This window comes from Stutzerimonas frequens, assembly GCF_024448335.1.
GTDB lineage: Bacteria > Pseudomonadota > Gammaproteobacteria > Pseudomonadales > Pseudomonadaceae > Stutzerimonas > Stutzerimonas frequens.
The window spans coordinates 56,863-113,931 of the sequence record NZ_JAMOHM010000001.1 but is presented as its reverse complement, the minus strand read 5'-3'; the positions used below and the strand labels follow the sequence as shown (position 1 = coordinate 113,931).

Annotated in this window: 49 protein-coding genes and 1 pseudogene (1 of these 50 only partly in view); 21 read left to right on the top strand and 29 right to left on the bottom strand. The window is 63.8% G+C overall.

Translation table 11 applies throughout. The features are described 5' to 3' along the window. Positions 1-180: 180 nt before the first annotated feature. Both hemB and ppk1 read left to right on the top strand, forming a co-directional pair. The gene (gene hemB, locus NAO55_RS00500) at positions 181-1,194 is read left to right on the top strand and encodes a porphobilinogen synthase (protein ID WP_011911773.1); all 1,014 of its coding nucleotides are present in this window, start codon (positions 181-183) and stop codon (positions 1,192-1,194) included. A gap of 45 nt (positions 1,195-1,239) precedes the next feature. Beyond that, positions 1,240-3,456, top strand: a complete 2,217-nt coding sequence (gene ppk1 / locus NAO55_RS00495; RefSeq protein ID WP_102839575.1) for a polyphosphate kinase 1 — start codon at positions 1,240-1,242, stop codon at positions 3,454-3,456. 55 nt (positions 3,457-3,511) lie between these two features. On the opposite strand, the gene ppx is transcribed toward ppk1, so the two are convergent. Then, complete coding sequence (ppx, locus tag NAO55_RS00490; RefSeq protein WP_102839576.1) at positions 3,512-5,014, bottom strand: exopolyphosphatase; 1,503 nt, start codon at positions 5,012-5,014, stop codon at positions 3,512-3,514. 183 nt (positions 5,015-5,197) lie between these two features. On the opposite strand from ppx, the gene trxA reads away from it, so the two are divergent. From trxA to NAO55_RS00470, 4 genes are all read left to right on the top strand, one after another. After that, a complete protein-coding gene (gene trxA, locus NAO55_RS00485; protein ID WP_013981643.1) occupies positions 5,198-5,524 on the top strand; it encodes a thioredoxin TrxA in 327 nt (108 codons plus the stop codon). Positions 5,525-5,756: 232 nt separating this feature from the next. Then, positions 5,757-7,016: a transcription termination factor Rho gene (rho, locus tag NAO55_RS00480; RefSeq protein ID WP_011911776.1), complete on the top strand. Its 1,260-nt coding sequence runs from the start codon at positions 5,757-5,759 to the stop codon at positions 7,014-7,016. A gap of 123 nt (positions 7,017-7,139) precedes the next feature. Next, the gene (gene ubiD / locus NAO55_RS00475; RefSeq protein WP_102839577.1) at positions 7,140-8,606 is read left to right on the top strand and encodes a 4-hydroxy-3-polyprenylbenzoate decarboxylase; all 1,467 of its coding nucleotides are present in this window, start codon (positions 7,140-7,142) and stop codon (positions 8,604-8,606) included. Positions 8,607-8,679: 73 nt separating this feature from the next. After that, complete coding sequence (locus NAO55_RS00470) at positions 8,680-9,651, top strand: CDP-6-deoxy-delta-3,4-glucoseen reductase (protein WP_102839578.1); 972 nt, start codon at positions 8,680-8,682, stop codon at positions 9,649-9,651. A 52-nt stretch (positions 9,652-9,703) separates the two neighbouring features. On the opposite strand, the gene NAO55_RS00465 is transcribed toward NAO55_RS00470, so the two are convergent. From NAO55_RS00465 to NAO55_RS00455, 3 genes are all read right to left on the bottom strand, one after another. Further along, positions 9,704-10,369 (bottom strand): SPOR domain-containing protein, encoded by a 666-nt coding sequence (locus NAO55_RS00465; protein ID WP_102839579.1) that lies wholly within the window; start codon positions 10,367-10,369, stop codon positions 9,704-9,706. Continuing rightward, the gene (argS, locus tag NAO55_RS00460; RefSeq protein WP_102839580.1) at positions 10,370-12,109 is read right to left on the bottom strand and encodes an arginine--tRNA ligase; all 1,740 of its coding nucleotides are present in this window, start codon (positions 12,107-12,109) and stop codon (positions 10,370-10,372) included. It abuts the gene before it with no gap. 115 nt (positions 12,110-12,224) lie between these two features. Further along, positions 12,225-14,447, bottom strand: coding sequence for a primosomal protein N' (locus tag NAO55_RS00455; protein WP_102839687.1), 2,223 nt, complete (start codon positions 14,445-14,447; stop codon positions 12,225-12,227). Between the two features lie 195 nt (positions 14,448-14,642). On the opposite strand from NAO55_RS00455, the gene rpmE reads away from it, so the two are divergent. The 3 genes from rpmE to NAO55_RS00440 all read left to right on the top strand — a co-directional run bounded on the left by rpmE (position 14,643) and on the right by NAO55_RS00440 (position 17,082). Then, positions 14,643-14,855 (top strand): 50S ribosomal protein L31, encoded by a 213-nt coding sequence (rpmE, locus tag NAO55_RS00450; protein WP_003301052.1) that lies wholly within the window; start codon positions 14,643-14,645, stop codon positions 14,853-14,855. Positions 14,856-14,875: 20 nt separating this feature from the next. Further along, complete coding sequence (locus NAO55_RS00445) at positions 14,876-15,670, top strand: thermonuclease family protein (protein WP_102839581.1); 795 nt, start codon at positions 14,876-14,878, stop codon at positions 15,668-15,670. A gap of 143 nt (positions 15,671-15,813) precedes the next feature. Next, positions 15,814-17,082, top strand: a complete 1,269-nt coding sequence (locus NAO55_RS00440) for a malic enzyme-like NAD(P)-binding protein (RefSeq protein WP_102839582.1) — start codon at positions 15,814-15,816, stop codon at positions 17,080-17,082. 65 nt (positions 17,083-17,147) lie between these two features. Here NAO55_RS00440 and NAO55_RS00435 read toward each other — a convergent pair whose 3' ends face one another. Then, positions 17,148-19,568: a penicillin-binding protein 1A gene (locus NAO55_RS00435; RefSeq protein ID WP_102839583.1), complete on the bottom strand. Its 2,421-nt coding sequence runs from the start codon at positions 19,566-19,568 to the stop codon at positions 17,148-17,150. Between the two features lie 181 nt (positions 19,569-19,749). Here NAO55_RS00435 and NAO55_RS00430 point away from each other — a divergent pair, with 181 nt between their 5' ends. The 11 genes from NAO55_RS00430 to hemE all read left to right on the top strand — a co-directional run bounded on the left by NAO55_RS00430 (position 19,750) and on the right by hemE (position 35,311). Next, positions 19,750-20,814, top strand: a complete 1,065-nt coding sequence (locus tag NAO55_RS00430; RefSeq protein ID WP_102839584.1) for a pilus assembly protein PilM — start codon at positions 19,750-19,752, stop codon at positions 20,812-20,814. Next, on the top strand, positions 20,814-21,386 hold the full coding sequence (locus NAO55_RS00425) for a PilN domain-containing protein (protein WP_063539613.1): 573 nt from the start codon (positions 20,814-20,816) through the stop codon (positions 21,384-21,386). Before NAO55_RS00430 ends, NAO55_RS00425 begins: the two co-directional genes overlap by 1 nt. Continuing rightward, positions 21,383-22,006 (top strand): type 4a pilus biogenesis protein PilO, encoded by a 624-nt coding sequence (pilO, locus tag NAO55_RS00420; RefSeq protein ID WP_102839585.1) that lies wholly within the window; start codon positions 21,383-21,385, stop codon positions 22,004-22,006. Before NAO55_RS00425 ends, pilO begins: the two co-directional genes overlap by 4 nt. Then, positions 22,003-22,530, top strand: a complete 528-nt coding sequence (gene pilP, locus NAO55_RS00415; protein ID WP_102839586.1) for a type 4a pilus biogenesis lipoprotein PilP — start codon at positions 22,003-22,005, stop codon at positions 22,528-22,530. The genes pilO and pilP overlap by 4 nt, the downstream gene beginning before the upstream one ends. A 53-nt stretch (positions 22,531-22,583) precedes the next feature. Next, the gene (locus NAO55_RS00410) at positions 22,584-24,701 is read left to right on the top strand and encodes a type IV pilus secretin PilQ (protein WP_102839587.1); all 2,118 of its coding nucleotides are present in this window, start codon (positions 22,584-22,586) and stop codon (positions 24,699-24,701) included. A 5-nt stretch (positions 24,702-24,706) separates the two neighbouring features. Then, positions 24,707-25,252 carry a shikimate kinase AroK gene (gene aroK / locus NAO55_RS00405; protein WP_102839588.1) on the top strand — a complete coding sequence of 182 codons (546 nt, stop codon included), beginning with the start codon at positions 24,707-24,709 and terminating at the stop codon, positions 25,250-25,252. A gap of 22 nt (positions 25,253-25,274) precedes the next feature. Beyond that, a complete protein-coding gene (aroB, locus tag NAO55_RS00400) occupies positions 25,275-26,378 on the top strand; it encodes a 3-dehydroquinate synthase (RefSeq protein ID WP_102839589.1) in 1,104 nt (367 codons plus the stop codon). Positions 26,379-26,388: 10 nt separating this feature from the next. Further along, positions 26,389-27,954, top strand: a complete 1,566-nt coding sequence (locus NAO55_RS00395) for an AAA family ATPase (protein ID WP_102839590.1) — start codon at positions 26,389-26,391, stop codon at positions 27,952-27,954. 178 nt (positions 27,955-28,132) lie between these two features. After that, entirely contained in the window at positions 28,133-32,581 is a 4,449-nt protein-coding gene (gene gltB / locus NAO55_RS00390) for a glutamate synthase large subunit (RefSeq protein ID WP_102839591.1), read from the top strand. A gap of 107 nt (positions 32,582-32,688) precedes the next feature. Next, positions 32,689-34,107: an FAD-dependent oxidoreductase gene (locus NAO55_RS00385; protein WP_014595713.1), complete on the top strand. Its 1,419-nt coding sequence runs from the start codon at positions 32,689-32,691 to the stop codon at positions 34,105-34,107. A gap of 139 nt (positions 34,108-34,246) precedes the next feature. After that, entirely contained in the window at positions 34,247-35,311 is a 1,065-nt protein-coding gene (gene hemE / locus NAO55_RS00380; RefSeq protein ID WP_013981660.1) for a uroporphyrinogen decarboxylase, read from the top strand. A gap of 58 nt (positions 35,312-35,369) precedes the next feature. Here hemE and NAO55_RS00375 read toward each other — a convergent pair whose 3' ends face one another. Further along, positions 35,370-36,596 carry an MFS transporter gene (locus NAO55_RS00375; protein WP_048330384.1) on the bottom strand — a complete coding sequence of 409 codons (1,227 nt, stop codon included), beginning with the start codon at positions 36,594-36,596 and terminating at the stop codon, positions 35,370-35,372. Between the two features lie 224 nt (positions 36,597-36,820). Here NAO55_RS00375 and NAO55_RS00370 point away from each other — a divergent pair, with 224 nt between their 5' ends. Beyond that, positions 36,821-37,720: a LysR family transcriptional regulator gene (locus tag NAO55_RS00370; RefSeq protein WP_102839593.1), complete on the top strand. Its 900-nt coding sequence runs from the start codon at positions 36,821-36,823 to the stop codon at positions 37,718-37,720. A gap of 21 nt (positions 37,721-37,741) precedes the next feature. Here NAO55_RS00370 and NAO55_RS00365 read toward each other — a convergent pair whose 3' ends face one another. The 23 genes and pseudogenes from NAO55_RS00365 to NAO55_RS00255 form a co-directional block, all read right to left on the bottom strand. Next, positions 37,742-38,032 (bottom strand): hypothetical protein, encoded by a 291-nt coding sequence (locus NAO55_RS00365; RefSeq protein WP_102839594.1) that lies wholly within the window; start codon positions 38,030-38,032, stop codon positions 37,742-37,744. Between the two features lie 117 nt (positions 38,033-38,149). Then, positions 38,150-38,590: an excinuclease gene (locus NAO55_RS00360; protein ID WP_102839595.1), complete on the bottom strand. Its 441-nt coding sequence runs from the start codon at positions 38,588-38,590 to the stop codon at positions 38,150-38,152. 30 nt (positions 38,591-38,620) lie between these two features. Continuing rightward, positions 38,621-39,853, bottom strand: coding sequence for a beta-ketoacyl-ACP synthase (locus NAO55_RS00355; RefSeq protein WP_102839596.1), 1,233 nt, complete (start codon positions 39,851-39,853; stop codon positions 38,621-38,623). Further along, on the bottom strand, positions 39,853-40,581 hold the full coding sequence (gene fabG / locus NAO55_RS00350; RefSeq protein ID WP_102839597.1) for a 3-oxoacyl-ACP reductase FabG: 729 nt from the start codon (positions 40,579-40,581) through the stop codon (positions 39,853-39,855). Before fabG ends, NAO55_RS00355 begins: the two co-directional genes overlap by 1 nt. Continuing rightward, positions 40,578-41,030 carry a hotdog family protein gene (locus tag NAO55_RS00345; protein WP_102839598.1) on the bottom strand — a complete coding sequence of 151 codons (453 nt, stop codon included), beginning with the start codon at positions 41,028-41,030 and terminating at the stop codon, positions 40,578-40,580. The genes fabG and NAO55_RS00345 overlap by 4 nt, the downstream gene beginning before the upstream one ends. Beyond that, positions 41,027-42,220, bottom strand: coding sequence for a beta-ketoacyl-[acyl-carrier-protein] synthase family protein (locus tag NAO55_RS00340; protein ID WP_102839599.1), 1,194 nt, complete (start codon positions 42,218-42,220; stop codon positions 41,027-41,029). Before NAO55_RS00340 ends, NAO55_RS00345 begins: the two co-directional genes overlap by 4 nt. Beyond that, positions 42,217-42,723, bottom strand: coding sequence for a DUF3261 domain-containing protein (locus NAO55_RS00335; protein ID WP_102839600.1), 507 nt, complete (start codon positions 42,721-42,723; stop codon positions 42,217-42,219). Before NAO55_RS00335 ends, NAO55_RS00340 begins: the two co-directional genes overlap by 4 nt. A gap of 10 nt (positions 42,724-42,733) precedes the next feature. After that, positions 42,734-43,984, bottom strand: a complete 1,251-nt coding sequence (locus NAO55_RS00330) for an NAD(P)/FAD-dependent oxidoreductase (RefSeq protein WP_102839601.1) — start codon at positions 43,982-43,984, stop codon at positions 42,734-42,736. Continuing rightward, positions 43,971-46,319 carry an MMPL family transporter gene (locus NAO55_RS00325; RefSeq protein WP_102839602.1) on the bottom strand — a complete coding sequence of 783 codons (2,349 nt, stop codon included), beginning with the start codon at positions 46,317-46,319 and terminating at the stop codon, positions 43,971-43,973. The genes NAO55_RS00330 and NAO55_RS00325 overlap by 14 nt, the downstream gene beginning before the upstream one ends. After that, entirely contained in the window at positions 46,309-46,920 is a 612-nt protein-coding gene (locus NAO55_RS00320) for a LolA family protein (protein WP_102839603.1), read from the bottom strand. Before NAO55_RS00320 ends, NAO55_RS00325 begins: the two co-directional genes overlap by 11 nt. Further along, positions 46,917-47,342 carry an acyl-CoA thioesterase gene (locus NAO55_RS00315; RefSeq protein ID WP_102839604.1) on the bottom strand — a complete coding sequence of 142 codons (426 nt, stop codon included), beginning with the start codon at positions 47,340-47,342 and terminating at the stop codon, positions 46,917-46,919. The genes NAO55_RS00320 and NAO55_RS00315 overlap by 4 nt, the downstream gene beginning before the upstream one ends. Continuing rightward, positions 47,335-48,867, bottom strand: a complete 1,533-nt coding sequence (locus NAO55_RS00310) for an HAL/PAL/TAL family ammonia-lyase (protein ID WP_102839605.1) — start codon at positions 48,865-48,867, stop codon at positions 47,335-47,337. Before NAO55_RS00310 ends, NAO55_RS00315 begins: the two co-directional genes overlap by 8 nt. Then, on the bottom strand, positions 48,860-49,804 hold the full coding sequence (locus NAO55_RS00305; protein WP_102839606.1) for a lysophospholipid acyltransferase family protein: 945 nt from the start codon (positions 49,802-49,804) through the stop codon (positions 48,860-48,862). The genes NAO55_RS00310 and NAO55_RS00305 overlap by 8 nt, the downstream gene beginning before the upstream one ends. Beyond that, on the bottom strand, positions 49,801-50,616 hold the full coding sequence (locus NAO55_RS00300; RefSeq protein WP_048328506.1) for a glycosyltransferase family 2 protein: 816 nt from the start codon (positions 50,614-50,616) through the stop codon (positions 49,801-49,803). The genes NAO55_RS00305 and NAO55_RS00300 overlap by 4 nt, the downstream gene beginning before the upstream one ends. Next, the gene (locus NAO55_RS00295; protein WP_102839607.1) at positions 50,613-52,289 is read right to left on the bottom strand and encodes an ApeI family dehydratase; all 1,677 of its coding nucleotides are present in this window, start codon (positions 52,287-52,289) and stop codon (positions 50,613-50,615) included. The genes NAO55_RS00300 and NAO55_RS00295 overlap by 4 nt, the downstream gene beginning before the upstream one ends. Continuing rightward, a complete protein-coding gene (locus tag NAO55_RS00290; protein ID WP_180981614.1) occupies positions 52,286-52,861 on the bottom strand; it encodes a COG4648 family protein in 576 nt (191 codons plus the stop codon). Before NAO55_RS00290 ends, NAO55_RS00295 begins: the two co-directional genes overlap by 4 nt. A gap of 49 nt (positions 52,862-52,910) precedes the next feature. Then, positions 52,911-53,168 carry an acyl carrier protein gene (locus NAO55_RS00285; protein ID WP_019405658.1) on the bottom strand — a complete coding sequence of 86 codons (258 nt, stop codon included), beginning with the start codon at positions 53,166-53,168 and terminating at the stop codon, positions 52,911-52,913. A gap of 12 nt (positions 53,169-53,180) precedes the next feature. Beyond that, the gene (locus tag NAO55_RS00280) at positions 53,181-53,444 is read right to left on the bottom strand and encodes a phosphopantetheine-binding protein (RefSeq protein ID WP_061373892.1); all 264 of its coding nucleotides are present in this window, start codon (positions 53,442-53,444) and stop codon (positions 53,181-53,183) included. Then, the gene (locus NAO55_RS00275) at positions 53,425-54,231 is read right to left on the bottom strand and encodes a lysophospholipid acyltransferase family protein (RefSeq protein WP_102839608.1); all 807 of its coding nucleotides are present in this window, start codon (positions 54,229-54,231) and stop codon (positions 53,425-53,427) included. Before NAO55_RS00275 ends, NAO55_RS00280 begins: the two co-directional genes overlap by 20 nt. Then, positions 54,207-54,932, bottom strand: a complete 726-nt coding sequence (locus NAO55_RS00270) for a beta-ketoacyl synthase chain length factor (RefSeq protein ID WP_102839609.1) — start codon at positions 54,930-54,932, stop codon at positions 54,207-54,209. The genes NAO55_RS00275 and NAO55_RS00270 overlap by 25 nt, the downstream gene beginning before the upstream one ends. 193 nt (positions 54,933-55,125) lie before the next feature. After that, a complete protein-coding gene (trxC, locus tag NAO55_RS00265) occupies positions 55,126-55,563 on the bottom strand; it encodes a thioredoxin TrxC (RefSeq protein ID WP_063539643.1) in 438 nt (145 codons plus the stop codon). A 69-nt stretch (positions 55,564-55,632) separates the two neighbouring features. Continuing rightward, positions 55,633-56,910: a bifunctional O-acetylhomoserine aminocarboxypropyltransferase/cysteine synthase gene (locus NAO55_RS00260; RefSeq protein ID WP_102839610.1), complete on the bottom strand. Its 1,278-nt coding sequence runs from the start codon at positions 56,908-56,910 to the stop codon at positions 55,633-55,635. 92 nt (positions 56,911-57,002) lie between these two features. Then, a pseudogene (locus tag NAO55_RS00255) lies at positions 57,003-57,069 on the bottom strand (SLC13 family permease); its annotated part runs 1,745 nt beyond the window's last position; the annotation flags it as partial.

Sequence of the window (57,069 nt, the reverse complement as noted above, 5' to 3'; positions counted from 1 at the left end):
GTTCATTGCCGCAGGTCTGGCACGCGACTTTGCGCCCGCTCAAAGCACTGGCAGTCGTGGGCGGGGCTGGCGACAATGGGACGATTTCGCTGGTCCGGCGGCATGGCGTTGTCATCATTTCGTCATGCGCCGGGCCTATAAAACGTCATATTCGCCCGTTTTGCGGGCCAGGAGTCCGTTGTGAGTTTCGTTCCTGCCAGCCGCCTGTTCCCCGCCACCCGCCTGCGCCGCAATCGTCGCGACGAGTTTTCCCGCCGTCTGGTGCGCGAGAACGTGCTGACGGTCGATGACCTGATCCTCCCGGTGTTCGTGCTCGATGGCGAGAACCGTCGCGAAGCCGTGCCGTCGATGCCCGGCGTCGAGCGGCTGTCCATCGACCTGCTGCTCGAGGAGGCCGAGGAGCTGGTGGCGCTGGGCATCCCGGCACTGGCGCTGTTCCCGGTGACGCCGCTGGAGAAGAAATCTCTGGATGCCGCCGAAGCCTGGAATCCGGACGGTATTGCCCAGCGCGCCACGCGTGCGCTGCGTGCGCGCTTCCCGGAGCTGGGCATCATCACCGACGTCGCCCTCGATCCGTTCACCACTCACGGCCAGGACGGCATCCTCGACGACAACGGCTACGTACAGAACGACGTCACCGTCGATGCGCTGGTCAAGCAGGCGCTCTCCCATGCCGAGGCCGGTGCTCAGGTGGTCGCGCCGTCGGACATGATGGACGGCCGCATCCAGGCGATCCGCGAGGCGCTGGAAGTGGCCGAGCACCACAACGTGCGCATCATGGCCTATTCGGCCAAGTACGCCAGTGCCTACTACGGCCCGTTCCGCGATGCGGTGGGTTCGGCAGCGAATCTCGGCAAGAGCAACAAGAACACCTACCAGATGGACCCGGCCAACGGCGACGAGGCACTTCACGAGGTGGGCGCGGACCTGGCCGAAGGCGCCGACATGGTCATGGTCAAGCCCGGCCTGCCGTACCTGGACATCGTCTGGCGGGTGAAGGAGGCCTTCAAGGCGCCGACCTTCGTCTATCAGGTCAGCGGCGAGTACGCCATGCACATGGCCGCCATCCAGAACGGCTGGCTGAGCGAGGCCGTCATCCTTGAGTCTTTGGTCGGCTTCAAGCGCGCCGGGGCCGATGGCATCCTCACCTACTTCGCCAAGCAGGCGGCACAACAATTAAAACGGGGCCAGTGAGCCCTAATTAAAACGGGGCCAGTGAGCCCTTTTCGAGGCAAAGCGATGATCAACCAGGGACTCAGCGAAAAGGATCTGCAGGACGCCGTCGTCAGCGAGGTGCTGGAGGTGGTCGAGCCGGAAGCGGTAGCGGTGCCTTCCGCGCCGCCGGAAGTCGTCGAGGAGGCGCCGGTCGCACCGGTGACCAATCTGGATGACAGCGCGCTGTACATCCACCGCGAGCTTTCCCAGCTGCAGTTCAATATCCGCGTGCTGGAGCAGGCGCTGGACGAGTCCTATCCGCTGCTGGAACGGCTGAAGTTCCTGTTGATCTTCTCAAGCAACCTCGACGAGTTCTTCGAGATTCGCGTTGCCGGGTTGAAGAAGCGCGTCACCTTCGCCCGCGAGCAGGCCGGCGCCGATGGTCTGCAGCCGCATCAGGCGCTGGCGCGCATTTCCGAGCTGGTGCATGAACAGGTCGACCGCCAGTACGCGATCCTCAACGACGTGCTATTGCCGGCGCTTGCCGAACATCAGATCCGCTTCATCCGCCGCCGGCACTGGACGGCCAAGCTCAAGACCTGGGTGCGTCGCTATTTCCGCGACGAGATCGCACCGATCGTCACGCCCATCGGGCTTGACCCGACCCATCCGTTCCCGCTGCTGGTGAACAAGAGCCTGAACTTCATCGTCGAGCTGGAGGGCGTCGATGCGTTCGGTCGCGATTCCGGTCTGGCGATCATCCCGGCGCCACGGCTGCTGCCGCGGGTGATTCGCGTGCCGGAGTCGGTCGGTGGTCCAGGCGACAATTTCGTCTTCCTCTCCTCGATGATCCATGCCCACGCCGACGACCTGTTCCATGGCATGCGGGTCAAGGGCTGCTACCAGTTCCGCCTCACCCGTAACGCCGACCTCTCGGTGGACACCGAGGACGTCGAGGACCTGGCCCGCGCGCTGCGTGGCGAGCTGATCTCGCGGCGTTACGGCGATGCCGTGCGTCTCGAGGTGGCCGACACCTGTCCGCAACACCTGGCGGACTTCCTGCTCAAGCAATTCAGCCTCGGCGAGAGTGAGATGTACCGGGTCAACGGCCCGGTCAACCTGACCCGGCTGTTCAGCATCACCGGCCTGGACAGCCACCCGGAGCTGCAATACAGCCCGTTCACCCCGTCGATTCCGAAGCTCCTGCAGAACAGCGACAAGATCTTCAGCGTGATCAACAAACAGGACATCCTGCTGCTGCACCCCTTCGAGTCGTTCACGCCGGTGGTCGACCTGCTGCGCGAGGCCGCCAAGGACCCCTGCGTGCTGGCGATCAAGCAGACGCTGTACCGCTCCGGCGCCAACTCCGAGATCGTCGACGCGCTGGTGGATGCAGCACGCAGCGGCAAGGAGGTCACTGCGGTGATCGAACTGCGCGCCCGCTTCGACGAGGAATCCAACCTGCAGCTGGCCAGCCGCCTGCAGCAGGCCGGCGCGGTGGTGATCTACGGCGTGGTCGGCTACAAGACCCACGCCAAGATGATGCTGATCCTGCGCCGCGAAAACGGTGAGCTGTGCCGCTACGCGCACCTGGGCACCGGCAACTACCACGCGGCCAACGCGCGGCTGTACACCGACTACAGCCTGCTGACCTCGGACGACGCGCTCTGCGAGGACGTCTCCAAGCTGTTCAGCCAGCTGATCGGCATGGGCAAGACCATGCGCATGAAGAAGCTGCTGCACGCGCCCTTCACGCTGAAGAAGACGCTGCTCGACCTGATTACCCAGGAGACCCAGCATGCGGCCGAGGGCCGGCCGGCGCACATCATCCTGAAGATCAACGCACTGACCGATCCGAAGATGATCAAGGCGCTATACAAGGCCAGCCAGACCGGCGTGCGTGTGGACCTCATCGTGCGCGGCATGTGCTGCCTGCGGCCTGGCATCGCGGGGGTCTCGCACAACATTCATGTGCGCTCGATCATCGGTCGCTTCCTCGAGCACAGCCGGGTGTTCTACTTCCAGAACGATGGCGACGAGAAGCTCTATCTCTCCAGCGCCGACTGGATGGAGCGCAATCTCGATCGGCGGGTGGAAACCTGCTTCCCGGTCGAGGGCAAGAAGCTGGTGACGCGGGTGAAGAAAGAGGTGGAGGGCTTCCTCAGCGACAACACCCAGAGCTGGATCCTGCAGCCTGACGGCAGCTACGTGCGCAACAGCCCGACCGGCAACCAGAACGCGCGCAACGTGCAGAGCACCTTGCTCGAGCGCCTCACCGGGCCGCAGGTCGGGACGCGTTGAGTTCGGGCTGGCTGCCGGTTGACTGAATGAACAAGGGCCCCTGCGGGCCCTTGTTTCATTTCATGCGCAGGTCGTAGCCCACGCGCGCGAGCCAGGCGGCTTCGGCCTCGAAGTCGGCGCGGGTCAGCGGGTTGGCGTTCAGCCAGTCGATCGGGAAGATCAGCTCCAGGCTGCGCTCGTCGGCCTTCAGTTGCACGTCGGAGACGGCATTGGCGCCGCGGATGTGGTGGAACAGGATCGCGAAGCGCAAAAGGATGCACAGACGAACCAGGGCGTCGGCGTCGGCCCCGGTTTCACCGAACTTGTCCTGCGGAATATTGCGCCGATGGCCGCGCACCAGCAGTGCCAGCATGAGCTGGTCTTGCCGCGAGAAGCCGGGCAGGTCGGAATGCTCGATCAGGTAGGCGCCGTGCTTGTGGTAATGGTAGTGGGCGATGTCCAGACCCACTTCATGCACGCGCGCGGCCCAGGCGAGCAGCTCGCGGTGCCAGTCCTGATCCAGGTTCCAGGCTTCGGCCACCTGGTCGAAGGCCTCCAGCGCCTTGGCTTCGACCCGTGCGGCCTGCTCCATGTCGACGTGATAACGCTCCATCAGGAAGCTCAGCGAGCGATCGCGAATGTCCTCGTCGTGATGGCGGCCCAGCAGGTCGTAGAGCACGCCTTCACGCAGCGCGCCTTCGGAGTGGGTCATGCTGCTGATCTCGAGGGCATCGAAGATCGCCTCCAGAATCGCCAGGCCCGCCGGGAATACTCCGCGGCGGTCCGGCTTGACGCCGTCGATATCGATCTTCTCCACGTCACCGAGCTTGAACAGCTTGCGCTTGAGCCAGCCGATACCTTCGGCGTTGACCTCACCGTTGCCGAAACCACCGCTCTTGATCGCCAGACCGACGGCGCGAATGGTGCCGGACGCGCCGATGGATTCCTGCCAGCCAAGCCGGCGCAGGCCGTGTTCGATACCCATCAATTCGACGCGTGCCGCCGTGTAGGCCTGGGCGTAGCGCGCCGGGGTGATCTTGCCGTCTCGGAAGAAGCGCTGGGTATAGCTCACGCAGCCCATCTGCAGGCTTTCACGCAGCTGCGACTCGAAGCCTTCGCCGATGATGAACTCGGTGCTGCCGCCGCCGATGTCGGCGACCAGGCGCCGGCCCTGACTGGCCGGAACGGTATGTGACACGCCGAGGTAGATCAGGCGCGCCTCTTCGCGGCCGGAAATGACTTCCACCTGATGGTTGATGATCTCTTCGGCGCGGCGAATGAAGGTGGCGCGGTTGCGCGCCTCGCGCAGGGCGTTGGTACCGACGATGCGTACCGCGCCCTGGGGCAGGTGGTTGACCATCTGCGCGAAGCGCCGCAGGCAGTCCAGGCCACGCTGCATAGCGGCCTCGTCGAGCAGGCGGTTCTCGTCGATGCCGGCAGCCAGCTGCACCTTTTCGCCGAGTCGTTCGAGGATGCGCATTTCACCGTTGCTGGTGCGCGCGAGCACCATGTGAAAACTGTTCGAGCCCAGATCCAGGGCGGCGATCATGGGAAAGGATTCAGCGGTGTTCTGGCGCATTGGGCGGTCTCGATGCAAAACCCCGACATCCTGACACGATCGACCCCATCCGCCAACGCAGTCATCGCCGCAGCGGCCTGCTCCGGACGGGCGCTCGTCGGCCGCCGACCGGTCTGCAGCTTTCGGTCCGCACGCAGTAGGGCTATGATGGCGACCTTTCCGTTCCGACCCTGGAGAAAATCCATGAGCGACTACATCAACAATGTCAGCGACAGCAGCTTCGAGCAGGACGTCCTCCAGGCCGACGGTCCCGTGCTGGTCGACTACTGGGCTGAGTGGTGTGGCCCCTGCAAGATGATCGCGCCGGTACTCGACGAGATCGCCAAGGACTATGAGGGCCGTCTGAAGGTCTGCAAGCTGAACATCGACGAGAACCAGGAAACCCCGCCGAAGTACGGCGTGCGCGGTATCCCGACCCTGATGCTGTTCAAGAACGGCAACGTCGAAGCGACCAAGGTCGGTGCGCTGTCCAAATCGCAGCTGGCCGCCTTCCTCGACAGCAACATCTGAGTACGACGAAGATCGCCTCCAAAGCCCTCGCAGATGCGGGGGCTTTTTCGCCTGCAGGGTGGACGCTTCGCCTGCACGGTGCTAAATTCGGCCACGCGACGCTTTCTTCCGTCGCCCTCTGCATGCCGTCGCCGACGCACTTCAGCCTCATAAAGCACAACGAACCTCGTTCGTCTCCTGCTGCGCGGCTTCTCAAGCTAATCGCTTTCTACATCCTTCCTGATCTCTTTCTATGAATCTGACTGAACTCAAGCAAAAGCCCATCACCGAACTGCTGGAAATGGCCGAACAGATGGGCATCGACAACATGGCCCGTTCGCGCAAGCAGGACGTGATTTTCTCCCTGCTGAAAAAGCACGCGAAAAGCGGCGAGGAAATCTCCGGTGACGGCGTGCTGGAGATTCTCCAGGACGGTTTCGGCTTCCTGCGCTCCGCGGATTCTTCCTATCTGGCCGGCCCGGACGACATCTATGTGTCGCCCAGCCAGATCCGTCGCTTCAACCTGCGTACCGGCGACACCATCGTCGGCAAGATCCGCCCGCCGAAGGAAGGCGAGCGTTACTTCGCCCTGCTCAAGGTCGACTCGATCAACTACGATCGACCGGAGAACGCGAAGAACAAGATCCTCTTCGAGAACCTGACCCCACTGTTCCCCAACGAGCGCCTGAAGATGGAGGCCGGCAATGGCTCCACCGAAGACCTCACCGGTCGCGTGATTGACCTCTGCGCACCGATCGGCAAGGGCCAGCGTGGCCTGATCGTCGCACCGCCGAAGGCGGGCAAGACGATCATGCTGCAGAACATCGCCAGCAACATCACCCGCAACAACCCCGAGTGCCACCTGATCGTCCTGTTGATCGACGAGCGCCCGGAAGAAGTGACCGAGATGCAACGCACCGTGCGCGGCGAAGTGGTTGCCTCCACCTTTGACGAGCCGCCGACCCGCCACGTGCAGGTCGCCGAAATGGTGATCGAGAAGGCCAAGCGCCTGGTCGAGCACAAGAAGGATGTCGTCATCCTGCTCGACTCCATCACTCGTCTGGCGCGCGCCTACAACACCGTGATCCCGAGCTCCGGCAAGGTGCTGACCGGTGGTGTCGACGCCCATGCCCTGGAGAAGCCCAAGCGCTTCTTTGGTGCCGCGCGCAACATCGAGGAAGGCGGTTCGCTGACCATTCTCGCCACCGCGCTGGTGGAAACCGGCTCGAAGATGGACGAGGTGATCTACGAGGAATTCAAGGGCACCGGCAACCTCGAACTGCAGCTGGATCGCCGCATCGCCGAGAAGCGCGTGTTCCCGGCCATCAACATCAACCGCTCCGGCACCCGCCGCGAGGAGTTGCTGACCGCTGAGGACGAGCTGCAGCGCATCTGGATTCTGCGCAAGCTGCTGCACCCGATGGACGAGATCGCGGCCATCGAGTTCCTCCTCGACAAGCTCAAGGACACCAAGACCAACGACGAATTCTTCATGTCCATGAAGCGCAAGTAAGCGACTCGTCGTTGCCAACAAGGCCGGGGAAACCCGGCCTTTGTCTGTCTGCAGATTTTGGAAAACCCGACGCCGGCGCTAAACTTTGCGCCCCGACCCTGCCGGCCCATGCGAGGCTCAAGCATGCAGTATCGCGATCTGCGCGACTTTATCAGCGGCCTGGAAAAACGCGGTGAGCTCAAGCGCGTCACGGCTGCCGTCTCCCCCGTGCTGGAAATGACCGAAATTTGCGACCGCACCTTGCGTAAGCAGGGCCCGGCGTTGCTCTTCGAAAATCCGACCGGTTTCGACATGCCGGTGCTCGGCAATCTGTTCGGCACGCCCCAGCGGGTCGCTCTCGGTATGGGCGCCGAGGATGTGTCCGAACTGCGTGAGATCGGCAAGCTACTGGCCTTTCTCAAGGAGCCGGAGCCGCCGAAGGGGCTGAAGGACGCCTGGAGCAAGCTGCCGATCTACAAGAAGGTCATCAGCATGGCGCCCAAGGTGCTCAAGGACGCGCCCTGCCAGGAAGTGATCATCGAAGGTGACGACGTCGACCTGGCGAAGATCCCGGTGCAGCACTGCTGGCCGGGGGACGCCGCGCCGCTGATCACCTGGGGCCTGACTATCACTAAGGGCCCGAACAAGGAACGGCAGAACCTCGGCATCTACCGGCAGCAGGTCATCGGCCGCAACAAGGTCATCATGCGCTGGTTGAGCCACCGTGGCGGTGCGCTGGATTTCCGCGAGTGGTGCGAGAAGTACCCGGATCGGCCGTACCCGGTGGCGGTGGCGCTGGGTGCCGATCCTGCAACCATTCTCGGCGCGGTCACGCCGGTACCCGATACGCTGTCCGAATATGCCTTTGCCGGCCTGCTGCGCGGCTCGCGCACCGAGCTGGTCAAGGCGGTCGGCTCCGATCTGCAGGTGCCGGCGTATGCCGAGATCGTCCTCGAAGGGCATATCCATCCCGGCGAGATGGCCGATGAGGGGCCCTACGGCGATCACACCGGCTACTACAACGAGGTGGACCGCTTCCCGGTGTTCACCGTCGAGCGCATCACCCACCGCAAGAATCCGATCTACCACAGCACCTACACCGGACGTCCGCCGGATGAGCCGGCGATTCTCGGTGTTGCGCTGAACGAGGTGTTCGTGCCGATCCTGCAGAAGCAGTTCCCGGAGATCGTCGACTTCTATCTGCCACCGGAAGGTTGTTCCTACCGCATGGCGGTGGTGACCATGAAGAAGCAGTATCCCGGCCATGCCAAACGAGTGATGCTTGGTGTCTGGTCGTTCCTGCGCCAGTTCATGTACACCAAGTTCGTCATCGTCACCGACGACGACATCAATGCCCGCGACTGGAACGACGTGATCTGGGCCATTACCACGCGCATGGACCCCAAGCGCGACACGGTGATGATCGACAACACGCCGATCGACTACCTGGATTTTGCCTCGCCGATCTCCGGCCTGGGCTCGAAGATGGGCCTGGATGCGACGCATAAATGGCCGGGCGAAACCAACCGCGAATGGGGGCGGGCCATCGTTCAGGACCCGGCCGTCAAGCAGCGGGTCGATGAACTCTGGTCGCAGCTGGGTATCGACTGACATAACCGAAGAGGCGGGCCCGAGCCCGCCCGAAGCCTTGACGGGTTCACCCGTTCACAGAAAAGACGTGCAGATGAAAGTGACCTTGCAGCCCTCCGGCGCCGTGCTCGATGTGCGACCCGGCGAACGCCTACTCGATGCGGCCAAGCGGCTGGGCTACGAATGCCCGCAGGGCTGCCGCAATGGCAATTGCCATATCTGTGCCTCGCTGCTGGTCGAGGGCCGTGTGCGCCAGGACGGCGAGGTGCGCGACCATGGCGAGCTGCTGGCCTGCCTGGCCGAGCCGCTGGAAGACTGTGTGTTGCTCTGGGATGGTGTGCTGGCGCCCGGAGAACTACCGGTGCGCGAGCTGAGCTGCCAGCTCAGTGACTACGAAGAGGTGGGTGGTGACGTGGTGCGCCTGCGCCTGCGCCTGCCGGCCGGGCGTCAGCCGCGTTATCACGCCGGTCAGTATCTGCTGCTGCAGCGCGAGGATGGCGAGTGGTCGGCTTTTTCGCTGGCCTCGGCGCCGGGCAGTGGCCGCGAGCTGGAGCTGCACGTGTTGGCTCGCGAGGAATCCGCTATCGAGTTGTTGGCCTTCCTGCGTCGCCAGGGCTTCGCTCGAATCCAGATGCCCTTCGGCGACACGCACCTGGCCGAACTGCCGGAGGGTCCGCTGGTACTGATCGCCGCCGGCACTGGCATGGCGCAGATGCACAGCCTGATCGAGTACTGCCGCGCTGCTGGTTTTCAGCATCCGGTGCATCTGTACTGGGGTGTGCGGCGACCGGAAGACTTCTATCGACTGCCGCACTGGGAGGAGTGGCAGAGCATGAGCAACCTGCATCTGCACCGCGTGGTCAGCGATGTCTGCGACTGGGAAGGGCGCTGCGGGATGCTGCATGAGGCGATTCGCGAAGACTTCAGCGATCTCAAGCCGCTGCATATCTATGCCAGCGGCTCGCCCTCGATGGTTTACGGCACTCTGGATGCGCTGGTGGAGGCGGGAATGGACCCACATCAGATGCGCGCCGATGTCTTCGCCTACGCGCCGCGGGAAAGCTGAGCAGGGTTTCTCGGCTCAATTAAAAACGCCGGGTCATGCCCGGCGTTTTCATTTAGCGCGTCTGTCGTTGCTGCAACAGTAGGTTCTTGTAGCCGCTTGCCCCAAGGGTCTTCTGCGCTGCATTGAGTTGTTCGCGGCTGCTGAACGGGCCGACCAGCACCCGGTACCAGGGCTCGTCGCGAACCTTGACGCTTTCCACCCGCACATCCTGGCCGAGCAGGATGATCTGCGCGCGCACCCGGTCGGCCTCTGCCTGTTGGCGGAACGAGCCGGCCTGCAGGAAGAACTGCGTCACCGGTGCCTTGGCGACGGTCGGTGGTGGCGGTGGCACCTGGCCGTTGAGCGCGGCCTGGGCGCGTGCCTCGTCGATCTTCGCCGCTTCTTCGGCTGTGACCGGCGCAGTCGGCGGTTCAGGCTGTTTGGTTTCCGGCGGCAGAATCACTTCGGATTCGGGCAGCAAGGTATAGAAGTCGTACTTCGGCTTGGGTGGCTGCTCGTTGGCCGGCGTGCGCATGGGTTGCTCCTTGATCGCAGTCTTGGGCGCGTCCTTGTTGCGTTTGACCTCCTCGCCGCCCGGCTCAAGGCTCATCAGGAACATGATGAAGCCGCCGATGACCAGACCGCAGACCAGCCAGATCCAGCCAGGCACGGGCTGCTTGGCCGGCGCCTGGTAACGGCTGGCGCCCCGCTTGGGTGCGGCTTTCTTCCTTGCTGCCACTTACATGCGCTCCAGTGGTTCCAGGCCGAGCAGTTCCAGGCCCTGCTTGAGGGTGCGGCCGGTCAGGGCGGCCAGACGCAGGCGGCTCTGCTTCTGCGCATCCTGTTCGGCGCTGAGAATCGGGCAGTGCTCGTAGAAACTGGAGAACAACCCGGCCAGGTCGTAGAGGTAAGCGCACAGCAGGTGCGGTTCGCCTTTTTCGCCGACGCTGTTCAGCACTTCGCCGAACTGGGCGAGCTTGGCGGCCAAAGCGAGTTCCTGCTCGGCTACCAGTTCGATCTGCCCGCTGATCTCGTCGATACCCTTGCCTAGCTTGCGGAACACGCTGGCCACGCGGGTGTAGGCATAGAGCAGGTAGGGTGCGGTGTTGCCTTCGAAGCTCAGCATCAGTTCGAAGTTGAAGCGGTAATCGCTGGTGCGATGCTTGGACAGGTCGGCGTACTTGACCGCGCTGATGCCCACCGCGCGGGCGATCTGGCGCAGCTCGGCTTCGTCGAGCTCCGGGTTCTTGCCCTTGACCAGGGCATAGGCGCGCTGCTCGGCTTCGTCGAGCAGATCGATCAGCTTGACCGTGCCGCCATCGCGGGTCTTGAACGGGCGGCCGTCGGCGCCGTTCATGGTGCCGAAGCCCATGTGCTCGAGCTGCATGCCTTCATGGACGAAGCCTGCGCGGCGGGCCACTTCGAAGGCCATCTGGAAATGCAGGGCCTGGCGCTGATCGACGAAATACAACACGCGGTCGGCGTGCAGCTGCTGGCTGCGATAGCGCATGGCGGCCAGGTCGGTGGTGGCGTATAGATAGCCGCCACCGGCCTTCTGCACAATCACCGGCAGCGGGTTGCCTTCGGCGTTCTTGAATTCATCGAGGAAGACGCACTGGGCGCCATTGTCTTCGGTGAGCAGGCCCTTCTCGCGCAGGGCCTCGACGATGTCCGCCAGGTCGGCGTTGTAGGCGCTTTCGCCCTTGACGTCAGCGGGGGTCAGCTTGACGTTGAGGCGGTCATAGATCTTCTGGCAGTGCGACAGCGAGATATCGTTGAAGCGCGTCCAGAGGCTCAGGCACTGGGCATCGCCCGCCTGCAGCTTGACCACCAGCTCACGGGCGCGATCGGCGAACTCGGGCGACTCGTCGAAGCGTTGCTTGGCGGCGCGGTAGAACTGCTCGAGGTCGGCCAGCTCGCTTTCCGCGGCGGCCGGCTTCTCCTCGAGGTAGGCCAGCAGCATGCCGAACTGGGTGCCCCAGTCGCCGACGTGGTTCTGCCGGATCACCTCGTCGCCGAGGAACTCCAGCACCCGGCCTACCGCATCGCCGATGATGGTGGAGCGCAAATGCCCGACATGCATCTCCTTGGCCAGGTTCGGCGAGGACAGGTCGATCACCACACGCTGCTTGGCACTCGCCTTGTGCACCGCAAGTTGCACATCGGCCAGCGCGGTTTCGAGGCGCTGGGCCAGGGCGTCGCTGTTCTGGAAGAAGTTGAGAAAGCCCGGGCCGGCAATCTCGACCTTGCTGATCTGCGCGTCCTGCGGCAGTGCGGCGATGAGCTTCTCGGCCAGGTCGCGCGGCTTCATGCCGGCTGGCTTGGCCAGCATCATGGCGATGTTGCTGGCGAAGTCGCCGTGACTCTTGTCCTTGGTGTTTTCCACCTGGATCGCGGGCGTCAGTCCCTCCGGCAGCACGCCCTCGCTGGTCAGGCGAACAAGGGCTTGCTGGATCAGGTGGCGAATGCTGTCTTTCATGGTCGGCTCGGTCCGCAGGAAGTGCGCGAAAACCCGGCATTATCGGGGCGTGATGGGTGTGGCTTCAAGCCGTGTGGTTCGCGCTGCCGGAAAGTCATGCTTTCCTAAGGCACAATCAGAACAGATCGATCGGGTCGACATCCAGGCTCCAGCGCACGGCGCGTCCGCCGGGCAGCTGCTCGAGCAGTGGCACCCAGGCATCCATCAGGCGATGCAGGGCCGCGCGGGCGTTGCCCTGCAGCAGCAGCTGCGCCCGGTAGCGCCCGGCGCGACGCTCCATCGGCGCCGGCACCGGACCGAGCAGCTCGATGCCGCTGAGCTGCAGCTGCCCGAGCGTCTGCTCCGCCAGCGTGCAGGCTTCGTCGAGGAAGGCCTCGGCCTGGCCGGGCTTCTGCGCTTCGGCGCGCAGCAATGCCAGATGGCTGAAGGGCGGCAGGCCGGCGGCGCGACGTTCGGACAGCGCCTGCTCGGCGAAGGCGAAATAGCCCTGGTCGGTCAGCTGCACCAGCAGCGGGTGGTCGGCCAGGTGCGTCTGGATGATCACGTTGCCCGGTTCCTCCGCGCGTCCGGCACGCCCAGCGACCTGCACGATCAACTGGGCCATCCGCTCGCTGGCGCGAAAATCGGCGGAAAACAGCCCGCCGTCGGCGTCGAGAATCGCCACCAGGGTCACCCGCGGAAAATGGTGCCCCTTGGCGAGCATCTGGGTGCCGACCAAAAGGCAGGGCTCGCCACGGTTGATGGTGGTGAACATCTTTTCCATCGCGCCCTTGCGCGCGGTGCTGTCGCGGTCGATGCGCAGCACCGGGTAATCGGGGAACAGGACGCCGAGCCGCTCTTCGGCGCGCTCGGTCCCGGCGCCGACCGGGCGCAGGTCTACCTTGCCGCAGTCGGGGCAGCTGCGCGGCGGCCGCTCGACGTGCCCGCAGTGGTGGCAGCGCAGTTCGTTGTGCCGTTGGTGCAGGGTCATGCGCGCATCGCAGCGCGGGCACTGGCTGAGCCAGCCGCAGTCGTGGCAAAGCAGGGTTGGGGCGAAGCCACGGCGGTTGAGGTAGACCAGTACTTGCTGCCCGGCTGCGAGCGTCTGGCCGATGGCCTGTTGCAGCGGGCCGGATATGCCGGCGTCCAGGGGGCGGCTCTTCACGTCCAGTCGCAGGAAGCGCGGCTGCTGGGCATTACCGGCGCGCTGGCTCAGCTTGAGCAGCGCGTAGCGGCCGCTGTGGGCGTTGTGCAGACTCTCCAGCGAGGGCGTCGCCGAGCCGAGCACGATCGGCAGGTTTTCCTGGCGGGCACGGACCAGCGCCAGGTTGCGGGCGTGATAGCGCAGGCCTTCCTGCTGTTTATAGGAAGCGTCATGTTCCTCGTCGATGATGATCAGGCCGGGATTCTTCATCGGCGTGAACAGGGCCGAGCGGGTGCCGATGATGATGTCCGCTTCGCCATCGCGGGCCGCGAGCCAGGCATCGAGCCGCTCGCGATCGTTGATGTTGGAGTGCAGCAGCGCGATCCGCGCATTGAAACGCTGCTCGAAGCGGGCCAGTGTCTGTGGGCCGAGGTTGATCTCCGGGATCAGCACCAGGGCCTGCTTGCCGGCCGCGAGCACGCGATGGATCAGTTGCAGATAGACCTCGGTCTTGCCGCTGCCGGTGACGCCGGCCAGCAGAAAGGCCCGAAAGCTGCCGAGGCCGGCGCTGACTGCTTCGAAGGCGGCGCGCTGTTGCGCATTCAGCGTCAGCTCGGCCTGCAGCAGCCAGCTACCACTGTGCTGTCGCGCTGGGCTGCTGCGGCGCGACTCCACCCTTACCAGGCCCTTCTCCTGCAGCAGGTCGAGGCTGTCCTTGTTCAGCTGCAGCTTGCCGATCAGGGCGTGGGGCAGGCCGTGGGCATGCTGTGCGATGATCTTCAGGGCTTCGCGCTGACGCGGGGCACGGGCCAATCGCGGATCGTCCGGGCTGGCACTTTCGACCAGGCGCCAGTAGCGTTCCAGGCGCGCTTCGGCCGGTTCGCCTTGGCGCAACAGCACCGGCAATGCCCAGTTCAGGGTATCTCCGAGGCTGTGCTGGTAATACTGAGCGGTCCACAGGCAGAGCTTGAACAGGGGGAGCGGCAGTGGCGGCTTGCTATCCAGCAGCTCGAGCGCAGGCTTGAGTTTTTCCAGCGGCACTTCGCTCTGATCGCTCAGCTCTACCAGCACGCCGATGACCTCGCGCCGGCCGAACGGCACGCGCAGGCGCATGCCCGGCTGCAGCGAGTCGGGAGCGACGCCATGTGGTGGCAGGTAGTCGAACAGGCGGCGCAGCGGTGAAGGCAGCGCCAGGCGGAGGATGCTGGAAGGCACGCGTTGATCCTTGGTGACGAGCGCCGATGGTAAACGATCGCGGTGCTCGGTGCCGTCCGATAGCGCGTCCGGAGGCGCCGGAACGTCGGTCGCCTGCGCTTGCATCACCTTTGTGCTCTGGTATGATTCGCGCCCTACTTCGTGCGGTACTCGACATAGGGTCGGGTGGCGGCACGCAATCCCAGAGGATTCACCATGAAAGCCGATATCCATCCGAACTACGTCGAAATCGAAGCCACCTGCAGCTGTGGCAACGTCATCAAGACCCGCTCCACGCTGGGCAAGAACCTGAACATCGACGTGTGCTCCGAGTGCCACCCGTTCTACACCGGCAAGCAGAAGGTGCTGGATACCGGCGGCCGTATCGATCGCTTCAAGCAGCGTTTCGGTGTGTTCGGCGCCAAGTAAGCCGGCACAGCGGGAATCCGATGAGGTTTTCCGAGCACATGAAAAAGGCGTCCCTCGTGGGCGCCTTTTTCGTTTCCGTCATCTGCAGCCTCCCGGCGCTCGCGTTCTGTCCCTCGCCTGGGACACTGCCGCGGGTAGGCGTGGCGAAGGTGGTCGATGGCGATACGCTGCGTCTGGTCGATGGCCAAAGCGTGCGCCTGATCGGCATCAATGCGCCGGAACTTGGGCGTGACGGTCGCAAGGCCGAGCCCTTCGCCGTGGCAGCACAGCGTCGGCTGCGCGCGCTGGTCGAGGCCAGCAACGGACGGGTGGGGCTGGTCCCTGGGCGCGAGTCAAAAGATCGCTATGGTCGTACCCTGGCCCACGCCTATGACGAGCAGGGCCGCAATCTGGAATCGGCCTTGCTGGCCGAGGGCCTTGGCTTGATGGTGGCGATCGCCCCCAATACGGCGCTGGTGGCCTGTCATCTGCGGGCTGAGCGGCTGGCGCGGCAATCCCGCCTGGGTATCTGGCGCAAGCTGACGCCGGGCTCGACCCGCGCGGTGAGGCAAGGTGGATTCGCCTTGTTGCAGGGTCTAGTCGAGCGCGTCGAGCACAATCGCGGCGGCTATTGGCTGGAAATGGATGGCCCGGTAGTGGTGCACATTCCGCCACAGGCATTCGATGCTTTCGATCTGGCACAGTTATCCAGGCTCGCTGGCGCGGCGCTCGAGCCCAGAGGCTGGTTGGTAGATCGTCGCGGGCGGGCCGGAAAAGGACAGGCTCGCTGGATGTTGCGGGTGACCCATCCGGCGATGCTCGGGCTGCCTCGCTGACTGGGCAGTCAGCTCCGGTCTACCCGAAAAGTCGTACTTGCCTGGGCTTGACAGCCTGCGCCGCGTGCTGGCTTGTGAGCGCGCTCGTTCTTGGCGTATGCTCGACCGCCTGTCTGTCCCAGTAAAATAAGCGGAAATGCCACATGACTGACCTGAAAACTGCCGCGCTCGAATACCATGCCCAGCCTCGTCCGGGGAAGTTGAGCGTCGAGCTCACCAAGCCCACCGCCACTGCTCGTGACCTGTCCCTGGCCTATAGCCCTGGCGTCGCCGAGCCGGTTCGCGAGATTGCTCGCGATGCGGAGCTGGCTTACCGCTACACCGGCAAGGGCAACCTGGTGGCGGTTATCTCCGATGGCACCGCTATTCTCGGTCTGGGTAATCTCGGTCCGCTGGCTTCCAAGCCGGTGATGGAAGGCAAGGGTGTGTTGTTCAAGCGCTTCGCCGGTGTCGACGTATTCGACATCGAGGTCGATGCCGAGAGCCCGCAGGCCTTCATTGATACCGTCAAGCGCATCTCGATCACCTTTGGTGGCATCAACCTCGAAGACATCAAGGCGCCGGAGTGTTTCGAGATCGAGCGCGCGCTGATCGAGCAGTGCGATATTCCGGTCTTCCATGACGACCAGCACGGCACGGCGATCGTCACTGCGGCAGGTATGCTGAACGCACTGGAAATCGCCGGCAAGACGCTGGAACAGGCCAAGATCGTCTGCCTCGGTGCTGGCGCTGCCGCGACCTCCTGCATGAAGCTGCTGGTCAGCATGGGTGCGAAGATCGAGAACATCTTCATGATCGATCGCAAGGGCGTGATCCATGCCGGTCGCGACGATCTCAATCAGTACAAGGCCGTGTTCGCCCACGAAACCGATAAGCGCACCTTGGATGACGCGCTGGATGGTGCTGACGTCTTCGTCGGTCTGTCGGGTGCCAACCTGCTGAGCCCGGAAGGTCTCAAGCGCATGGCGGCCAACCCGGTAGTGTTCGCTTGCTCCAACCCTGATCCGGAAATCAGTCCTGAGCTGGCGCATGCGACGCGTTCCGACGTGATCATGGCGACCGGTCGTTCCGACTATCCGAATCAGGTCAACAACGTGCTTGGCTTCCCGTTCATCTTCCGTGGCGCCTTGGACGTTCGCGCCAAGCGCATCAACGAAGAGATGAAGATCGCCGCCGCGCTGGCCCTTCGTGATCTGGCCAAGCTGCCGGTGCCGGCCGAAGTCGCCGCTGCCTATGGTGTGGACAGCCTGGAGTTCGGCCGCGAGTACATCATTCCGAAGCCTATGGACCCGCGCCTGATCACTCTGGTTTCGGACGCTGTAGCCAAGGCTGCGATCGAAAGTGGTGTGGCTACGCTGCCTTACCCGTCGCACTATCCGCTGAAGTCGGTGAACGACGTCTTCAACGGTTGACAGCGAGAACACAAAAACCCCGCCTTAGCGGGGTTTTTTGTGCCTGCGGTAGACTGGGGCTGTGCTTAGAACAGATCCAGCGGAGCCGCCTCGTCAGCAGGTAGAGGGCTGCCAGGAGCCTGATAGCCCGACTCGAACTCGCCCATCGGTGGCGGTGAGTCCTCGCTCTTGAATACTTCGAAATAGGCGTCAGGGGTGCCTGGCGCTGCGGCGCGACCGCTGACCGGATCGACACGCAATTTCAGCAAGCCGTCCGGTTCGGCAGGCGGATGCTCGGGCATGTCCTTGAGCACGGCGCTCATGTAGGTCATCCAGATCGGCAGGGCGACTGTGCCGCCGTATTCATTGCGCCCCAGGCTCTGCGGCTGATCGAAGCCTGCCCAGACGGTCGTGACGATGTCGGCGTTGTAACCAGAGAACCAGCTGTCGATCGAGTCGTTGGTGGTGCCGGTCTTGCCGGCGATGTCGTCGCGCCCCATGGCGAGCGCACGCCGGCCGGTACCCCGCTTGATGACGTCCTGCAGCATGCTGGTCATGATGTACGCGGTGCGTTCATCAAGGACCCGCTCGGCGAAGCGAGGCTGGCCATCAGTCTGCTCATCAGTCGAGACCTCGTGTTCCGGCGCTGCACTGACCTCCACACCATGATCCTGCGGTTCGTGCTGCGGTACACGCGCCGGGTTTGCCTCGAAGAGCAGTTTGCCCTCGCGATCCTCGATTCGCTGGATCAGGTACGGCTCTATCTTGTAACCACCATTGGCGAAAGTGGTCCAGCCGGTCGCAATCTCCATCGGGGTCAAGGTAGCGGTCCCCAAGGCAAGTGACAGGTTGCGTGGCAGATCTTGCGGGTCGAAGCCGAAGCGGCTGATGTAGTCGATCGTATGCCCAACGCCGAGGGTCTGCAGCAGCCGAATCGATACCAGGTTTCTGGATTTATAGAGCGCCTCGCGCATGCGAATCGGGCCGAGGAACGTGTTGTTGTCGTTCTTGGGTCGCCAAATGCGATCCATCCCTTCCTCGACGAATACGATCGGCGAGTCGTTGACGAGACTTGCCGCGGTGTAGCCGGCATCCAGAGCGGCGCTGTAAATGAAGGGCTTGAAGCTCGAGCCGGGCTGTCGTTTGGCCTGGATGGCTCGATTGTAGTTGCTCTGTCCGAACGAGAATCCACCTGCCAGGGCCTCGATCGAGCCGTCCCGCGGGTCGAGTGACACCAGCGCGGCTTGTGCTTGCGGGACCTGGCTGAACAGTGCCGAGTCGTCCTGCCAGCGAACACGCACGACATCCCCGATTTTCACAACGTCCGCGGGGCGTTGTGGCCGCGGACCCATGCTGTTCGTTCCGAGAAACGGGCGCGCCCATTTCATGCTCTCCCAGGCGACCGGATGCTCGTTGCCGTCGCGAGTGAGAACCAGGATGCCGCTGTTCTCCACTTGCGTGACAACGGCCGGATGCAGCCCGGAAAGACTCCTGTACTTGCGCAGCTCCTGCATCCAGGACTCGCGCGGGAGCTCACCCAGGCGTGCCTCCGGGCCGCGGTAGCCGTGTCGTTGGTCATATTCGATAAGCCCGCTATCGAGTGCGATGTTGGCTGCTATCTGCCTTTCGCTGGAGACTGTGGTATGCACCCGGAAGCCGTCGGTATAGGCAGCGCTGCCATAGCGTCCGACCATCTCGGCGCGGGCCATTTCCGCTATATAGGCAGCATCGAGTTCGGGGGCCGCGCCGTGGTACCGAGCGGTCTCAGGTTCGGCCAGTGCCTGCCGATAGCTCGTTTCATCTAACGAACCAAGCTTGTACATCCTTCCGAGAATCCAGTCGCGTCGCTCCTTGCTGCGAGACGGGTTGACCAATGGATTGAAGGCTGACGGAGCTTTGGGTAGGCCGGCAATCATTGCCAGCTGGGCGACGCTTAGCTCGGAGATCGACTTGCCGTAATAGACCTGAGAGGCGGCCTCTATGCCGTAGGCGCGGTTGCCTAGGTAGATCTTGTTGACGTACAGCTCGAGGATCTCGTTCTTGCTCAGTTCGCGCTCGATCTGCAGCGCCAGCAGAATCTCGTTGATTTTGCGTGAAAAGCTACGTTCGCTGGTTAAGAAATAGTTCTTGGCGACCTGCATGGTGATGGTGCTGCCGCCTGTCTGGATCTGTCCGCTTTTCAATAATTGCGTGGCAGCGCGCATCAGGCCGGTTATGTCGACGCCATAATGATTGGCGAAATTATCGTCCTCGGCAGCGAGTAGGGCGTGGATGAAGTCCTCTGGGATTTCCTCGAAGCGGATAGGCGATCGGCGCATCTCGCCGAACTCGGCGATCAGCTTTTCGTCGGCGCTGTAAACCCGCAGTGGAATCTGCAGCTGTATGCTGCGCAAGGATTCAACCGAGGGAAGGTTGGGATTGAGGTAGAGAAACGCACCGCTGATGCTCAGCAGCAGTGCGCAGAAGACTGCGAAGCACGACCAGGCAAGAAATTTCAAAAGACGCATCGGGGTTCTGGGAATCCGGGAATTTTGGGAGGGGGAAGGTGGCGATGCTGAAAGAGGAAAACCGTTCACATTATATGCGTTTTTTTTGCCGGGTAGCCATTTGCGCTTCTGTCAAGCCTGTTATTTAATGTGGATAAACATAATTAATCCGTAAGTTGCGGATAAAGATAGGAAATCGGTCGTGCTAGGGCTCTTCACTAAGAAAGCGAACACGCTGCTTGGGATCGATATCAGTTCGACCTCAGTCAAGCTTCTCGAATTAAGTCGATCGGGGAACCGCTACCGGGTTGAGGCTTATGCGGTTGAGCCGCTCCCACCAAATGCCGTGGTCGAAAAGAACATCGCTGAACTGGAAGGCGTTGGCCAGGCTCTGCAGCGTGTGGTCGCAAAGGCTAAGACCGGCTGCAAGTCAGCCGTGGTAGCCGTCTCCGGCTCAGCGGTGATCACCAAGACGATCGAGATGGACGCCGGGCTGTCCGACGAAGAGCTGGAAAACCAGCTGAAGATCGAAGCCGACCAATATATTCCCTATCCGTTGGAAGAGGTGGCGATCGACTTTGAGGTCCAGGGGCCCGCGCCGCGTGCGCCCGGTCGGGTCGAGGTTCTGCTCGCTGCCTGTCGCAAGGAAAACGTCGAGGTGCGCGAGGCGGCGCTGGCCCTGGCCGGACTCGCCGCGAAGGTCGTTGATGTCGAGGCCTATGCGCTCGAGCGCTCCTATGACCTTCTGGCGCCGCAGTTAGGGAGCGCGCATGGTGAACTGACCGTCGCCGTCGTGGATATCGGCGCAACGATGACGACTCTGAGCGTCCTGCATAACGGACGCACCATATACAGTCGTGAGCAATTGTTCGGGGGGCGGCAGCTGACGGAGGAAATCCAACGCCGTTATGGGCTTTCACAAGAGGAGGCTGGCCTCGCTAAAAAGCAGGGAGGGCTTCCTGATGACTACGACAGTGAAGTTTTGCTTCCGTTCAAAGAAGCGGTCGTTCAGCAGGTCTCACGCTCGCTGCAGTTCTTCTTCGCTGCTGGGCAGTTTCATGATGTCGATTGCATTCTGCTTGCTGGTGGAACGGCTTCCATCCCGGGTCTTGATCATCTCATTCAGCAGAAGATCGGCACCCAGACTCTAGTTGCCAACCCGTTTGCCGATATGGCTTTGAGTAGCAAGGTCAACGCAGGCGCGCTGGCCAGTGATGCGCCCTCGCTGATGATTGCGTGTGGGTTGGCGCTAAGGAGTTTCGACTGATGGCGCAGATCAACCTTCTGCCTTGGCGCGAACAATTGCGTGAAGAACGCAAGCAGCGTTTCCTTGCCTCTCTTTTCGGTGTGCTGGTGGTTGCGGCTGGCCTTGTTTTTCTTGGTGATCGCTATCTTCAGGGTGCGATTGAGCAACAGAGTGCGCGCAACGAATTCATAAAAAAAGAAATTGCCGTGCTGGATGCGCGAATCAAGGAAATCAAAGAACTCAAGGAACGTCGTCAGCAATTGCTGGAGCGTATGAAGATCATTCAGGATCTACAGGGAAATCGCCCGATCATTGGTCGCGTATTCGACCAGCTGGTGCGCACCCTGCCAGATGGAGTTTATTTCACTTCGTTAAAAATGACCGGCAAGAACATTGCGATCGTCGGGGCTGCTGAGTCGAATAATCGGGTTTCCAATCTCATGCGCAATCTTGATGGGTCGGACTGGCTTGAATCACCCAACCTGAATGAAGTCAAGGCGGTAACGGCTGGTGCGGTTGATCAGGAAAACGTCTTTCAGCTGACGGTACAGCAGACCCAGCCAGCCGTCTCTACGGAAGGAGCGAAGCCATGAGTCTGGCTGATTCGTTGCAGAGTCTTCGTAAGATTGATGTCGCCGACCTAGATCTGAATAACCTCGGCTCGTGGCCCACGCCGGTCAAGTTCATTACGGGCGTCATTCTGCTCGCCGTGGTGCTGGCTCTGGGTTATTACCTTCATTTGCAGGATATGCAGGTGCAGTTGGAGCAGCAGCAGGCTCAGGAAACGACCCTAAAGCAACAGTTCTCCAGCAAGGCATTTCAGGCGGCCAACCTTGAAGCCTATAAGGAGCAGATGGCAGAGATGGAAACATCATTCGGTGCTCTGCTGAGGCAACTGCCTAGTGATACGGAAGTTCCAGGGCTGTTGGAGGATATAACTCGGACTGGTCTGGGCAGTGGTTTGGAGTTTGAGGAAATCAAGTTGCAGCCGGAAGTGGCGCAGCAGTTCTATATCGAGCTTCCGATAAACATAAAGGTGATCGGTGGTTACCACGATCTGGCTACCTTCGTGAGTGGGGTTTCCAGTCTGCCGCGAATCGTTACGTTGCACGACTTTGAAATAAAGCCAGAAAAAGACGACTCGGCGTCCAAGCTGCGGATGAGCATCGTCGCGAAGACTTATCGGTACAACGACAAGGGGTTGCAGAAATGAGAGGCGTGCAACTCGTTGCGCTGGGCTTAAGCCTAGCGATGTTGGGGGGTTGTGGTAGCGGTTCAGATTTCAGCGACCTGCAGTCGTTCATGGATGAGGTTCGGGCAAAGCCGAAGGGAACGATTGAGCCGCTGCCGGCGTTCATCCCCTATGAGGCTTTTACATACAGCGCGGCCGCGCTGCGGCATCCATTCCAGCCGCCCGTCAAGCTGGATTTGGCGCAGCGGCAAAAAGGTTCCAAGGATATCCAGCCTGATGAGTCGCGCGTCAAACAGTTCCTCGAAGGGTTCAATATCGAAAATTTCACCATGGTCGGCACGCTTTCCAACGGGCATGGGCGTTATGCGCTGATCCGGGGAGGGGACGGTGTTCATCGCGTCAGGATTGGTGACTACCTCGGCCGTAACCATGGACGCATCGTCGAGATCAGCGAAGCGGCGGTGGATGTAGTGGAAATCGTTCCGGATGGAGAGGGTGGGTGGCTGGAGCGCCCGCGCAGTCTGACCTTGAAAGAGCGCACCTAGCGCGGGGCACAAGCATGGAAAACCTTTACCGGTCTGCACAACGGAAGAAATTTATGAATAGTACTCTCTCGCGCCTCGGCATTTCAGTGCTTGTGGCGTTCGTCTCGCCGGCTGTACTGGCAGCCAATCTCAATGCCTTGGATGTGGCCGCTCTGCCGGGCGATCGAGTCGAGCTCAAGCTGGCTTTCGACGAGCCCGTTGCGCCGCCGCGTGGTTACACCCTTGAACAGCCTGCTCGCATTGCCCTGGATCTGCCGGGTGTATCGAACAATCTGGGAGCGAAGAATCGTGAGTTGGGGGTTGGTAATGCACGTAGCGTTACGGTCGTTGAGGCGCAAGGACGTACTCGGTTGATTGTAAACCTCACTTCGCTGGTGCCCTATTCCACTCGAGTGGATGGCAAGAATCTGTTCGTCGTGCTGGGCGAGAAGGCCGGCGTGAGTGGCCCGGCAGCGGTTTCAGCGCAGCCGAGCGCAGTGGCGCAGCCATCTGTTACGACGGCTCCCGCGAAGGCGGTGGCTGTTGGTAAGGCCATTGACAACATTGACTTTCGGCGTGGCGATGATGGAGCCGGTAATGTGATTATTACGCTATCGGATCCATCAATCAGCTCGACCATTGAGGAGCAGGGCGGAAAAATTCGCGTAAATTTCGCCAAGGCTCAGTTGCCGGAATCGCTGCGTGTGCGCCTGGATGTCCAAGACTTCGCTACGCCTGTCAGGTTCGTTGATTCCGCTTCTCAGGCAGGTGGTGCGAGCATCGCAATCGAACCGACCGGGCGATATGACTATTTGGCCTATCAGACCGACAACAAGCTGACTATCAGCATAAAACCTCTTACGGAAGACGAAGCGGAAAAGCGTAAGGCTGATCGATTTGCTTATTCCGGGGAGAAGCTGTCGCTTAATTTCCAGGACATCGACGTTCGCTCGGTATTGCAGCTAATCGCTGATTTTACCGATCTGAATCTGGTTGCAAGTGATACCGTTAGCGGCAATATCACGCTGCGTCTGCAGAACGTGCCGTGGGATCAGGCTCTGGACCTGGTGCTCAAGACCAAGGGATTGGACAAGCGCCAGGTCGGTAACGTGCTGCTGGTGGCTCCTGCCGACGAAATTGCCGCACGTGAACGTCAGGAGCTTGAGTCTCAGCGGCAGATTGCCGAACTGGCTCCGCTTCGCCGTGAGGTGGTGCAGGTTAACTATGCCAAGGCCGCTGACATCGCCAGGCTATTTCAGTCGGTAACGGATAATGGCGGGATGGCGGAAGAGCGGGGGTCTATTGCGGTTGATGACCGCACCAACAATATCATTGCCTACCAGACTCAGGAGCGTCTCGATGAGTTGCGTCGTATCGTGGCTCAACTGGATATTCCGGTTCGGCAGGTAATGATTGAGGCGCGCATAGTTGAGGCAAACGTCGACTACGATAAGAGCCTTGGTGTTCGTTGGGGCGGCAACTTATGGTCGGGAGATAAATGGAACGTTTGGGGTAAAGACGGCGATCTTGGCGTCGAGGATGGAGAAGAAGGACAGGTCGGGAGGTTTCCCGGCATTCGGGAAACCCCGCTTAACACCCCTTTCGTCGATATGGGCGCAGTGGGAGCAACGTCTGGATTTGGCTTAGGCTTCGTTACGAATAATGCAATTTTAGATCTACAGCTGTCTGCCATGGAGAAAACCGGTAATGGCGAGGTTGTCTCGCAGCCTAAGGTAGTCACCGCAGACAAAGAAACTGCAAAGATCCTCAAGGGCTCCGAAGTTCCTTATCAGGAGGCGAGCTCCAGTGGTGCAACGAGCACGTCGTTCAAGGAGGCAGCTCTCTCGCTGGAAGTGACTCCGCAGATCACACCGGATAATCGCATCATCATGGAGGTCAAGGTCACTAAGGATGAGCCAGACTTCTCTCAGGCAGCGACTACCGGAGTACCGGCCATTCGCAAGAATGAGGTTAACGCAAAGGTTCTGGTAACTGATGGTGAGACGATCGTAATCGGTGGCGTTTTCTCCAATACGCAGAGCAAGTCAGTGGACAAGGTGCCGTTCCTAGGGGATCTCCCGTTCTTGGGTCGCCTGTTCCGCCGTGACCTAGTTCAGGACCGAAAGTCTGAACTGCTTGTGTTCATCACGCCGAGGATCATGAATAATCAGGCGATTCAAGCCAGTCGCTGAAGTTAATGCAAAACCTCATCCTCGTGGGCCCGATGGGAGCTGGGAAAAGCACCATCGGGCGTTTGCTTGCCAAAGAGCTGCGTCTGCCGTTCAGGGACTCCGACAAGGAGATCGAGCAGCGTACCGGCGCCAGTATTCCGCTCATCTTCGATGTCGAAGGCGAGAGTGGCTTCCGTGAGCGCGAGCATGCGGTGATAGCTGATCTTTGCCGGCTCGACGGCGTGGTGCTCGCCACCGGCGGGGGCGCCGTGATGCGTGAGGACAATCGCAAGGCGCTTCGTGCTGGCGGGCGTGTGGTCTACCTCTGCACTTCGGTCGATCAGCAGCTCGAGCGCACCGCCCGGGATCGTAATCGTCCACTCCTGCAGTCGGCTGATCCGCGCGGTGTGCTTGCCAGCCTGATGGCAGTTCGTGATCCGTTGTATCGATCGATTGCGGACGTCATCATCGAGACCGATGAGCGGCCGCCTCGTTTGGTGGTGATGGAGATTCTCGATCGTCTCGCGTCGCTTGCGCCCGGTGAAAGCCGCGACGAATCTGCGTTATTCTAAGCCCCTTTATTTCGGGGGTGTCATGCGGACTCTTCAGGTCGATCTCGGTGAGCGTAGCTATCCCATCCACATCGGCGAGCGGTTGATCGACCGCCGCGATCTCTTCGAGGAAAAGATTCGCGGGCGCCAGGTTGCCATCGTTGCCAACGAGACGGTCGCGCCGCTGTATCTCGAGCAGCTCAGGCAAGCGCTCTCCGGGTACGCTGTTACCTCCATAATCCTGCCTGATGGCGAGAAGCACAAAAACTGGCAGACGCTTCAGCTGATTTTCGATGCGCTGCTCGAGGCGCGTCATGACCGCAACACCATGATCATCGCGTTAGGTGGTGGGGTCATTGGCGACATGGCCGGATATGCCGCGGCAAGCTATCAGCGTGGGGTCGATTTTATCCAGGTGCCGACAACCCTGCTGTCCCAGGTGGACTCTTCGGTCGGCGGCAAAACCGGTATCAATCACCCGCTGGGCAAGAACATGATCGGTGCCTTCTACCAGCCTCGAGCGGTGATCATCGATACTTCGACACTCGCCACTCTGCCCGCCCGTGAGCTGTCGGCCGGGCTGGCGGAAGTCATCAAGTACGGGTTGATCTGCGATGAAGAGTTTATCGGCTGGCTCGAATTGAATGTCGACCGGCTGCGGGCTCTCGACCCGGTCGCTTTGACCGAAGCGATCCATCGTTCGTGCGCGGCGAAGGCGCGGGTGGTCAATGCCGACGAGCGCGAGTCCGGCGTGCGGGCCATCCTCAATCTGGGCCACACCTTCGGCCATGCTATCGAGACCCACATGGGTTATGGCGTCTGGCTGCATGGTGAGGCGGTAGCTGCGGGAACCGTCATGGCCCTTGAGATGTCTTCTCGGCTTGGTTGGATTCAGCAGGCGGAGCGTGATCGCGCTATACGCTTGCTGCAGCGCGCGGCTCTGCCCGTGTCCCCCCCTGCCGAAATGCAGCCAGGCGACTTCCTGCAGCACATGGCGGTCGACAAGAAGGTCCTGGACGGCAAGCTGCGTCTGGTCCTGCTGCGTGGAATGGGAGAAGCCGTGGTGACTGGCGACTTCCCTCGCGATGTACTGGAAGCGACCTTGAACGCCAACTACGGCGCAATGACGGAACAGATGGGAGCGTAAGAAAATTTCCATGACCAGTTTGTCGGCCGACGATGCCTATCTGAACCACTATGGGTTCAGCCATGACCCCTTCGCGGCGCGTGTTCCGGGTTTCAAATTCTTTCCCGCGCAGCGTAAGCCAGTGCTGGGGCAGTTGCATCACCTCGCGCGCTACAGTCAGCTGCTGCTGTTGGTGACGGGCCCCGAAGGCAGTGGCAAGACATTGCTCCGGCAGGCCTTGGTGGCCAGCAGCAACAAGCAAGCGGTCCAGAGCGTCGTTATCACACCGCAGGACACTACCGATTCCACGGCGTTGATCGCGCAGATCGCGCAGGCGCTGAACAGTCGCGAGGCTGACTTTGAGGGTGTGATGGCGCAGGTCGTCCAGCTGGCCCTCACGGGTCAGGAAGTCTATCTGCTGGTAGACGACGCGGAACGTCTCACTGCAGCCGCGATCGAGACGCTGCTGCGCCTTGCTGCGGGAGTTCCTGAAGCCCGCCCTCACGTTTTTCTATTCGGTGAAACAGCCCTTGCCGGACGTCTCGAGGCCCTGAGCGAGGGCGACGAGCGCTACCATGTCATTGCCTTGCAGCCATACGAGGAAGACGAGACGCGCGAGTACTTGGCGTTGCGGCTCGAGGGCGCGGGTAGCGGCATCGATTGCCTCAGCGAAGAGCAGATCGCGCGCATCCACGATGAATCGGGCGGCTGGCCTGGCTCGATCAACCAGATCGCCCGTGATGAACTCCTTGCCGCGATGCAGGGCAGCCGCGGGCGCCACAAGGCCGGCGGCATTGGCTTCGCGCTACCGCGCAAGCACGTATTGGCCGCCCTTGCGGTTGTTCTGCTCGTTGCGGTGGCTTTCCTGTTGCTGCGTGGGCAGGACGTTCGGCAGTCTGTCGCGCCGGAGGTGACTCAGCTACCGCTCGATACCGCGGCCACGGCTGATGCCGGTCAGGCGCCAGCCGGGCAGGACGGGCAGGCTGCTATCGAGTTCGATGGCAGCGAGCGTCCGTTGTCCTTGCCGTTGGGTAATGATGCGCAGCCTGTGATTCGAGAACCTCTCGCTGCCGCAGCGGGTGGGGAAGACGAGAGTGGCGTCGCGATGTCCGACTCTGATGATTCGGAGCCGGTTAACGCTACCTCTCCCGTAGCGCCCGCTCCCGCTCCCGCTCCGCAAATATCGGAGCAGGCTTCGTCGGTCGCATCCGCGGCGCCGGCACCGGCGACTACGCCAGAGCCGGTCGCTGTGCGACAGAGCGCTGCTGCAGCCAAGCCCAGTGTCACCACCGAGGCTTCACCGCCCGTGTCGGGGCACGGTGGCTGGTATGCGAGCCAGCCTGCGAGCAACCACCTGGTCCAGATTCTCGGCACACGTGCCGAGAAAAATGCGCAGGCAATTGTCCGGCAGCAAGGAAGTGGCTATCGCTATTTCGTCAAGCAGCATGACGGCAAGCCGCTCTATGTCGTGACCTATGGCAGTTTCAACAGTCGCGCCGCGGCGCTAGCGGCGGTCAAATCACTGCCTGCGTCGCTGCGATCCGGCAAGCCTTGGGTGCGTACATTTGGCAGCGTGCAAAAAGAAATCGGCCAATAGCGTAAAAAATGCCCCAAAAAAGTGCGCAATGCACTGTTTTGGGGCTTGCAAAAATAAATTGTGTCGCTCTAGCTGGCTTTGTAAACTGCTCCCCCTTTTGCCCACGTGAATGACGGGGTGATTTGCTGCGCCGTCAATAAGGGGTTGATTTACAACGTATTTAGCTGGTGGAGTGCCTATGAGAGCAGGTCTGTTTCGTCCTGAAGAGTTCAAGGATAACTGCGGCTTCGGTCTGATTGCCCACATGCAGGGCGAGGCTAGCCATCACCTGCTAAAGACTGCCATCCAGTCCCTGACCTGTATGACGCACCGCGGCGGCATCAATGCCGATGGCAAGACCGGCGACGGTTGCGGTCTGCTGATGCAGAAGCCAGATGCCTTTCTGCGCGCGAAGGCTCTGGAGCACTTCAATGTCGAGTTGCCCGCGCAATATGCCGTCGGCATGGTGTTCCTCGATCAGGACGCAGCCAAGGCCGACCACGCACGGACTCGCTTGAGCGAGGAGATCGTCGCCCAGGGCCTGACGCTGGTCGGCTGGCGCGAGGTGCCGGTCGATACCGGTGTCCTGGGCCAACTCGCGCTCGAGCGTCTGCCGCGCATCGAGCAGGTGTTCGTTGCCGGAGACGGTATCGCTGAGCGTGATTTCGGCATCAAGCTGTTCTTCGCCCGGCGCCGCGCGGAAGTGGCGCTGGCTGACGACAGCGCCTTCTATGTTTGCAGTCTCTCCGACAAAGACATCATCTACAAAGGCCTGATGATGCCGGCCGACCTGGCCCAGTTCTACCCGGACCTGGGTGACGAGCGCCTCGCGACCGCGATCTGCGTGTTCCACCAGCGTTTCTCCACCAACACCATGCCGCAGTGGCGGCTGGCTCAGCCGTTCCGCTTCCTGGCGCACAACGGTGAAATCAACACTATCACCGGTAACCGCAACTGGGCCCAGGCGCGCCGCCTGAAGTTCGCCAACGAATTGCTGCCGGATCTTGAAAGCCTGTCGCCGCTGATCAACCGCACCGGTTCTGATTCCTCGAGCATGGACAACATGCTCGAACTCTTGGTCACCGGCGGAATGGATCTGTTCCGTGGCCTGCGCATGATCATCCCGCCGGCGTGGCAGAACGTCGAGACCATGGACCCCGATCTGCGGGCCTTCTACGAATTTAACTCCATGCACATGGAGCCCTGGGATGGCCCGGCTGGCGTGGTGTTGACCGACGGACGCCACGCGGTCTGTCTGCTCGACCGTAACGGCCTGCGCCCGGCGCGTTGGGTGACCACCAAGAATGGCTACATCACCCTCGCCTCGGAAGTCGGCGTGTGGGATTACAAGCCCGAGGACGTCCTGGCCAAGGGCCGTGTCGGCCCGGGGCAGATCCTCGCGGTGGACACCCACACCGGCAAGGTGCTGCACACTGACGACATCGACAACCACCTGAAGGCGCAGCAGCCCTACAAGAAGTGGCTGCGGCAGAACGCGCTGCGCATCCAGTCGACCCTCGATGACAACGATCACGGTTCGGCCTTCTACGACGCTGACCAGCTCAAGCAGTACATGAAGATGTACCAGGTCACCTTCGAGGAGCGTGATCAGGTGCTGCGTCCGCTGGCCGAGCAGGGCCAGGAAGCGGTCGGCTCGATGGGTGACGATACACCCATGGCAGTTCTGTCGCGCCGCGTCCGGTCGCCCTACGACTACTTCCGCCAGCAGTTCGCCCAAGTCACCAACCCGCCGATCGACCCGCTGCGCGAAGCCATCGTGATGTCGCTGGAAACCTGTCTGGGTGCCGAGCGCAATGTCTTCGAGGAAACCGCCGATCACGCCAACCGCGCGATCCTGACTACCCCGGTGATCTCGCCAGCGAAGTGGCGCACGATCATGAACCTGGAGCGTCCGGGTTTCGAACGTCTGGTCATCGACCTGAATTACGACGAAACCATCGGCCTCGAGGCGGCGATTCGCAATATTGCCGATCAGGCCGAGGAAGCCGTACGTGGTGGCAAGGTGCTGCTGGTCCTCAGCGATCGTCATATCGCACCAGGCAAACTGCCGGTTCATGCTTCGCTGGCCGTGGGTGCGGTTCACCACCGTCTGGTGGACACCGGCCTGCGCTGCAGCTGCAACATCCTGGTGGAAACCGCCACTGCGCGAGATCCGCATCACTTCGCCGTGCTGATCGGCTTCGGCGCGACTGCGGTCTACCCGTTCCTTGCCTTCGAGGTGCTGGGCGACCTGATCCGCACTGGCGAGGTGCTTGGCGACCTTTACGAAGTGTTCAAGCACTATCGCAAGGGCATCTCCAAGGGGCTGATGAAGATCATCTCCAAGATGGGCATCTCTACCATCGCCTCCTACCGCGGTGCGCAGCTGTTCGAAGCTGTCGGCCTGTCCGACGAGGTCGTGGAGCTCAGCTTCCGTGGCGTCGCCAGCCGTATCAAGGGGGCGCGCTTCGAGGATCTCGAGGCCGAGCAGAAGGCGCTGGCCGCCGAAGCCTGGAGCAGCCGCAAGCCGATCCAGCAGGGCGGCCTGCTGAAGTTCGTCTACGGCGGTGAGTACCACGCCTACAACCCCGATGTGGTCAGCGCGCTGCAAGTGGCCGTGCAGAGCGGTGACTACAGCCGCTTCAAGGAATACACCGCGCTGGTCGATCAGCGTCCCGTGGCCATGCTGCGTGACCTGCTCAAGGTGAAGGTGGCCGAGCAGCCGCTGGCGCTGGAAGAGGTCGAGCCGCTGGAAGCGATCCTCAAGCGTTTCGACTCCGCCGGTATCTCGCTCGGTGCCCTGTCGCCGGAAGCGCACGAGGCCATCGCCGCGGCGATGAACCGCATCGGCGCGCGCTCGAACTCCGGCGAAGGCGGTGAAGATCCAGCCCGCTACGGCACCGAGCGCAGCTCGAAGATCAAGCAGGTCGCAACCGGTCGCTTCGGTGTCACGCCGGAGTACCTGGTCAATGCCGAAGTGCTGCAGATCAAGGTCGCCCAGGGCGCCAAGCCAGGTGAAGGCGGTCAGCTGCCCGGTGGCAAGGTCAACGGCCTGATCGCCCGACTGCGCTATGCCGTGCCGGGCGTGACGCTGATCTCGCCGCCGCCGCACCACGACATCTACTCCATCGAGGACCTGGCGCAGCTAATCTTCGACCTCAAGCAGGTCAATCCGCAGGCGCTGGTGTCGGTCAAGCTGGTGGCCGAGCCGGGCGTCGGCACCATCGCTGCCGGCGTGGCCAAGGCCTACGCCGACCTGATCACCATTTCCGGCTACGACGGCGGCACCGGCGCTTCGCCACTGACGTCCATCCGCTATGCCGGCTCGCCGTGGGAACTCGGCCTGGCCGAAACCCACCAGACCCTGCGCGGCAACGACCTGCGCGGCAAGGTCCGGGTGCAAACCGATGGCGGCCTGAAAACCGGCCTTGACGTGATCAAGGCCGCGATCCTCGGCGCCGAAAGTTTCGGCTTCGGTACCGCACCGATGATCGCGCTGGGCTGCAAGTACCTGCGCATCTGCCACCTGAACAACTGCGCCACTGGTGTTGCCACGCAGAACGAGCAGCTGCGCAAGGATCACTTCATCGGCACTGTCGACATGGTGGTCAACTTCTTCCAGTTCGTCGCGGAGGAAACCCGCGAGTGGCTGGCCAAGCTGGGCGTGCGCAGCCTCGGCGAGCTGATCGGCCGTACCGATCTGCTCGAGGTGCTGCCGGGCGACACCGCCAAGCAGAACAACCTCGACCTGACGCCGCTGCTAGGCGGCAGCAACATTGCCGCCGACAAACCGCAGTTCTGCGAGGTGGAGAAGAACCCGCCGTTCGACCAGGGCCTGCTGGCCGAGGAAATGGTCAAGCTGGCCAAGGGCGCCATCGACGCCAAGAGCGGTGGCGAGTTTGAACTGGAAATTTGCAACTGCGACCGTTCCATCGGTGCCCGCGTCTCCGGCGAGATCGCCCGTCAGCATGGCAACCAGGGCATGGCGGGCGCGCCGATCACCTTCCGCTTCAAGGGCACAGCCGGTCAGAGCTTCGGTGTGTGGAACGCCGGCGGCCTCAACCTGTACCTGGAAGGCGACGCCAACGACTACGTCGGCAAGGGTATGACCGGCGGCAAGCTGGTGGTCACGCCGCCGCAGGGTGCCAGCTACCGGTCACAGGATTCGGCGATCATCGGCAACACCTGCCTGTACGGCGCCACCGGCGGCAAGCTGTTTGCTGCCGGCACCGCGGGTGAGCGTTTCGCGGTGCGCAACTCCGGCGCCCACGCCGTCGTCGAGGGCACTGGCGACCATTGCTGCGAGTACATGACCGGCGGCTTTGTCTGCGTGCTCGGCAAGACCGGACACAACTTCGGTTCGGGCATGACCGGCGGTTTCGCCTATGTGCTGGACATGGACAACAGCTTCGTCGACCGCGTGAACAACGAACTGGTCAACCTTCAGCGCATTACCGGCGAGGCGATGGAAGCCCATCGCAGCCACCTGCAGGACGTGCTGCGCGAGTACGTTGCGGAAACCGCGAGTGAGTGGGGGGCTGAACTGCTGGATAATCTCGACGACTACCTGCGTCGGTTCTGGCTGGTCAAGCCCAAGGCGGCCAACCTGGCTTCGCTGCTGTCGAGCACCCGGGCCAACCCGCAATAACAAGAAGCCGCTTCAGGCAGCGGCCCCAGCCAACGCGGGGCCGCTGCTCACCCTGATTGTCTTGCAGCCGTATGTATCGTCTACGGCCGCTGTTGAGAGGTTATGAAATGACTGAACGTCTGAATAACGACTTCCAGTTCATCGAGGTCGGGCGCAAGGATCCGAAGAAGAAGCTGCTGCGCCAGCGCAAGAAGGAGTTCGTCGAGATCTACGAACCCTTCAAGCCGCAGCAGGCTTGCGAGCAGGCCCATCGCTGCCTGGGCTGCGGCAACCCCTATTGCGAGTGGAAATGCCCGGTCCACAACTACATCCCCAACTGGCTCAAGCTGGTTTCCGAGGGCAACATCCTCGCCGCTGCCGAACTGGCTCATCAGACCAATACCCTGCCGGAAGTCTGCGGCCGCGTCTGCCCGCAGGACCGCCTCTGCGAAGGCGCCTGCACGCTGAATGACGGTTTCGGTGCGGTGACCATCGGCTCGGTAGAGAAATACATCGCCGATACCGCCTTCGCCATGGGCTGGCGGCCGGACATGTCCAAGGTCAAGCCGACCGGCAAGAAGGTGGCCATCATCGGTGCCGGCCCGGCGGGCCTCGGTTGCGCGGATATTCTCGTGCGCAACGGCGTGACCCCGGTAGTGTTCGACAAGAACCCCGAGATTGGTGGCCTGCTGACCTTCGGCATCCCTGAGTTCAAGCTGGAAAAGACCGTGCTCAGCCGCCGCCGCGAGATCTTCAGCGGCATGGGCATTGAGTTCCGCCTGAACACTGAAGTAGGCAAGGACATCAGCATCGATCAGCTGCTGGCTGACTACGATGCCGTGTTCATGGGCATGGGCACCTACACCTACATGAAGGGTGGCTTCCCTGGCGAGGATCTGCCGGGCGTGTACGATGCGCTGGATTTCCTCATCGCCAACGTCAACCGCAACCTCGGCTTCGAAAAGTCCGCCGAGGACTTCATCGACATGAAGGGCAAGAAGGTCGTGGTGCTGGGTGGCGGTGATACCGCGATGGACTGCAACCGGACTTCCATCCGCCAGGGCGCCAAGAGCGTGACCTGTGCCTATCGTCGTGATGCGGCAAACATGCCGGGTTCGCGCCGTGAAGTGAAGAACGCCAAGGAAGAGGGCGTGAAGTTCCTCTTCAATCGCCAGCCCATCGCCATCGTCGGCGAAGGCAAGGTGGAAGGTGTGAAGGTGGTCGAGACCCGTCTCGGCGCGCCGGATGCCCGTGGCCGCCGCAGCCCCGAGCCGATCCCGGGCTCCGAGCAGGTGCTGCCTGCCGATGCGGTGGTCATCGCCTTCGGTTTCCGGCCGAGCCCGGCACCGTGGTTCGAGGGCCAGGGTATCCAACTGGACAACCAGGGCCGCGTCGTCGCCCCGGAGCAGGGTCAGTTCAAGCACCAGACCAGCAACCCGAAGATCTTCGCCGGTGGCGATATGGTTCGCGGCTCCGATCTGGTGGTGACCGCTATCTACGAAGGGCGCCAGGCTGCCGAAGGCATCATGGATTATCTGGGCGTCTGATCGCTGTTGGCCGGGCGCCGACAGGCGCTCGGAACGGCCTGATTTGAATCAAGCCCAAAGGTAAAAGGCACGGCACTCGCCGTGCCTTTTTTTTTCCGCTTTGCGACAATGCACGGCACTTTTTCGCTGGAACCCTGCCATGACTGCCTTGAAGAACGACCGCTTCCTTCGTGCCCTGCTCAAGCAGCCTGTCGACGTCACCCCTGTGTGGATGATGCGCCAGGCCGGCCGCTATCTGCCCGAATACCGGGCCAGCCGCGCCAAGGCCGGTGACTTCATGAGCCTGTGCATGAATCCGGAGCTCGCCTGCGAGGTGACTCTGCAGCCGCTGGATCGCTATCCGCTGGATGCTGCGATCCTGTTCTCCGATATCCTCACCGTGCCGGACGCCATGGGGCTCGGCCTGTACTTCGAGACCGGCGAAGGTCCGCGCTTCAAGAAGGTGGTGAGCAGTGCGGCGGACATCGAGGCGCTACCGATTCCCGATCCGGAGAAGGATCTGGGATACGTGATGGACGCGGTGCGTACCATTCGCCGCGAACTCAACGGCCGCGTACCGCTGATCGGTTTCTCCGGAAGCCCTTGGACCCTGGCGACCTACATGGTCGAAGGCGGCTCCTCGAAGGACTTCCGCAAATCCAAGGCGATGCTCTACGAAAACCCGCAGGCAATGCACGCCCTGCTGGACAAGCTGGCCCAGTCGGTTACCAGCTACCTCAACGGCCAGATCCTGGCCGGCGCCCAGGCCGTGCAGATCTTCGATTCCTGGGGTGGCAGCCTGTCGGCGGCGGCCTATCAGGAGTTCTCCCTGGCCTATATGCGCAAGATCGTAGACGGTCTGATCCGCGAACATGACGGCCGACGCGTGCCGGTGATCCTGTTCACCAAGGGTGGCGGGCTGTGGCTGGAGTCCATGGCCGACGCAGGTGCCGAAGCGCTGGGGCTGGACTGGACCTGCGACATCGGCGAGGCGCGCCGCCGTGTCGGCGACAAGGTGGCGCTGCAGGGCAACATGGACCCGAGCGTGCTCTATGCCAAGCCCGACGCCATCCGCGCCGAGGTCGCGCGTATCCTGGCGAGCTTCGGTCATGGCAATGGCCACGTGTTCAACCTGGGCCACGGCATCACGCCGGAAGTCGATCCAGCCCATGCCGGCGCCTTCATCGAGTCGGTGCACGAACTGTCCGCGCAATACCACGCCTGACTTTTCAACGGCTCGAAACGAAACGCCCCGCATCCGCGGGGCGTTTTGCATTGCGGGTTCAGTGTGCCGTCTGCGGCTCCGGCAGCGGACGCAGGCGCGCCAGGTGCAGCGCCACGGCGAAGGCGATCAGCAGCAGCGAGGCGATGAACAGACCGACGCCATCCCAGCCAGCGGCGTGCCAGAAGACCCCACCCAGCGTGCCGGCGATGCTGGAGCCCAGGTAGTAACTGAACAGATAGAGTGAGGAGGCCTGGCCGCGTGCCTGCCGGGCACGGCGGCCAATCCAGCTGCTGGCGACCGAGTGGGCGCCGAAGAAGCCGAAGGTGAACAGCAGCATGCCCAGCAGCACCAGCGGCAGCCGGTCGAACAGGGTCAGGCCCACGCCTGCCAGCATCAGGGCGATCACCAGCCAGAACACCCGGCGACGGCCGAAACGATCGGCCAGTGCGCCGACTTGAGCCGAGCTGTAGATGCCCGACAGGTAGAGCACCGCCAGCAGACCGATCATGGTCTGGCTGAGGTGGAACGGCTCGGCAATCAATCGATAGCCGATGTAGTTGTACAGCGTGACGAAACTGCCCATCAGCAGAAAGCCCTGCAGGAACAGCCAGGGCAGGCCGGCATCGCGGAAGTGCAGGCGGTAGCCCTGCAGCAATCCCTGCGGGCGCAGCGGTCGCGGACGGAAGTGCCGCGATTCCGGTAGAAAGCGCCAGAGCAGCAGCGCCGCCAGCAGCGCCAGCCCGCCCATCAGTCCCAGCACGCTATGCCAGGACAGGTAATCCACCAGCACGCCGCTCAGCAAGCGTCCGCTCATGCCGCCGATGGCGTTGCCGCCGATGTACAGCCCCATTGCCAGGCCCAGATGGTGGGGATGGATCTCCTCGCTCAGGTAGGTCATGGCCACTGCAGCCACGCCGCTGAGCGCCAGGCCGACCAGTGCGCGCATCAGCAGAACGCCATGCCAGCTGGGCGCCAGCGCACTACCGACGGTGAACACCGCGGCAGCGAGCAGGGAGGCGACCAGCACCTGCTTGCGGCCGATGGCATCGGAGATCGGCCCGGTGATCAGCAGACCGACCGCCAGGGTCAGCGTCGAGAGCGAAAGGATCAGGCTGCTCTGCGCTGCGTTGATGCCGAATGCCTGCGACAGCATGGGCATCATCGGCTGCACGCAGTAGAGCAGGGCGAAGGTGGCGAAGCCGCCGGCGAACAGGGCCAGGGCGGTGCGCGCGAAGCGCGGGGTGCCTTTCTCGGTATGGCTGATGGGCGCGCCAGGCGCCGGTATTTCTGCTGACGCGTCGCTGGCGTCGTGCGTACTGCTCACGATGAAGACCTCTGTCCGATTCGCTTTTTCCGGCCAAAAGCGGCCCGTGACGCCTGATCGTTTTTTCGATCGACAGGCGCGGTTACTGTTGTTTGGGTTTGTGGACGAAATGATAGGAAGCTTTGTTTAAGCTATCCAATATATTATTCGACCTTATTGATACGTTTTGCGAATCGTGGGCGCACATGGAACTGAGACATCTACGCTATTTCGTCGCGGTGGCCGAAGAGCTGCACTTCGGACGGGCAGCCGAACTGCTGCGCATTTCTCAGCCGCCGCTGAGCCAGCAGATCCAGGCCCTGGAACAGGAACTGGGTGTGCGCCTGTTCGATCGCACCAACCGCCGGGTGTCGCTGACCGATGCCGGCCGGCTGTTTCTCGACGAGACACGGCGCACCCTGGCTCAGGTGGACAAGTCGGTTGACGTGGTGCGGCGTGCCGAGCAGGGTGAGATCGGCGAGCTACAGGTGGGCTTCACCTCGTCGGCGCCCTTTACCTCGATTCTGCCGCGGGCGATTCTAGCCTTCCGTCAGGCCTTCCCGGCGGTGCACCTTGCCCTGCAGGAAATGACCAGCAAGCAGGTGATCGACGCGGTGCAGGACGAGGCGCTGCAGGTCGGCATGATCCGCCCTTTTGCCTTGCCGCCGGGCCTGCAAACTGTCGAGCTGTTCAGCGAGCCGCTAGTTGCGCTGATGCATACCGGGCATCCGCTTGCCGAAGCAGGGGAGGAGGGTCTGGCGCTGGCGGAACTGGCAGATGAGCCCTTTGTGTTTTTTCCGCGCAGCTACGGTACCGGGCTCTATGACCAACTGCTGAACCTGGCACGGCAGGCGGGATTCAGCCCGCGCATCGCTCAGGAAGCGAACGAGGCGCTGACCATCATCGGCCTGGTTGCCGCCGGGCTGGGAGTGTCGGTGTTGCCGGCCTCGTTCCAGCGCATCCGCATCGACGGCGTGCGCTTTCGCAACCTGTCGGATCAGGACGCCACCACAGCCGTGTGGCTGGTCAAGCGCCGCCAGGAGCAGTCGCCCCTGGCGCAGGCCTTCATGGATCTGGTGACACGAGAGGCGTTGAGTCAGCGCTGACGCCGCAACCGCAATGGTGGCTCAGGGTTGCTTGTAATGCGCGGGCGTTTCGCCCTTGTCCTGTTTCGGAACACGGGTCACGCGGATGTCGGTGATGCCCATGACTTCGGCCTGCTCCAGCAGCTGCGCCTCGTCGGCATCGGCCTTCGGCATCACCAGGCTGTTCTCGGCGTCGGCATTGTGCAGCTGGATGAGGTGCCGCGCCGCCTCGCCCTGGGACAGGCTGTCGACGTCGGCGTCATAGGTCTCTGCGCGTGGGTCGTTCTGGTAGATGTAGTTGATTTCGAAGGTGTGCGAAGACTTGCCGAACATGAGGCGCTCCCGTGGAGGTCACTGATGTTCAGTGGACTCGACGGCGCCGGCAAACGTTCCGGCAGGTGGTCGCCGCGGAGGAGCCGATGCCTTGCCCAGCGCATCGGCCGGAGATGCTTACTTGACGTTGGCCAGGTCACCTTTGAGGGCGACGCCGGCCATGATGGCGCCAGCGTGGCACTCGTACTTCTGACTGTCCTTGTATTCGACATGCTTGTAGTTGCTGGCGATGTTCACCACCGCATTGGCACCGGCGGCCTTGGCGGCCTGCTGCATGGCGATCAGCGCCGATTGCAGCGCCCAGCTGCAGGCGCCTTCGTCGGTCTTGTTGAAGGCGTTGGTCTTCTTGCTGGTGGTAACCCCGCTACGCACGACCTTGGCATGCTTCGGCGTCTTGCCGGCCAGGTAGAACTTGACGCTGCCATCCAGGCGGCCGGCCTGGGTGGCTTCGGCGACAACGGCGTCGAACGGCAGGTAATGGGTGGTATCACGGGCCTGGCTGATGCCGGGCAGCACCAGAAGCGTCAGCGCTGTGCCTATCCATGCGGTTGTTTTCATCGGCGTTTTCCTTGCGGTTGTGGGTGAAACTCAGGCCCAGCGACGGAAGATCAGCGAGGTGTTGATCCCGCCAAAGGCGAAATTGTTGTTCATCACGTACTCGTGCTGCATGGCGCGAGGCGCACCCTGCAGATAGTCGAGCTCGCCGCAGCGCGGGTCGACCGAATCCAGGTTGAGTGTGTGGATATAGCGGTCGCGGTTCATCATCTCGATGCTGAACCAAGACTCCAGAGCGCCACATGCGCCGAGGGTGTGGCCGAGAAAAGACTTCTGCGAGCTGATCGGCATGCCGCTGCCGAACAGCGCCTGGGTCGCCTGGGTTTCGGCGATGTCGCCCTGTTCGGTCGCAGTGCCGTGGCCATTCACGTAGCCGATGGCCGCCGGCGCAAGTCCGGCGTCTTCCAGGGCCAGTTCCATGGCGCGGCGCATGGTCAGTTGTTCCGGCTTGGTGGCATGTTGGCCATCGGCGTTGCTGCCGAAGCCGACCAGCTCGGCGTGAATCGTCGCGCCGCGGGCCAGTGCGTGCTCCAGTTCCTCGAGCACCAGCATGCCGGCGCCTTCGCCGATCACCAGGCCATCACGGCCGCTGTCGTAGGGGCGCGGCGAAGTATGCGGCGCGTCGTTCTTCAGGCTGGTGGCATAGAGCGCATCGAAGACCATGGCCTCTGTGGCGCACAGCTCCTCGGCGCCACCCGCCAGCATCAGCGGCAGGCGACCGAACTTGATCGCCTCGTAGGCGTAGCCGATGCCCTGGCTGCCGCTGGTACAGGCGCTGGAGGTGGGGATTACCCGGCCGGTGAGGCCGAAGAAGATGCTGATATTGGCCGCGGTGGTGTGCGGCATCATGCGAATGTAAGAGTTGGCGTTCAGCCCGTCGGCCACCGAGTTCAGCAGCATGTTGCCGAACGCCTTGATCTCCTCGGTGCTGCCGGTGGACGAACCGCAGGCGACACCCATGCGGCCGTCGCGGATCGAGGTGTCTTCCAAAAGACCGGCGTCGACGAGCGCGCGTTCGGCGGCCAACACCGACAGTCGTGACACGCGGCCCATGCTGCGCAGCTGCTTGCGCGTCCAGTGCGACGGCACGCTGAAGTCGTCCACCGGGCCGGCCAGGCGCGTGTTCAGTTCGGTGAAGCGATCCCATTCATGCATGCGGCGGATGCCGCTGCGGTTGGCACTGAAATTGGCTTCGATGCTTGCCCAGTCACTGCCCAGCGAGGTGATGCCGGCCATGCCGGTGACGACTACGCGTCTGCCGCTCATCAGCACAGCCCTCCGTTGACGGTGATGACCTGCCGGGTGATATACGCCGCCTCGGCGGACATCAGGAAATTCACCGCACCGGCGACCTCTTCCGGGGTGCCCATGCGCTGCGCCGGCACCATCTTCAGCATTTCTTCGATGGGCAGTTCGGCATCGAGCATCTCGGTATCGATCAGTCCGGGGGCAACGCAGTTGACGGTGATCCTGCGCTTGCCCAGCTCCACCGCCAACGCCTTCGCTGCACCGATGACGCCAGCCTTGGACGCGCTGTAGTTGACCTGGCCGCGGTTGCCGATCAGGCCGGATACCGAGGTGATGCAGACGATGCGCCCCGGCTGGCGGCGGCGAATCATCGGCATGGTCAGCGGCTGCAGCACATTGTAGAAACCGTCCAGGTTGGTACGCAGTACCTGGTCCCAGTCGTCGTCGCTGAGGGCCGGGAAGGCGCCGTCGCGAGTCAAACCGGCGTTGCAGACGACACCGTAGTAGGCGCCATGCGCTTCGACATCGGCTTCCAGCTCGCGCCGGCAGGCGGCGCGGTCGGCGATGTCGAACTGCAGGATGCGCGCGCTGCGACCCATCGCCTGTATCTCGGCCTGGACCGCTTCGGCCTGGTCGCGGCGCGAGCGGCAGTGCAGCACGATGTCATGGCCGGCGCGGGCCAGGCGCAGCGCGATGGCGCGGCCAATGCCTCGGCTGGAGCCGGTGACGAGGACGGTTTCACTCATGGGGCAGACTCTTGTAGGTAACTCGCCACTTCTGGCGGGCGGAACACGTTCAGACGGGCCTCGGCATGGATGCCGGGGCCGTCGAGATGACATTCGAACACGCCCATGCCGTTGTCGTCCTGCAGCGAACGAGTGGCACGGACGCGCAGCCGGGCGCCGACCGGGAAGGTTTCGACATTGCACTGGTAGCTACGGGTGCCGAGCAGGAAGCCCAGCTCCACCGGCTGACCGGCCTGACGCGCATGGCAGCCGGCGAAGGCCGCGACGCTTTGCGCCATGATCTCGACGCCGACCCAGGCAGGCAGACTGCCGTCGGCGGCGCTGAGCAGGCCGTCGGCTCGTACCTGCAGGTGCGTCTCCACGCTGTCTTCATCGAAGCGTTCGACAGCGTCGAGCAGGATCATGTCGCCAGCGTGGGGTAGCAGTTCGGCGATGGGCCAGTCGATCACGGTGCATCCCCCAGGATCAGGCTGATGTTGTTGCCACCGAAGGCGAAGGAGTTGCTCATCATCCGTCGCGGCGAGGTTCTACCCATTCGCAGTTCGGCGGTCACCAGGCGCAGCGGTGGCAGCTCCGGATCCGGCTGGCCGTCCCAGCGATGCGGTGGCAACTGCTGGTCGGCGTTGAAGCGCGATAGCGCAAGCCAGCAGAACGCCGCCTCCAGCGCGCCAGCGGCGCCGAGGGTATGGCCGGTCAGCGGCTTGCTCGAAGAACAGGCGACGCCCTGAGGAAACAGCGTGGAAACGGCCTGGCTTTCCATGGCGTCGTTGTGCGCGGTGGCTGTGCCGTGCAGGTTGAGGTAATCGACCTCTTCCGGTGTGCAGCCGGCAGTGGCCAGCGCCTGGCGCATGGCGGCAAGCGCGCCGCGGCCTTCCGGTTCGGGGGCGGAGATATGGTAGGCGTCGGAACTGGCGCCGCCGCCAAGCAGGGCGATGGCGGCATTACCGGGCTCGCGGGTCATCAGAAACAGCGCCGCCGCCTCGCCGATGTTGATGCCGTTGCGGTTGCGCGAGAAGGGATTGCACAGCGACTCGCTGGTGGCTTCCAGCGCGGTGAAGCCTTGCAGTGTCAGATCGCTCAGGCTGTCGACGCCGCCGCAGAGCACCGCATCGCACAGCCCGGCATCGAGTAGGCGCTTGGCGCTTAGCAGCGCGCGGGCGCTCGAGGTACAGGCCGTGGAGATCGAGTAGCAGGGGCCGGCGAGTTCTAGCCATTCACCGAGAAAACTCGCCGGTGCTGCCAGCTCCTGGTGCGCATAGTGGTAGCCGGGTGGAAAGGCGCCGTTGTGCAGCAGGCCGGCAATACCCTGTGCGGCTTCCTGGATGCCGGTGGTGCTGGTGCCCAGGACCACACCGATGCGATGTCGGCCGTAACGGGCGATGGTCTTGCGGATATCGTCTTCGATCTCCAGTGCAGCGGCCAGCAGCAGCTGGTTGTTGCGGGTGGCATGGCGCGGATCGTCATCAGGCATTGCCGGCAACGCTGAGCGGACCGCGCCCACCGGTAAGTGTCGACCGGCCACCGGCTGCGTATGGGGCTGCATGCCGGAGGTGTCGCCGGCGAACAGCCGCCCTGCCACCTCGGTCTTGCCACTGCCGAGCGCGCAGATCACGCCAAGGGCGTCGAGGTAGGCGGTCATCGTTGGCTTCCAGTCGAGTCGGGCAAGGGGGCGACACGATAGGTCAGCCCTGGCGCCACGTCGAGTTCGAAGCTGTGGGTGGATCGGTAGCGCACCTGCCAGCGTACGCTGCCAGCTTGGCGCAGTTGGCGCTCGCCAGCACCTGGCTGTTCGGCCGCGGCGCCATACAGCGCGGCCAGCTGGTCGCGGTCAGTCAGGGCGAACAGCAGGGCGGCGAACAGTTCGCGCGCCTCTGGGTTGGGTCGTAGCTGCCCCTCGGCGTGCCAGGCGCCATCGCGCAGCTGCTGTCGTGCCAGTGGAATGCCCAACGGATCGAGCAGCGACCAGCGCAGCGACGTCCCTTCGGGCTGGATCACCAGCAACCAGTCCGCTGGCTCGCTACCCCGGCGCTGAATATGCAGCTGCAGTGGCACTTCGAGTGTCGGCGTGGTCGCCGGCAGCGGTGCGCGCGTGGCGCAGCCCGCCAGCAGCACGAAGCACAGGCCGAGCAGCAGTCGCCTCATTTCAATCCACTCAGGCACCGGCACCCGCCGAGCAGAGTTCGGCCAGTACGCGCAAGCGGCGTTTGGGTTCGGCGACATAGGGGTTCTTTTCGTCCCAGGCATAGCCGGCGAGGATCGAGCTGATCATCCGGCGGATCTCCGGCTGGGCGTGTTCGTAGTAGATCACGTCCTGGAAGCTGCAATCGTACCAACCCTCCACGTAGGTCCGGAAGGTATCGACGCCGCGCTTGAGCGGCGCGGCGAACTCGCGTTCCCAATCCACCGGTTCGCCGCTCAGCTGGCGATGCAGCACGGCGGCGGCCATGTGTGCCGAGCGCATGGCGATGGTCACGCCGGAGGAAAACACCGGGTCGAGGAACTCGGCGGCGTTGCCCAGCAGGGCGAAGCCCGGACCGTGCAGGCTCTTGACGTTGGCCGAGTAGCCGCCGATCAGGCGCGCCGGGGTGTCCCATTCGGCATTGGCGAGAATGCGCCTGAGGTTCGGTGCCTCCTGGACGAACTCGCGCAGGCAGGCGTCGAGGTTCACCGGCCGGCCTTCGTAGCGCTCGGCGCTGGCGACCACACCCAGCGAACAGCGGCCATTGCTGAACGGAATGGTCCAGTACCAGACATCGCGCAGCTCGGGATGGGTGGTGATAAGGATCTTCTCGCGGTCGAAGCGTGGGTCGTCGATACGGTCCTCGATATGGGTGAAGATCGCCCGGCGCACCGGGAAGCCCGACGGCGCTTCCAGATCCAGCAGCTGCGGCAGTACCCGGCCATAGCCGCTGGCATCGAGCACGAAGGCGGCATCGACGCGGTATTCGCTGCCATCGGCCCGACGAATCTGCAGCCAGGGCTGCGCGCCGGTGAAATCCACCGCGGTGACTTCTTCCTCGTAGCGGATTTCCACGCCCTGCAGCTCGGCCTGGTCGGCCAGCAGCTTGTCGAAGTCGGCGCGCTGGACCTGATAGGTGCTGCCATGGCCAGCGGTGAACTTGTCGCGGAAATCGAATTCCGTGTAGCGCTCGCCCCAGCCGAAGGCCGCGCCATGCTTGGTCTGGAACCCCGCCGCGCGCACCGCCTCGAGCATCCCGGCTTCCTCGATGAAGTCCAGGCAGTGCGAAAGCAGGCTCTCGCCGATGGAGAAGCGCGGGAAGCGCTGGCGTTCGACGATCAGCACGTCGTGGCCCTTGCGCTTGAGCAGCGCGCCAGCGATTGCGCCGGACGGGCCGGCTCCGATGATCACGACTTCACGGTGTTGCGTCTCAAGCGGCGCCATACGGCCTCCCTGCCTGTGGTGGTGTGTCTTGCTGATGGATGGCCCAGGGGGCCAGGAAAAAACTGAATGCCAGGCCGAGGCTGACGGTGAGGCCGAAGTTGCTTACCGCCGGCGTGCTGGACACCGCCAGCAGGCCGAACGACAGCCAGGTGGTGGTGGCCGCCAGCAGGGTGCCGACCAGGCTGACCGCAGCGCCGCCGACCTGCTCGCGCATCAGAATGGCGTAATCCACGCCGATCGCCGTGACCAGCAGCAGGCCGAACAGGCCAAACAGCGTCAGCGGCTGACCGAGCCAGCCGAGACTGGCCAGGCTCGCCAGGGCTGCCAGCAGGGGCACGGCCAGGCAGCGCAGGGCGCCGCCCGGCCCGAAGGGAAAGCAGAGCAGGGCAAAGATCAGCAGGCTGGCGAGCAGCTTGAGTTCGCCCGCCTGAAGCTTGGTCGCGGCAAACAGCTGGTTGAGGCGGGCCGGCTGGTCGACCAGTGTCGTGCCGGGCACGTCTTCAGCGATGAGTTCCAGGGCGGCTCCGTCGCGCAAGCCCTGCAGGCTGATCAGCCCGGCGACGCCGTCGTTCTGCGCGCCGAGCCAGAGCGCGCGCCAGGGCTCGCCCAACGGGCCTGCCAGCGCCGCCTCGATGGTCACCGGTGGCTGTGCCTGCAGGCGCTCGATCTCGGCCTGCAGGTTGCTCGTCGCGGTGCCCAGCGCGGCGAGCGGCTGGCTGGCTGCAAGCAGGTGCGGCAGGGCGGCGCGCAGGCGGTCCTGTTCGGCAGTCGGTGCAACTAGCTGGCTCAGGGCAAGGTGCCCGCCCAGGCGTTGCTCGGCCTGCAGGTCGGACAGGCGGCGGCTGAGCTCGGCCTGGCGTTCGAGCAGCGCGTCGGCATCGGCGGCGCGCACGAGGAGGTACTGGCTGGTGGGCTGGAAGCCGGTGATCGTACCGATACGCTCGGCTTGCTGCTGCAGTACCGGCGCGCGGCTGACCCACTGGCGCAGGTCGTCCTCGAATGACAGCTGCAGCACGCCGCTTACGCAGAACAGTCCGAACACGGCCAGCAGCCAGGGCGAGCCGATGCGTGCAAGCAGGGCCTGGCGCACCTGCAGCCAGCGCTGCGCCCAACCCAATGGGCGTGGCCAGGGCTGCAGTCGACCATTGAACAGCAGCGGCAGCAGGCAGGTGGTGCAGAGGAAGGCGCCGAGTAATCCGGCTGTAGAGAAGACCGCCACCTGGGTCAGTGCCGGGAAGGGCGTGAAGGCCAGCGCGAGATAGCCGATCAGGTTGGTTAACAGGGCCAGCGCCAGTCCCGGCAGGATCAGACCAAGCGCGCGCCGGCCGTGCCAGGGCTGCAGGGTCCAGCTCTTGGACAGGTAGTGCAGCGGGAAGTCCAGGCTGACGCCGATCAGGCTGGCGCCGAGCACCAGGGTCAGTACGTGCATCTGGCCGAACAGCGCGACGCAGGCGGCCGCCCCCGACAGCGCGCCGACCAGCACCGGCAAGGCGGCGAGGAGGATGCGCGGCGTACGGAACAGCCAGAGCAACAGCAGCAGGGTGGCACCCAGTGACAGGCTGCCGATCATGCTCGCCTCGGTGCGGGCCGAGCGCTGGCCATGGGCGGCATGCAGCACGCCGCCGGCAGCGAGCAGTTCGCCGCCGGCGGTTTCGACAGCGCTGCGGGCGGTCTCGACGAGTGCGGCTACCTGTTGTGGCAGGCGCTCATCGAACGCATCGCCCTGCGTGCGCGCGTGCACGACGGCCCAGCGCTGGCCGGCGTGCTCGGCAATCAGACGGCCATCGCCACCGGTGCGCAGGCTGCCCAGCTGCGGCATCCGTTGCAGGGCCAGGCCGGCGATGCCGAACCAGTCCTGTTCGAGCGGCAGCGGGCTGGCGGCGAAGGGGTCGTAGAGGCGCTCGATGCGCTGCTGGACGAACCGCGCGGGATGTTCGATGAGCTGCTGGCGCTCGGTATCGCCAAGCAGTCCGAGGGACTGCTCGCGCAGCAGGCGAGCGACCGCCGGCAGATCGGGCTGTATCCGCTCGCGCACCTGGGCGAACAGGCCGCTTCCACGCAGGTCGGCTGCCAGGCTTTCAGTCAGGCGCCAGGTTTCACGCTCGTCGTCATGCCGGATCAGCAGCATCAGGTCGCGCTTGAGCGGCTCCTGCATGCGCTCGGTCGCCAGCCCTTCGAGCGCGTCGTGACTCGCGTCGGGCAGGAGCTGCAGCAGGTTGGCGCTCAGCGGCGGGCCGTCGCGCCATTGCCAGGCATTCAGCGCCAGCAGGCCGAGCAGCGCCAGGCAGAACAGCGCGGCCGGCCAGCGCCGGGTCTGCAGGCGCTCAGTCGGCAAGATCGCGTTGCTCGCTGGCCGTGAGGGCGACGTCGGTCTGGCTGTCGAGCAGACGGATCAGCGTGCGATCACCCTGGGTTTCGTGCAGCTCGATTCGAGTCACCGTCTCACCGCCCTGGATCTCGATGTCGGCGAAGATCTGCTTGAGCAGCGCGCCGCGTGGCGTCAGTTGCAACCGCCACGCGTCGGGGTTGCCTTTCAGCTGCAGGTCGAAGTCGCGCTGCAACGCCTGGGTGTCGCCGCTCAGCACGGCGAGGAACAGCTGGTTCTGTCGGGCCGAACCGCCCTGCGGGTCGACCGCCTGCCAGCCCTGTTCGCCGCGCCGCGCGATCCCCTGAGGCGTAATGCGATAGTCCTGGCGGATCGGCTGTTGCAGCAGCCAGAGCAGGCCGTGGTCGCGGGACAGGGTGAACTGGCCGTGACTGGTCAGCGGCTGCGGCAAGGCTCTCAGGTGCTTTTCCTGAATGAAGTCGCCACGTACCACGGCCGGCCCGCTCAGTTGTCCGGCGAGCTGTGGCAGGTCGAAGGGTTGCGCCATGGCGATGGTGGTGACCAGCAGCAGGACGGCGGCGGCCAGCCATTTCTTGAAGAGCGGCGTCATGCCAGTGCGCGCTCCACCGCGTCGACGAACACTCGTGGCGAGGCCAGCAGCATCTCGCGGCTGGCGATCTCCACGGCGACCTGCACGGTGCTGCCGCGGGTCATGCGCTCGCCGGTTTCGGCATCGCGGATCAGGTAGTTGATCTTCAGGCGGTTCTCCCACTCCACCAGGTCGGCGCGCACCACGATGCGCTGGTTGAAGCGCGCGCCGCGCATGTAGCGCAGCTGCACGTCGATGATCGGCCAGGCATAGCCGGCGTCGCGCATCTGCTGATAGTTGTGGCCGATACGCTCGAGCAGCGCACAGCGGGCAACCTCGAAGTACTTGACGTAGTGGCCGTGCCAGACCACGTCCATGGAGTCGACATCGAAGAACGGCACGAGCAACTCGACCTCGGCCTGCAGTACGCCGTCCTTACGCATAAAGCCTCCAGTGGCGGTTGCGGATCTGTTCGAGGCACAGGCGCAGTTCGCCTTCCAGCGCCCGGTCTTCGATCAGCGGGGGGAAGGTCGCCGCCAGTTCGCTGTGCATGGCCGCCAGTGGAGCGGGCAGCGGGCGCGCGTCTTCCTGGCGCTGGCGCAGCCAGACGCCCTGCTGGGCGGCGAGCAGCGTGCCCGCGGCGACCTGCTCGCTCAGCTCCAGGCTGCGCAGCGCGTCGCGGGCGGCGATGGTGCCCATGCTCACCTTGTCCTGGTTGTGGCATTCGGTGGAGCGCGAGAAGACGCTGGCCGGCATGCTGTTCTTCAGCGCTTCGGCGGTCCAGGCGCTGGCACCGATCTGCACCGCCTTGAAGCCGTGGTTGATCATCGCCGTGGCGGCCGGCGCGCCGGAGAGGTTGCTCGGCAGGCCGTGGTTGTAGCGCGTGTCGACCAGCAGGGCGAGCTGGCGGTCGAGCAGATCGGCGACGTTGGCCACCAGGTTCTTCAGGCTGTCCATGGCGAAGGCGATATGCCCGCCATAGAAGTGCCCGCCGTGCAGCACGCGCTCGTTGTCGGCATCGATGATCGGGTTGTCGTTGGCGCTGTTCAGTTCGGTCTCGATGAACTGGCGCAGCAGGCCCAGGCTGTCGGCCAGCACACCGAGCACATGGGGGGCGCAGCGGATGGAGTAGCGGTCCTGCAATCGATGCAGCGGCGCCGCGGGCGCATCGATGGCCAGGTCCTGACGAATCCAGGCGGCGACCTGAGCCTGCCCAGGATGCGGCTTGGCGGCGAACAGGCGCTCATCGAAGTGCTCGGGGTTGCCCTGTAGGGCGATCACGTTCAGTGCGGTGATGCGGGTCGCCAGCTGCAGCAGGTAGTCGGCGCGGGCGTAGGCCAGGCAGGCGAGTCCGGTCATCACCGCGGTGCCGTTCATCAACGCCAGCGCCTCCTTGGGACGCAGGGTCAAGGGCGTCCAGCCGAGCTGGCGATGCACTTCGGCGGCGCTGCGGCGCTCGCCGCGATACAGCACCTCGCGCTCGCCGGCGAGGGCGGCGGCGACATAGGACAGTGGGGTCAGGTCGCCGCTGGCGCCGACCGAGCCTTCCTCAGGAATCAGCGGCAGCACATCGTGTTCGAGAAATGCCTGCATGCGTTCCAGCAGCTCGATGCGTACACCGGACATGCCATGGGTAAGCGAACGCAGGCGCGCGGCGAGCACGGCGCGGGTGGCTTCGGCGTCCAGCAACTTGCCGAGCCCGCAGCCATGAAAGGTGAACAGGTGCTGCGGCAACGCCTCGACCTGATGCAACGGCACCGCCACCACGCAGGAATCGCCATAGCCGGTGGTAACGCCGTAGATCACGCCTTCGCGGTCCAGCAGGGTGTCGAGAAACTGCGCGCCGCGGGTGATGCGGCTGCGAAAGGTCTCGTCCGCCTGCAGCCGTGCCGGCGCACGGCGCTGCGCCACGGCCAGCACGTCCTCGATGCGCAGAAGGTGTTCGCCAAAGATCACGGGCTCAGTCACGACGCGGGTCCTGTGTGTTCCAGAAGGGATAGAAGTTGAACCATTGCAGCGGCGCCTCCAGGCAACGCGCGGCGAGGCGGTCGGCGTAGCGCTGCACTGCCTGCGCGATCACCGCGTCGCGCTCGGCGCGGCGCCAGCGGATGCGTTCGGCGAACGGCTCGAGATGCACATGGAAGCGCTCGTCCTGCTTGAGACAGAACAGCAGATTCACCGGGCATTCCAGCAGGCCGGCGAGCAGCCAGGGCCCCTGGGGAAAGGCTGCCGGGTGACCGAGGAAGTCCGCCACGGCGGTGCGCCCACCATGCAGCGGCACCCGATCACCGGCGATGGCCAGCCACTCGCCGCGCTCCAGACGCTGGGACAGCTGCAGCATGGTCGCCGGGTCCAGTTCGCTGACCTGGATCAGCCGCAGGTTGTCGGCGCCGGACTGGTCCAGCAGGCGATTGAACTGCTCGGCGTGACGGGTGTGCACCAGCACGTTCATCCGCACTTCGCCGCCGATCTCCGCCAGCGCCCGGCAGATCTCCAGATTGCCCAGGTGCGAGCCGACCAGCAGCTGACCGCGCGCCCCGGCGAGGCTGGCGTGCAGGTTGGAAGGGTCGTGGATCACCAGGCGTTCCCGTCCGACGCGCCCGCTCCAGACATCCAGCTTGTCCAACAGCGCTTCGGCGAAACTCATGAACTGGCGATAGACCGAGCGGGTGCTCGGCTGCAGTTCGGCGCGACCGCTCCAACGCGCCAGGTAGCCCTGATACTCGCGCGCGCTGTCACGGGCGCTGCGGCCGAACAGATAGAAATACAGCACGATCAGATACAGCAGCGGCGCCATGGTGCGCCGACCAAGTACCCGTACCGCCCAGGCGGTCAGGCGCATCAGCGCGAAACTGCCGCGCTCGCGCTGCGCCGCCCAGTGCGAGGGCATCGGGGCTTCGCTCATCGCTGCAGGCGCCGGGCGAGCAGTTTTGGCGCGCGCAGCAGCATGCCGCAGAACAGCCGGGCATGCATGGCGGAGATCAGTGCATTGTCCAGCCAGAGGCGGAAGTGCGAGACGCCATCGGCCGGGTAATGCACCCGCGTCGGCAGCCAGACCATCGGCTGCTGCTGCCAGTGCAGGCGCACCAGGATCTCGGTGTCGAAATCCATGCGCCGGCCCAGGCGCACGCGGTCGAGCAATGCCAACGTCGGCTCCAGCGGGTAGACACGGAAGCCGCACATGGAGTCGCGGATCGCCAGCGACAGGGTGTTGATCCAGACCCAGACATGGGTCAGGTAGCGGGCATACAGGCGCCCCTTGGGCACGCTGGCGTCGTATCGCGGATAGCCGCAGATCACCGCGTCCGGCGCCTGGCTGGCGCGGTCGAGGAACAGCTCGACACCGGACAGGTCGTGCTGGCCGTCGGCGTCGACCTGCAGCGCATGGCTGAAGCCCAGTCGCCGCGCCTCGCGCAGGCCGCTGATTACCGCACCGCCCTTGCCCTGATTGCGCGGATGGCGGAGCAGGAAGACGCCGTCTTGCTCCGCCAGTCGGTCGATGACCGTTGCCGCGGCAGGGGAGGAACCGTCATCCACCAGCACGCAGGGCAGGTCCGCCGCCCGCAGCGCGGCGACCACTGCCGGCAGGCTGCGCTCGTGGTTGTAAACCGGGATCAGCGCGCAGGGCTTGAACCAATCCTCTTCGTTGGCCAGGGCGGGCGCCACGCTGGCGATCGGCTGCTCCTCGACGGGCGGCAAGGGATTGAGCGTGGTCATGGGCGAGCTCCCAGCAGGATGCGGCCGGACGAGCAGGGCTTGCCGGCGTTGTGATAGGCGAAGTACAGCTTGCCGCGGGCATGATCGAAACGCAGGCTCAGCTCCAGGTGATCGCCCGGGCGAGCGAGCTGCTGGAACTTGAGCACTTCCATGCCACCGAAACGCGGCGGCAGGTCGTCGATCAGTTCGCGCGCGAGGTTCATCGCCCACTCGATCTGAACGACGCCAGGCAGGACCGGCGTACGCGGGAAATGGCCGCTGAAGTGCGCCAGGTCCAGCGGCACGCGCAGCTCGATCTGCCAGTGATCGTCCTGCCACTGCTGCTGCAGACGCTCCGGTTCGCGCGGGCGCGGCGCCAGCAGCAGAGCGTCGAGTTCGGCCTGAGGCAGTTTGCCCTGGGCATTGCCCGGTAGCTGATGGAGCAGTCGCCAGCGTCGCGGCAGGGCCAATGCTTCGCAATGGTCGTTCAGATGCTGGCGCAGAGCCTGGGTGACGGCGCGCCGGCCCTGGTTGCGCAGGGCGAATATGCCAGCCTCGCTCAGCGCCACCAACGCGCCGAGATAGGCCCGCTGGTCCTGGATGACGCCCAGGCGGGCCTCGCTGACGTAGGCGTGCTCGGCCAGGGCGCTTTCCAGCATCGGTAGCGAGATCCGCTTCTCTTCCAGCTTGACGATGCGATCCAGCCGGCCACGCAGGGCGAAGCGGCCATCGGCATGCAACTCGGCGGCATCGGCGGTCTGTTCGACGTGCCCGCTGGCGAGCCAGGGCGAGGCCACGCGCAGCGCGCCCTGCTCGTCCTGGCCGAGCTCGACGCCCGGTAGCGGCTGCCACAGTTCGCCGCCCTGGCGCCAGGCGATGCCGCCGGTTTCGGAGCTGCCATAGATCTCCGTTGGCCACTGGCCGAGGCGCTCCCGCAGCAGTTGTGCGGCCTCGGCCGGCAGTGGCCCGCCAGAGGAGAACACCCGACGCACCTGGCGCAGCGCCGGCCAGTCGAGGTTGTCGCCCATGCGCTTGAGCAGGGCGGGACTGGCCACCCAGCAGAACGCCGGTTGTTCACGGCTGGCCCGCTGCATGTCCTCGGCGAACGGCAGGGGGCGGCGCAGCATCGGGCGGCCGGCGCACAGCGGCCAGAGCACACGGAACAGCAGGCCGTAGATGTGTTGCGTGGCGACGCTGCCGATCACGCTGGCAGCTCCGAGATCGGCGCCCCACAGCGCTTCCAGCGTCTCGACCTCATGGGCGAGCTGCGCCAGGCGCTTGTCGATCAGTTTGGGCTGGCCGCTGGAGCCCGAGGTGCAGAGCGTCAGGCCGAGCAGCTGCGGATCGAGTTCGGCGGCACTCAAGGGTTCGCCCAGCAAATCCATCAGGCTGTGATCACCAAGCTGATCGGTCAGCCACAGCTCGGTCTGGGCGTCCAGGCGCTCGCGGTTCGCCGGCTGCAGGTCCGCCGGCAGCAGCACACGCGCGCCGGCGCGCCAGGCACCGAGCAGGGCGATCGCCAGCTGCGCGGCATCCTCCAGGTGCACGGCCAGGCTGCACACATTGCGTCGCTGCAGCTCACCGGCCAGCTGCAGCGCCTGCAGTTGCACCTGGCCGAGCGACAGTGCGGGGGCATCGGTTACCCGCCGCGATTCGCCTGAAATCAGCAGTTCACACAGGCCGATCCAGCTCATGTGCGGCCTCTGACCCGCTGACGTACCAGCCACTCGCCGGCGAACAGCAGGCCCATCAACAGATAGGCGATCAGCCCGTTGTACAGCGTCCACCAGGCCAGCGGCGCCCAGAGCGTCAGGGCGGCGGCTATGGTGCCGTTGATGACGAAGAAGCCCACCCAGACTTTGGTCACCTGCCGCGTATAGCGCACGCCGGCTTCCGCCAGATCCGGCTCCTGTAGCCGGGCCAGACGCTCGATCACCGGCATGCCGACGAACAGGCTACCGGCGAACAGCGCGAGCATGGCAGCGTTGATCAGGACCGGATACCAGCGCAGCAGGACATCGTCGTCGAGCAACGCCAGGGCAAGGCAGAACAGCAGGGCGACAACAGCCGTCGCGCGGCTGGCGACGCGCTCGCTGCTCAGCAGGCGGGCAAGCCAGAGCGCCCCGAGTAGCGCGGCGAATACACGCGGCGAGAGGTGCTCGATACCGAAGTAGACGGCGAACGGATAGGCCAGCCCGGCGAGCAGCAGGGCGAGGCCGGCCATGCGGGCCAGGCCGGGCGGGATGGTGGATGAGCGTGGAAGCATCAGGAGTCCGAAAAACCGTGGTTGTGCTGCGGGGCGGGCGCGATGCCGGTCAGGCTGTCTCCGTGCTGGTCAGACGATAGACCGCCTCCACCACGTCACCGACGGTGCGCACGGCCTTGAACTCCTCGGCGGCAATCTTCTTGCCGGTCTGGCGCTTGATATGGTCGATCAGGTCGACGGCGTCGATGCTGTCGATCTCCAGGTCCTGATAGAGGTTGGCCTCGAGGGTGATGCGCTCGGGTTCGAGTTCGAACAGTTCCACCAGGGCGTCGCGCAGGGTTTGGAAAATCTCGTTGCGGCTGTTCACGGCAGATGCTCCTCAGGCGGTGGCGCGGCTGGCGCTGACGAAAGCTGCCAGGCTGTCGACGCTGGCGAAATGCTTGCGGGTGTCCTTGGCGTCGGCGTCGATCTTGATACCGAAGCGCTTCTGAATCGCCAGGCCGAGTTCCAAGGCATCCACCGAGTCGAGGCCAAGACCTTCGCCGAACAAGGGCTGGTCGGCAGCGATGTCGTCCGGGCCGAGGTCTTCCAGACCCAGGGCGTCGATGATCAGTTGCTTGATTTCAAGCGTCAGTTGGCTCATCGAGTGCGAGCTCCTTTATGAAGTGTCGGTGCAGATGGTCGTTGAGGCGGCGCGAAGCGATCGGGGCGGCGCCCAGGGCGGCGAATGCCTGCGGGTCGATGTCGTCGCCCACGCGTAGATGAAAGTGAAAGCGCCGCGAGGGGATGCGGTACCAGGGTTCGGCCTTGGTCAGGGTAGTCGGTGTCACGCTGATCACCACCGGCGTCACCAGCCGCGCGCCTCGCAGCGCGATGGCCGCCGCTCCGCGATGGAACTGCGGGGGCTGGCCGGGCGTGGTGCGGGTGCCCTCGGGAAAGATGATCAGCGTCTGGCCCTGCTGCAGGGCTTCGGCCGCTTCGTCGAGCATCTCGGCGCTGCCGTTGTTGCTGATGTACTGCGCGGCGCGGATCGGCCCACGGGTGAAGGGGTTGTCCCACAGGCTCTGCTTGACCACGCAGTTGGCGTCGCGGATCAGTGCGATCAGCACCACCACATCGATCAGCGAAGGATGATTGGCGATGATCAACTGGCCCGGGCGACCGAGGCGCTCGGCACCTTCGACCTCATAGGTCAGCACGCCGCTGCGGTACATGAACTGCACGAACAGCCAGAACAGCCGGCTGACCGTTTGCCGTGCACGGCTGCGTCGGGTGATGGAGTCGCCGGGCAGCAGCGCGAGTAGCGGGAAGACCAGTATGCGCAGGCACAGCCCGCCGATGCCGAACAAGGCGAACGACAGCCCGGTGGCAACCAGGCGCCACAGCCACGGCACATTGGGCCGCTTCAGCGCGTCCGCTGCCAGTTCCATCTGCGCGTCTTCCATTGATGCGTGAGTTGGGAGCGGCCATCGAGCAATGCCCGGATCAGCTCCAGCGCATGTGGTGCGGATGCTGTCACGGCGGGCTCGTCGGCCGATTGCAGTTGCAGTTGCCAGGTGTCTCCGGCGGTCAGTCGCAGCGCCAGCGCGTAGGGTATCTGGACATCATCAATCCAGGGTCGATAGGCGTCTGGCGGCGTTTCCTCGGCGATCACCAGCAGAACGGCCGGCGCGCCTTCGTTCAACAGCAGCGCGGCTTCGAGGAGCGCGTGCTCGAGCCCGTCGCCTTCCGCGGCGAGGGCCGTCATTTCGCTGGAATCGCCCTGAAAGATCGACCAGAGGCCGATGATGGCGTTGTGCACTGACAGGCTGAACTGGGTCGGCGAAAGCGGCTGCTGCTCGGCCAGGTCGCTGAGCAGGGCGAAGTTGCGGGTGGTTTCACCGTGGCGCGAGGCATACACCAGCGGCATCGGCGGCTGGTCTTCGACCAGGGGGGCGGCGACAGCAAAGACCATGCGCGCCAGCCGGCTCAAGCGCCGACGCTGCATGGCGGGCAAAAAGGATACGTCCGGCTGAGCGTCTGGAGCGTCCGGCCAGACGCTGGCCAATGCCCAGCGCGACCAGTCGGCATGGCAGGCACAGCCCGGCGCCCAGGCCTGCCATTGGTCGATGTCGAAGCGTATTGCGCTCATGCCTGCGCGGCTCTCGTGGGGCCAGCGCATAGACGTCCGTGTGTTACTTGCATTGGAAGTGCCGCTCGAAAAGTGCGGGCATTATCCAAGTGCCATGATGGCTAGGCAAACATTGCGACACATATCCTGATGGGAGGTCGCAATTGTGGGTGGAACTTGGCGCTGTTCTGGTTGCCGCCTGATGTTTATGCCGTCAGCGAACGCCCTGCTGTGCCAGCCAGGCCAGCAGTTGTGGCAGCGGCATGGCACCGCTCTGGCGCGCGACTTCGCGGCCTTCGCGAAAGAGGATCAGGCTCGGAATGGAGCGGATGCCGAGCTGCGTCGACAGTTGCGCATTGGCTTCGCTGTCGAGCTTGGCCAGGCGGCAGCGGCCCTGCAGCTGGCGCGCGGCCTGGGCGAAGGTCGGGGCAAAGCTGCGGCAGGGGCCGCACCAGCTGGCCCAGACATCCACCAGTAGCGGCAGGTCGCCCTTGATCTGGTTGGCGAATTGCTCCTGTTGCAGGTCGAACGGTTGGTCCGGCAGCGCCTCGGACTTGCAGCGCCCGCAGCGTGGCGCGTCATGTATGCGATCGGATGGGATGCGGTTGAGGCTGGCGCAATGTGCGCAGGGGACGATCAGCGAATCGGTCATGGCGAGGCTCCCTCGGCGATATGCCGATAATGTGGAGCCTCGCTGGCGGATATCAAGCTGCGCGCCGTCTCAACACTTGGATGCGGCCAGTGCCTGGGCCAGGTCGGCGAGGATGTCGTCGATGTGCTCGATACCGATCGACAGCCGGATCAGGTCCTGCGACACGCCGGCGCGGGCCAGTTCGTCGGCATTCAGCTGGCGGTGCGTGGTGCTGGCCGGATGGCAGGCCAGGGACTTGGCGTCGCCGATGTTGACCAGGCGCACCACCAGTTTGAGCGCATCGATAAAGCGCGCGCCGGCCTCCATGCCGCCTTCGATGCCGAAGCAGAGAATCGACGCCGGCATGCCGCCCATGTAGCGGCGGGCCAGTTCGTGCTCAGGGTGATCCGGCAGTCCGGCGTACTTGACCCATGCCACCTGTGGGTGGGATTGGAGGAACTCGGCAACCTTGAGCGCGTTTTCGCAGTGGCGCTCCATGCGCAGGGCGAGGGTTTCCAGCCCCTGCAGGATCAGGAACGAGTTAAACGGTGAAATCGCCGCGCCCATGTTGCGCAGCGGCACAACGCGGCAGCGGCCGATGAAGGCGGCGGGGCCGAACGCTTCGGTGTAGGTGACGCCGTGGTAGGACACGTCCGGCGTGTTCAGCAGCGCGAAACGTTCCTTGTACTGCGCCCAGGGGAATTTGCCGGAGTCGACGACGACACCGCCAATGCTGGTGCCATGGCCGCCCATGTACTTGGTCAGCGAGTGCACGACGATGTCCGCGCCATGCTCGAACGGTCGGCAGAGCACGGGCGTGGCGACGGTGTTGTCGACGATCAGCGGCACGCCGTGGCGGTGCGCGGCTTCGGCCAGGGCGGCAAGGTCGATGATGTTGCCGGCCGGGTTGCCGATGGACTCGCAGAACACCGCCTTGGTGCGCTCGTCGATCAGCGCTTCCAGGGCGGCGATGTCGTCGTGGGCGGCGAAGCGCACCTCGATGCCCTGGCGCGGCAGGGTATGGGCGAACAGGTTGTAAGTGCCGCCGTAGAGCTTGGCCACCGAAACGATGTTGTCGCCGACTTCGGCGATGGTCTGAATGGCGTAGGTGATCGCTGCCATCCCCGAGGCTACGGCCAGTGCGGCCACGCCACCCTCTAGGGCCGCTACTCGCTGCTCGAGCACGTCGGTGGTGGGATTCATGATGCGCGTATAAATGTTGCCCGGCACCTTCAGATCGAACAGGTCGGCGCCGTGCTGGGTGTCATCGAACGCGTACGAGGTGGTCTGGTAGATCGGTACCGCCACGGCCCGGGTGGTCGGGTCCGGGCTATAGCCTGCATGAATGGCGAGGGTTTCCAGTTTCATGGCGCGCTCCTTGTTCTTGTTCGTCGGGGCAAAGGCCCGAGAGCATGAAACTGAACGCCTGAACGGTCAATGATCCAGCGCAAGCCTTGTCGTCAGAGCGGCGTGAGCGGCCAGAATAGCGGAATCACCAGCGTAGCCACGACCCACAGCAGCAGGTTC

Coding starts and splice junctions, on each gene's coding strand:
- NAO55_RS00445 (WP_102839581.1), top strand. CDS start 14,876: ATGAGGTTTTCCGAGCACATGAAAAAGGCGTCCCTCGTGGGCGCCTTT.
- NAO55_RS00360 (WP_102839595.1), bottom strand. CDS start 38,590: ATGAAAACAACCGCATGGATAGGCACAGCGCTGACGCTTCTGGTGCTG.
- NAO55_RS00440 (WP_102839582.1), top strand. CDS start 15,814: ATGACTGACCTGAAAACTGCCGCGCTCGAATACCATGCCCAGCCTCGT.
- NAO55_RS00385 (WP_014595713.1), top strand. CDS start 32,689: ATGACTGAACGTCTGAATAACGACTTCCAGTTCATCGAGGTCGGGCGC.
- NAO55_RS00270 (WP_102839609.1), bottom strand. CDS start 54,932: ATGAGCGCAATACGCTTCGACATCGACCAATGGCAGGCCTGGGCGCCG.
- NAO55_RS00410 (WP_102839587.1), top strand. CDS start 22,584: ATGAATAGTACTCTCTCGCGCCTCGGCATTTCAGTGCTTGTGGCGTTC.
- NAO55_RS00340 (WP_102839599.1), bottom strand. CDS start 42,220: ATGACCGCCTACCTCGACGCCCTTGGCGTGATCTGCGCGCTCGGCAGT.
- pilO (WP_102839585.1), top strand. CDS start 21,383: ATGAGTCTGGCTGATTCGTTGCAGAGTCTTCGTAAGATTGATGTCGCC.
- fabG (WP_102839597.1), bottom strand. CDS start 40,581: ATGAGTGAAACCGTCCTCGTCACCGGCTCCAGCCGAGGCATTGGCCGC.
- ubiD (WP_102839577.1), top strand. CDS start 7,140: ATGCAGTATCGCGATCTGCGCGACTTTATCAGCGGCCTGGAAAAACGC.
- NAO55_RS00260 (WP_102839610.1), bottom strand. CDS start 56,910: ATGAAACTGGAAACCCTCGCCATTCATGCAGGCTATAGCCCGGACCCG.
- pilP (WP_102839586.1), top strand. CDS start 22,003: ATGAGAGGCGTGCAACTCGTTGCGCTGGGCTTAAGCCTAGCGATGTTG.
- argS (WP_102839580.1), bottom strand. CDS start 12,109: ATGAAAGACAGCATTCGCCACCTGATCCAGCAAGCCCTTGTTCGCCTG.
- trxA (WP_013981643.1), top strand. CDS start 5,198: ATGAGCGACTACATCAACAATGTCAGCGACAGCAGCTTCGAGCAGGAC.
- hemE (WP_013981660.1), top strand. CDS start 34,247: ATGACTGCCTTGAAGAACGACCGCTTCCTTCGTGCCCTGCTCAAGCAG.
- NAO55_RS00330 (WP_102839601.1), bottom strand. CDS start 43,984: ATGGCGCCGCTTGAGACGCAACACCGTGAAGTCGTGATCATCGGAGCC.
- NAO55_RS00275 (WP_102839608.1), bottom strand. CDS start 54,231: ATGGAACTGGCAGCGGACGCGCTGAAGCGGCCCAATGTGCCGTGGCTG.
- NAO55_RS00315 (WP_102839604.1), bottom strand. CDS start 47,342: ATGCGTAAGGACGGCGTACTGCAGGCCGAGGTCGAGTTGCTCGTGCCG.
- NAO55_RS00370 (WP_102839593.1), top strand. CDS start 36,821: ATGGAACTGAGACATCTACGCTATTTCGTCGCGGTGGCCGAAGAGCTG.
- NAO55_RS00320 (WP_102839603.1), bottom strand. CDS start 46,920: ATGACGCCGCTCTTCAAGAAATGGCTGGCCGCCGCCGTCCTGCTGCTG.
- NAO55_RS00355 (WP_102839596.1), bottom strand. CDS start 39,853: ATGAGCGGCAGACGCGTAGTCGTCACCGGCATGGCCGGCATCACCTCG.
- rho (WP_011911776.1), top strand. CDS start 5,757: ATGAATCTGACTGAACTCAAGCAAAAGCCCATCACCGAACTGCTGGAA.
- NAO55_RS00425 (WP_063539613.1), top strand. CDS start 20,814: ATGGCGCAGATCAACCTTCTGCCTTGGCGCGAACAATTGCGTGAAGAA.
- NAO55_RS00335 (WP_102839600.1), bottom strand. CDS start 42,723: ATGAGGCGACTGCTGCTCGGCCTGTGCTTCGTGCTGCTGGCGGGCTGC.
- rpmE (WP_003301052.1), top strand. CDS start 14,643: ATGAAAGCCGATATCCATCCGAACTACGTCGAAATCGAAGCCACCTGC.
- gltB (WP_102839591.1), top strand. CDS start 28,133: ATGAGAGCAGGTCTGTTTCGTCCTGAAGAGTTCAAGGATAACTGCGGC.
- NAO55_RS00435 (WP_102839583.1), bottom strand. CDS start 19,568: ATGCGTCTTTTGAAATTTCTTGCCTGGTCGTGCTTCGCAGTCTTCTGC.
- NAO55_RS00470 (WP_102839578.1), top strand. CDS start 8,680: ATGAAAGTGACCTTGCAGCCCTCCGGCGCCGTGCTCGATGTGCGACCC.
- ppk1 (WP_102839575.1), top strand. CDS start 1,240: ATGATCAACCAGGGACTCAGCGAAAAGGATCTGCAGGACGCCGTCGTC.
- NAO55_RS00290 (WP_180981614.1), bottom strand. CDS start 52,861: ATGCTTCCACGCTCATCCACCATCCCGCCCGGCCTGGCCCGCATGGCC.
- NAO55_RS00365 (WP_102839594.1), bottom strand. CDS start 38,032: ATGTTCGGCAAGTCTTCGCACACCTTCGAAATCAACTACATCTACCAG.
- aroB (WP_102839589.1), top strand. CDS start 25,275: ATGCGGACTCTTCAGGTCGATCTCGGTGAGCGTAGCTATCCCATCCAC.
- NAO55_RS00300 (WP_048328506.1), bottom strand. CDS start 50,616: ATGACCACGCTCAATCCCTTGCCGCCCGTCGAGGAGCAGCCGATCGCC.
- NAO55_RS00280 (WP_061373892.1), bottom strand. CDS start 53,444: ATGAGCCAACTGACGCTTGAAATCAAGCAACTGATCATCGACGCCCTG.
- ppx (WP_102839576.1), bottom strand. CDS start 5,014: ATGCGCCAGAACACCGCTGAATCCTTTCCCATGATCGCCGCCCTGGAT.
- aroK (WP_102839588.1), top strand. CDS start 24,707: ATGCAAAACCTCATCCTCGTGGGCCCGATGGGAGCTGGGAAAAGCACC.
- NAO55_RS00395 (WP_102839590.1), top strand. CDS start 26,389: ATGACCAGTTTGTCGGCCGACGATGCCTATCTGAACCACTATGGGTTC.
- NAO55_RS00295 (WP_102839607.1), bottom strand. CDS start 52,289: ATGAGCTGGATCGGCCTGTGTGAACTGCTGATTTCAGGCGAATCGCGG.
- NAO55_RS00305 (WP_102839606.1), bottom strand. CDS start 49,804: ATGAGCGAAGCCCCGATGCCCTCGCACTGGGCGGCGCAGCGCGAGCGC.
- trxC (WP_063539643.1), bottom strand. CDS start 55,563: ATGACCGATTCGCTGATCGTCCCCTGCGCACATTGCGCCAGCCTCAAC.